38 protein-coding genes are annotated in these 41,326 nt (G+C 70.0%); 27 read left to right on the top strand and 11 right to left on the bottom strand.

Annotated features, from left to right (window positions below; all coding sequences use genetic code 11):
* Positions 1–333 precede the first annotated feature (333 nt).
* Positions 334–1,593: a DUF222 domain-containing protein gene (locus tag ACFWY9_RS07015; protein ID WP_378338377.1), complete on the bottom strand. Its 1,260-nt coding sequence runs from the start codon at positions 1,591–1,593 to the stop codon at positions 334–336.
* Positions 1,594–1,821: 228 nt separating this feature from the next.
* On the opposite strand from ACFWY9_RS07015, the gene ACFWY9_RS07010 reads away from it, so the two are divergent.
* Together ACFWY9_RS07010 and ACFWY9_RS07005 are read left to right on the top strand one after the other, a co-directional pair.
* Positions 1,822–2,124, top strand: a complete 303-nt coding sequence (locus ACFWY9_RS07010) for a hypothetical protein (RefSeq protein ID WP_378338376.1) — start codon at positions 1,822–1,824, stop codon at positions 2,122–2,124.
* A gap of 216 nt (positions 2,125–2,340) precedes the next feature.
* On the top strand, positions 2,341–2,781 hold the full coding sequence (locus tag ACFWY9_RS07005; RefSeq protein ID WP_378338375.1) for a YybH family protein: 441 nt from the start codon (positions 2,341–2,343) through the stop codon (positions 2,779–2,781).
* Between the two features lie 33 nt (positions 2,782–2,814).
* On the opposite strand, the gene ACFWY9_RS07000 is transcribed toward ACFWY9_RS07005, so the two are convergent.
* Positions 2,815–3,288, bottom strand: coding sequence for a hypothetical protein (locus ACFWY9_RS07000; protein ID WP_378338374.1), 474 nt, complete (start codon positions 3,286–3,288; stop codon positions 2,815–2,817).
* A gap of 128 nt (positions 3,289–3,416) precedes the next feature.
* Between ACFWY9_RS07000 and ACFWY9_RS06995 the strand changes: the two genes are divergently transcribed.
* The 6 genes from ACFWY9_RS06995 (at position 3,417) to ACFWY9_RS06970 (ending at position 11,828) form a co-directional block, all read left to right on the top strand.
* Positions 3,417–5,315: an intein-containing Rv2578c family radical SAM protein gene (locus tag ACFWY9_RS06995; protein ID WP_378338373.1), complete on the top strand. Its 1,899-nt coding sequence runs from the start codon at positions 3,417–3,419 to the stop codon at positions 5,313–5,315.
* Positions 5,316–5,413: 98 nt separating this feature from the next.
* Positions 5,414–7,186 carry an aspartate--tRNA ligase gene (aspS, locus tag ACFWY9_RS06990; protein ID WP_378338372.1) on the top strand — a complete coding sequence of 591 codons (1,773 nt, stop codon included), beginning with the start codon at positions 5,414–5,416 and terminating at the stop codon, positions 7,184–7,186.
* The gene (locus ACFWY9_RS06985; protein WP_378328543.1) at positions 7,186–8,127 is read left to right on the top strand and encodes a DUF389 domain-containing protein; all 942 of its coding nucleotides are present in this window, start codon (positions 7,186–7,188) and stop codon (positions 8,125–8,127) included. The genes aspS and ACFWY9_RS06985 overlap by 1 nt, the downstream gene beginning before the upstream one ends.
* Positions 8,128–8,205: 78 nt before the next feature.
* Complete coding sequence (locus ACFWY9_RS06980) at positions 8,206–9,390, top strand: phosphotransferase (protein WP_378328542.1); 1,185 nt, start codon at positions 8,206–8,208, stop codon at positions 9,388–9,390.
* Between the two features lie 152 nt (positions 9,391–9,542).
* Positions 9,543–10,400, top strand: coding sequence for an SGNH/GDSL hydrolase family protein (locus tag ACFWY9_RS06975; RefSeq protein WP_378328541.1), 858 nt, complete (start codon positions 9,543–9,545; stop codon positions 10,398–10,400).
* A 51-nt stretch (positions 10,401–10,451) separates the two neighbouring features.
* Positions 10,452–11,828, top strand: coding sequence for a replication-associated recombination protein A (locus ACFWY9_RS06970; protein ID WP_378328540.1), 1,377 nt, complete (start codon positions 10,452–10,454; stop codon positions 11,826–11,828).
* A gap of 90 nt (positions 11,829–11,918) precedes the next feature.
* Here ACFWY9_RS06970 and ACFWY9_RS06965 read toward each other — a convergent pair whose 3' ends face one another.
* Entirely contained in the window at positions 11,919–12,533 is a 615-nt protein-coding gene (locus tag ACFWY9_RS06965) for a class I SAM-dependent methyltransferase (protein WP_378338371.1), read from the bottom strand.
* Positions 12,534–12,663: 130 nt separating this feature from the next.
* On the opposite strand from ACFWY9_RS06965, the gene ACFWY9_RS06960 reads away from it, so the two are divergent.
* The 6 genes from ACFWY9_RS06960 to ACFWY9_RS06935 all read left to right on the top strand — a co-directional run bounded on the left by ACFWY9_RS06960 (position 12,664) and on the right by ACFWY9_RS06935 (position 18,366).
* On the top strand, positions 12,664–13,794 hold the full coding sequence (locus tag ACFWY9_RS06960) for an acyl-CoA dehydrogenase family protein (RefSeq protein WP_378338370.1): 1,131 nt from the start codon (positions 12,664–12,666) through the stop codon (positions 13,792–13,794).
* Positions 13,794–14,822: a methylthioribose-1-phosphate isomerase gene (locus ACFWY9_RS06955; RefSeq protein WP_378338369.1), complete on the top strand. Its 1,029-nt coding sequence runs from the start codon at positions 13,794–13,796 to the stop codon at positions 14,820–14,822. The genes ACFWY9_RS06960 and ACFWY9_RS06955 overlap by 1 nt, the downstream gene beginning before the upstream one ends.
* A complete protein-coding gene (gene mtnC, locus ACFWY9_RS06950; protein ID WP_378338368.1) occupies positions 14,819–15,535 on the top strand; it encodes an acireductone synthase in 717 nt (238 codons plus the stop codon). The genes ACFWY9_RS06955 and mtnC overlap by 4 nt, the downstream gene beginning before the upstream one ends.
* Positions 15,532–16,164, top strand: coding sequence for a methylthioribulose 1-phosphate dehydratase (gene mtnB / locus ACFWY9_RS06945; RefSeq protein ID WP_378338367.1), 633 nt, complete (start codon positions 15,532–15,534; stop codon positions 16,162–16,164). The genes mtnC and mtnB overlap by 4 nt, the downstream gene beginning before the upstream one ends.
* A complete protein-coding gene (locus ACFWY9_RS06940; RefSeq protein WP_378338366.1) occupies positions 16,161–16,739 on the top strand; it encodes an acireductone dioxygenase in 579 nt (192 codons plus the stop codon). The genes mtnB and ACFWY9_RS06940 overlap by 4 nt, the downstream gene beginning before the upstream one ends.
* A 154-nt stretch (positions 16,740–16,893) precedes the next feature.
* A complete protein-coding gene (locus ACFWY9_RS06935) occupies positions 16,894–18,366 on the top strand; it encodes a trypsin-like serine protease (protein WP_378338365.1) in 1,473 nt (490 codons plus the stop codon).
* Between the two features lie 18 nt (positions 18,367–18,384).
* Here the strand turns inward: ACFWY9_RS06935 and ACFWY9_RS06930 are convergent, their stop codons facing one another.
* From ACFWY9_RS06930 to ACFWY9_RS06920, 3 genes are all read right to left on the bottom strand, one after another.
* Complete coding sequence (locus ACFWY9_RS06930; RefSeq protein WP_378328532.1) at positions 18,385–18,819, bottom strand: SUKH-3 domain-containing protein; 435 nt, start codon at positions 18,817–18,819, stop codon at positions 18,385–18,387.
* Complete coding sequence (locus ACFWY9_RS06925; RefSeq protein WP_378328531.1) at positions 18,816–18,962, bottom strand: hypothetical protein; 147 nt, start codon at positions 18,960–18,962, stop codon at positions 18,816–18,818. Before ACFWY9_RS06925 ends, ACFWY9_RS06930 begins: the two co-directional genes overlap by 4 nt.
* A gap of 468 nt (positions 18,963–19,430) precedes the next feature.
* Positions 19,431–20,039, bottom strand: coding sequence for a hypothetical protein (locus ACFWY9_RS06920; RefSeq protein WP_378338364.1), 609 nt, complete (start codon positions 20,037–20,039; stop codon positions 19,431–19,433).
* A 321-nt stretch (positions 20,040–20,360) separates the two neighbouring features.
* On the opposite strand from ACFWY9_RS06920, the gene ACFWY9_RS06915 reads away from it, so the two are divergent.
* Entirely contained in the window at positions 20,361–21,410 is a 1,050-nt protein-coding gene (locus ACFWY9_RS06915; protein WP_378338363.1) for a YncE family protein, read from the top strand.
* 4 nt (positions 21,411–21,414) lie between these two features.
* Here ACFWY9_RS06915 and ACFWY9_RS06910 read toward each other — a convergent pair whose 3' ends face one another.
* Complete coding sequence (locus ACFWY9_RS06910; RefSeq protein WP_378328528.1) at positions 21,415–22,020, bottom strand: TetR/AcrR family transcriptional regulator; 606 nt, start codon at positions 22,018–22,020, stop codon at positions 21,415–21,417.
* Positions 22,021–22,031: 11 nt separating this feature from the next.
* The gene (locus ACFWY9_RS06905; RefSeq protein WP_378338362.1) at positions 22,032–22,904 is read right to left on the bottom strand and encodes a 3-hydroxyacyl-CoA dehydrogenase family protein; all 873 of its coding nucleotides are present in this window, start codon (positions 22,902–22,904) and stop codon (positions 22,032–22,034) included.
* A gap of 171 nt (positions 22,905–23,075) precedes the next feature.
* Here ACFWY9_RS06905 and ACFWY9_RS06900 point away from each other — a divergent pair, with 171 nt between their 5' ends.
* Entirely contained in the window at positions 23,076–25,334 is a 2,259-nt protein-coding gene (locus tag ACFWY9_RS06900) for a LuxR C-terminal-related transcriptional regulator (protein WP_378328526.1), read from the top strand.
* 36 nt (positions 25,335–25,370) lie between these two features.
* Here ACFWY9_RS06900 and ACFWY9_RS06895 read toward each other — a convergent pair whose 3' ends face one another.
* Positions 25,371–26,075 (bottom strand): esterase/lipase family protein, encoded by a 705-nt coding sequence (locus tag ACFWY9_RS06895; protein ID WP_378328525.1) that lies wholly within the window; start codon positions 26,073–26,075, stop codon positions 25,371–25,373.
* Between the two features lie 101 nt (positions 26,076–26,176).
* Positions 26,177–27,052, bottom strand: coding sequence for a MurR/RpiR family transcriptional regulator (locus tag ACFWY9_RS06890; RefSeq protein WP_378328524.1), 876 nt, complete (start codon positions 27,050–27,052; stop codon positions 26,177–26,179).
* Positions 27,053–27,147: 95 nt separating this feature from the next.
* Between ACFWY9_RS06890 and ACFWY9_RS06885 the strand changes: the two genes are divergently transcribed.
* From ACFWY9_RS06885 to ACFWY9_RS06865, 5 genes are read left to right on the top strand one after another with little or no spacing between them, the layout of a single operon-like run.
* A complete protein-coding gene (locus ACFWY9_RS06885; RefSeq protein WP_378328523.1) occupies positions 27,148–27,894 on the top strand; it encodes an amino acid ABC transporter ATP-binding protein in 747 nt (248 codons plus the stop codon).
* 15 nt (positions 27,895–27,909) lie between these two features.
* On the top strand, positions 27,910–28,848 hold the full coding sequence (locus ACFWY9_RS06880; RefSeq protein WP_378338361.1) for a transporter substrate-binding domain-containing protein: 939 nt from the start codon (positions 27,910–27,912) through the stop codon (positions 28,846–28,848).
* A 13-nt stretch (positions 28,849–28,861) separates the two neighbouring features.
* Positions 28,862–29,506 carry an amino acid ABC transporter permease gene (locus ACFWY9_RS06875; RefSeq protein WP_378328521.1) on the top strand — a complete coding sequence of 215 codons (645 nt, stop codon included), beginning with the start codon at positions 28,862–28,864 and terminating at the stop codon, positions 29,504–29,506.
* Entirely contained in the window at positions 29,503–30,324 is an 822-nt protein-coding gene (locus ACFWY9_RS06870) for an amino acid ABC transporter permease (protein ID WP_378328520.1), read from the top strand. Before ACFWY9_RS06875 ends, ACFWY9_RS06870 begins: the two co-directional genes overlap by 4 nt.
* Complete coding sequence (locus ACFWY9_RS06865; protein ID WP_378338360.1) at positions 30,321–31,820, top strand: serine hydrolase domain-containing protein; 1,500 nt, start codon at positions 30,321–30,323, stop codon at positions 31,818–31,820. The genes ACFWY9_RS06870 and ACFWY9_RS06865 overlap by 4 nt, the downstream gene beginning before the upstream one ends.
* Here ACFWY9_RS06865 and ACFWY9_RS06860 read toward each other — a convergent pair.
* The gene (locus tag ACFWY9_RS06860) at positions 31,801–33,891 is read right to left on the bottom strand and encodes a phosphocholine-specific phospholipase C (protein WP_378338359.1); all 2,091 of its coding nucleotides are present in this window, start codon (positions 33,889–33,891) and stop codon (positions 31,801–31,803) included. The two genes, ACFWY9_RS06865 and ACFWY9_RS06860, sit on opposite strands and share 20 nt — an antisense overlap.
* A 154-nt stretch (positions 33,892–34,045) precedes the next feature.
* Between ACFWY9_RS06860 and ACFWY9_RS06855 the strand changes: the two genes are divergently transcribed.
* From ACFWY9_RS06855 to alaS, 6 genes are all read left to right on the top strand, one after another.
* On the top strand, positions 34,046–34,537 hold the full coding sequence (locus tag ACFWY9_RS06855) for a hypothetical protein (RefSeq protein ID WP_378328517.1): 492 nt from the start codon (positions 34,046–34,048) through the stop codon (positions 34,535–34,537).
* A gap of 8 nt (positions 34,538–34,545) precedes the next feature.
* Positions 34,546–36,669: a bifunctional polysaccharide deacetylase/glycosyltransferase family 2 protein gene (locus ACFWY9_RS06850; RefSeq protein ID WP_378338358.1), complete on the top strand. Its 2,124-nt coding sequence runs from the start codon at positions 34,546–34,548 to the stop codon at positions 36,667–36,669.
* 40 nt (positions 36,670–36,709) lie between these two features.
* Complete coding sequence (locus ACFWY9_RS06845) at positions 36,710–37,558, top strand: NAD(P)-dependent oxidoreductase (protein ID WP_378328515.1); 849 nt, start codon at positions 36,710–36,712, stop codon at positions 37,556–37,558.
* Between the two features lie 268 nt (positions 37,559–37,826).
* Positions 37,827–38,225 (top strand): DUF948 domain-containing protein, encoded by a 399-nt coding sequence (locus tag ACFWY9_RS06840; RefSeq protein ID WP_378328514.1) that lies wholly within the window; start codon positions 37,827–37,829, stop codon positions 38,223–38,225.
* The gene (locus tag ACFWY9_RS06835) at positions 38,222–38,524 is read left to right on the top strand and encodes a hypothetical protein (RefSeq protein WP_378328513.1); all 303 of its coding nucleotides are present in this window, start codon (positions 38,222–38,224) and stop codon (positions 38,522–38,524) included. Before ACFWY9_RS06840 ends, ACFWY9_RS06835 begins: the two co-directional genes overlap by 4 nt.
* A 102-nt stretch (positions 38,525–38,626) precedes the next feature.
* Entirely contained in the window at positions 38,627–41,290 is a 2,664-nt protein-coding gene (gene alaS / locus ACFWY9_RS06830; RefSeq protein ID WP_378328512.1) for an alanine--tRNA ligase, read from the top strand.
* Positions 41,291–41,326 lie beyond the last annotated feature (36 nt).

Here is a 41,326-nt window from a genome sequence, read left to right as displayed (position 1 = left end):
GTTGTACTGGCGGGGCAGGGCGCGGCCCCCCACGTCGGGCGATGCTGTCGGCTCGTGCGGGGAAGTCCGAGGGACGCCCTGGGTGCGTCCACCGCACCCAGGGGCGCCCTTGTCGCACGCCGAGGCCAGCGCACCGACGACGTCGTACGGCACATCCAGCACCCACAGCCCCGGAACCCTTTGTGAGAAAACCTCATTGAGGACGCTCAGGGTCGCGAATGTGCCATTCACGACCCTGGCCACGGGGAAAGAGGCGCCCGTCGCCACCCGCGTACTGAGAAACCGGACTGTGGCCATGGGGCAGGGCGGCTCTCATCGCTCGTTCGCTGCGGCTCACGTTCTGAGGTGGATGGTGTTGCGTCGTGGTGTGCGGGTGGCGTCCAGCCACGCGGGCGGCACGAATTCCGGGAGTCCGTCGCTGGCGATTCGGACTTCCCATTCGGAGTGGTGGATTACCTTGTGGTGGACGGAACATAAGAGGACGAGATTGTCCACTTTGGTCTCACCGTGATGTGCCCAGTAGGTCACGTGGTGCGGTGTACAACGGTAGGCGGGGACATCGCAGCCGGGGAAGGCGCAGCCGCCGTCGCGACGCATGAGGGCGCGGCGGATCGCCGGGGTGGCCAGGCGCTGTGCTCGGCCGACGTCGAGGGGTTCGCCGTGCGTGCCCAGGACCATGGGGATGATTTTGGCGTCGCAGGCGAGTCGTCGTGCTTCGGCTGCGGTGATCTCGCCGAGCAGATCAAGAGTGGCCTGTCCGATCCCGGTCCGTAGTTCCTTGAGCCCGACGGTGACGACAATGTGCGTGGCTTCTCCGGCCTGCGTGGGCAGGTCGGGATGTTCGGCCCACATCCGCACCAGCTCCGAGAACGCGCAGCCGCGTCGCTCCCACTGGGTTCGGGTATCGCGCCCCTCCTCTTCGGTAGCCGGACGGGGCTTCGCCAGCGGATCCAGCATCGCCTGAAGCCGGGCGGAGGTCTCGTCGTCGACGCGGGCCTTGATCTGGTGCCCGCCGTCACGGTGCGGGGCGAGGGAGAACTCGGGCTGGAAGGGTTTCGGTTCGCGGGTTTTGGGTTCCCGACCGTCCGGATCAAGCTGACTCAACAAACGTCGTCCGGCGGCACGGATTTCTCGGGGTCCGGCGGCGCGGGCGAGTTCGGCGAGGATCTTCTCGGCTTGCTCCCGCTGGTCCACCGGGGCTGTTTTGGGGAGTTTGTCGAGGACCCGGAGGATCTCGTCGATCTGGGCGGCGCCGACCGCGCCCTCGGCTGCGGCCTGCGCGGTGGCGGGTGCCGTGGGTGGCTGCTCACCGGTGGTGAGATCGTGGGTGCCGTTCAACGCGAGCGCCCGTGCTGCGCGTGCTTTCGCTTCGGCGTAGGGGATGTTCAGCGTCTCCTGCAACAGTCGCACCAGACTCCCGTACCCGGTGGTATCGCGGATCCCGCGCCGTTCCAGCTCGGCCATCACCTCGCCCTGCACGGCGGCTTCCCGACGCTGCACACACTCGGACTCCAAGAGCCGTGTCAGCAGGCAGCCGACATCGACGCGCCACCACTCGGTGCGCGTTGCGGAGATGTTGCTGTCGACTGCCACGACATCAACGATACGCCGCCCGATCGAACATGTGTGCTATCGATCGGGTGAACTTCGAAAACGCACTTTTCCTTGCTGCATAATAGTTTCCGTGTCGTTCCTGGGATTCAGGATGTCCGTTGCTTCGTGGAAGCGCGGAGACCGGCGACGTCGTGTCATCGGGATTTCATCGGTTGTGATTGGCGTCCGGACCGCGAGCAACACGACTCGAAGGTGGGAAGCACGCCAGTGTCGAAGAGAACGGTCACCTGTGCGGTGGCCGTCATGGCGGCCGCCGCGTTCACCGTGTCGACGCCGGCCGCGGCCCAGGCTGCGGACACCCATGCCGGTACCAAGGCGTTGCTGGACCGCGCGCTGCGGCACGCGCCGGGCGCGGCGGTGTTCGCCGGCAACGGTTACGACGGCAGGCGCGCCCGCGGGCTACGACTACGGGCTCGGCCTGGTGAAGCACACGCTGCCTTGCGGTGGCGACGCGTGGGGGCACCGTGGCAACGTCGTCGGCTACGCGACCTGGACGGCGGCTACGGATGACGGGCGTTACGCGACCATGGTGACCAACACCTTCAGCACCGCCGCCGGTACCAACGGCGACGACCTCCGGTTCGAGATCCTCGACGTCGCCATGTGTGGTCGCTGAACACCGCACGTCCGATGTGGCCGGGCGGGACGCTCCGTTCGCGGGCCTGACATTCCGGGGCGCTGTGTCGTCGGACCGGTGAGAAGCCGGAATGGAAGGGACGGATCGAGATGACCGCGCAGCGCGAGGAAGACGAAGCCGCGATCAGGCGGCAAATCGGGAAAATCGGCGAAGGGCTCCGGGACAAGGATCTCGAAGGCCTGGAGCAGCTCTACGCGGCGGACATCGTGTCCTTCGACGTCGAGCCGCCGCTGCAGCACGTGGGCACAGCGGCGAAACTGAAGAACTGGGTGAACGTGTTCACGTTCTTCGAGAAGGTACGTTACGAGATTCGTGATCTGAAGCTCACCGTGGACGACGAGGTGGCGTTCGGGCACGGCTTCGGTCGTCTCGGTGGCACGCTGAAGAACGGGACGGAGACGAGCGGGATGTGGGTCCGGGCCACGTTCTGCTTCCGGAAGATCGGCGGCACCTGGCTGATCGCGCACGACCAGGTTTCCGTGCCGTTCGACATCACGAGCGGCAGGGGCGTGGCCGACCTCGAGCCCTGACCCGGGCGAAACTCGCCGGGGAAACCCGAGTCGTCAGGATTCGAGCAAGGACACGCGGACCCAGTTCTCGGTTGGTTTGAGTGCCGCCAGGACAAGAGTCACCGCCGCCGGGACGACCAGCGCCGCGAGCACGATCAGGATGATCGAGCCGGCACCCGCTGTGAGGGTGTTGTCCTTGACCTGGACCAAAACGACCGCCAGCGCTGCGCCTTGGACGACCGCTGCCGCGCTGCCCATGAGAGTGAGCCAGCGTCCCGGCTTCCTCCTGCGGTACAGCTGGATCCCGCCGATCAGCAGGAACGGAGCCTGCACCGCGAATTCGCCCAGCAACAAGGGCGGGAAGCTGCCAAGGATGTGCTGTGATCCCAGGAGGACCACCATGAGCACGCAGGCGGGAATGGCCGCCAGCCCGCCGAGCGCGGCCAGCACCGCGGCGGTCACGGGCACGCCCGCACCGGACCTCGCCGAGCCCGGATGGCCGACCGGCGGCATAGGCGGGTATTCCATGTTCGTTGCTCCCCAGTTGCGTCGCGACCTTGGCGCACAACACACATCTTGGCGACGCCGATCAGCGTTACGGCCAGGGCGCGTCGAGCGCCGGATGTGACCGAACCGGTTTGACATTGCTTTAGAACATGTGTTCGACTGGCGGAGTGCGATGGGAACGACAGCGGGTGGGGGTGGAGCCGGTACTGCCAGGCTTGGAGGGCCTGGTGCGAACGGTGCGGCCACCGGAGTTCGACGGCGTCACCTTTCACGAGGTGCGGGCTCGTTCGGTACTGAACAAGGTGCCCGAGGGCTCCGGTGTCCCGTTCGGATGGACGGTCAACCCGTACCGCGGCTGCTCCCACGCCTGCACGTACTGCCTGGAGGGCGGTACCCGGATCCTGCTGGCAGACGGGCGCACGCGGGCGCTGTCCGAGCTGCGCGCCGGTGACCGGATCTACGGCACCCGCGGGCATGGCGCGGCACGCAGGCTGGTGCCCACCACCGTGCTCGCGCACTGGTCGACCGTGCGCGAGGCGTACCGGGTGACGCTGGAGGACGGCACCCGGCTCGTCGCGGGGGAGGACCATCGGTTCCTGTCCGGGCGCGGGTGGCGGTTCGTGACCGGCAGCAGGCTCGGCGTCGCGCAGCGGCCGCATCTGGCCGAGGGCACCGAACTCGTCGGCGTGGGCCGGTTCGCCGCGACACCGGACGACACGCTCGGCTACCGCGCCGGGTACCTGTGCGGGATGCTGCGCTCCGGCGGGTTCGCCGGTGAACCGGACGCGACGGCGCGCGCGGTGCGGTATCTGCCGGATTTCGGCTCCTCGGTGGGGTTTCTGCGCGTCCCGAAGACACCCGACGCGCACTGGCGGCACGGTTTCCTCGCCGGTGTCTTCGACCTCGCGGGCGGCTACCGGCGCGGCGCGCTGCGGATCACCCACGAGGAGCCGGAGATCGTCGACGCGCTGTGTGCCGCGCTGGAGGCGTCCGGCTTCGGCTACGACCGCGGCGAGCAACGGGTGAAGCTGCGCGGCGGTACCGCCGAGGTGATCCGGTTCCTGCACGCCTGCGATCCGGCGGTCGGCTGGAAGCGGTCGCTCGACGGGACGGCGATCGGCGCGAGCCGCCGCCGGGTGGTCTCGGTCGAACCGCTCGGGCTGCGGCTGCCGTTGTTCGACATCACTACGGGCACCGGCGACTTCGTGGCCGATGGAATGGTGTCCCATAACTGTTTCGCGCGGAACACCCACACGTACCTGGATTTCGACGCGGGCCGCGACTTCGACACCCAGGTCGTGGTGAAGGTCAACGCGCCGCAGGTGCTGGCCGCGCAGCTGCGGCGGCCCGGCTGGACCCGCGAGCACGTCGCGATGGGCACGAACACCGATCCGTACCAGCGGGCCGAGGGCCGCTACCGGCTGATGCCGGGCATCATCACCGCGCTCGCCCGCTCCGGAACACCGTTCTCGATCCTCACCAAGGGCACCGTGCTGACCAGGGACCTCCCGCTGCTGGAGAGCGTCGCGGCGGACGTCCCGGTGCGGCTGGCGGTGTCGATCGCGCTGCTCGACCGCGACCTGCAGCGGCGGCTCGAACCCGGTACGCCGAGCCCGGCCGCCCGGCTGGACCTGGTCGCGAAGGCGCGGGCCGCGGGGCTGCCGTGCTCGGTGATGGTGGCCCCGGTACTGCCGTGGCTGACCGACTCCGCCGAGGCGCTGGACGCGCTGTTCGGGCGGCTCGCCGACGTGGGCGCGAGCCGGGTCACCGTGCTGCCGCTGCATCTGCGGCCCGGCACCCGAGAGTGGTTCGCCCGGTGGCTGGCCAGGGAGTACCCGGCGCTGGTGCCGCGGTACAGGCAGCTGTACGCGCGCGGCAGCTACGTCACCAAGGCCTACCGCGAGCGGCTCGGCGAACGGGTCGGGCCGCTGCTGCGGCGGCACGGCCTCGACCTGCCGGAGAACCTGCCCGAGCAGCGGAGCCACCGTGTCGAACCGGCGGCCGAGGCCGTCCCGGCGAACCCGGCGGAGCAGCTCCGGCTGCTGTGAGCCGCCGGGCCTGGTGACGCCGCGCCCGGTGCGGTTCGTTAGCCTGTGCGCTTGGCGAAAACCGCCCGGAATCCCCCTGCCGAAGGAGAGCAGTCGCAGTGCTCCGCACTCACCAAGCCGGCACCCTGCGTGCCGAGCATGCTGGTCAGACCGTCACCCTCACCGGATGGGTGGCGAGGCGGCGCGATCACGGCGGCGTGATCTTCATCGATCTCCGGGACGCGAGCGGGGTCGCCCAGGTCGTCTTCCGCGAGGGCGAGATGGCCGAGCGCGCACACCAGCTGCGCTCCGAGTTCTGCGTCCGCGTCGTCGGCGAGGTCGCGACGCGGCCCGAGGGCAACGCCAACGCCGAGATCCCGACCGGCGACATCGAGGTCCTCGCGACCGAGCTGGAGGTGTTCTCCGAGGCAGCGCCGCTGCCGTTCCCGATCGACGAGCGCGTCGACGTCGGCGAGGAGGTCCGCCTCAAGCACCGCTACCTCGACCTGCGCCGCAGCGGCCCGGCGGCCGCGATGCGCCTGCGCAGCGAGGTCAGCCGGGTGGCCCGCGAGGTACTGCACGAGCAGGACTTCGTCGAGGTCGAGACCCCGACCATGACCCGCTCCACCCCCGAGGGCGCGCGCGACTTCCTGGTCCCGGCCCGGTTGCGGCCCGGCTCCTGGTACGCGCTGCCGCAGTCGCCGCAGCTGTTCAAGCAGCTGCTCATGGTCGGCGGCCTGGAGCGGTACTACCAGATCGCCCGCTGCTACCGGGACGAGGACTTCCGCGCCGACCGGCAGCCCGAGTTCACCCAGCTCGACATCGAGATGAGCTTCGTCGAGCAGGACGATGTCATCGCGCTGGGCGAGAGCGTCGTGAAGGCGCTGTGGAAGCTCATCGGCCACGAGATCCCGCTGCCGATCCCGCGCATCACCTACGCCGACGCGATGGCGAAGTACGGTTCGGACAAACCGGACCTGCGCTTCGACCTCGAACTCACCGACATGACGGAGTTCTTCGCCGACACGCCGTTCCGCGTGTTCCAGTCGCCGTATGTCGGCGCGGTCGTCATGGAGGGCGGGGCCGACCAGCCGCGCCGCCAGCTCGACGCCTGGCAGGAGTGGGCCAAGCAGCGCGGCGCGCGCGGGCTGGCGTACATCCTCGTCAACACCGACGGCACGCTCGGCGGGCCGGTCGCGAAGAACCTGTCCGAGACCGAGCGCGCCAACGTCGCCGCGGCGGCGGGCGCGAAGCCGGGCGACTGCGTCTTCTTCGGCGCGGGCAAGGCCGCCGACGTCCAGCCACTGCTGGGCGCCGCGCGGGTCGAGATCGGCAAGCGGCTCGGCCGGATCGACGAGAACGCCTGGTCGTTCGTGTGGGTGGTCGACTTCCCGATGTTCGTGCCGGTCGAGGAGATCGGCGACGACGTCGCGGTCGGCGGCGGCAAGTGGACGGCGCTGCACCACGCGTTCACCTCGCCGACGCCGGACTCGATCGGAAAGCTCGCCGACGATCCGGGAAGCGCGCTGGCCTACGCCTACGACATCGTCTGCAACGGCAACGAGATCGGCGGTGGGTCGATCCGTATCCACCAGGCCGCGCTGCAGAAGCAGGTCTTCGAGATCATGGGCCTGGGCGACGAGGAGGCGCAGGAGAAGTTCGGCTTCCTGCTCGACGCCTTCCAGTTCGGCCCGCCGCCGCACGGCGGTATCGCCTTCGGCTGGGACCGGATCGTCATGCTGCTGTCGCGTTCGGACTCGCTGCGCGACGTCATCGCGTTCCCGAAGACCGGTGGCGGGTTCGACCCGCTGACCGCCGCGCCCGCCCCGATCACCGCGCAGCAGCGCAAGGAGGCGGGTATCGACGCCAAGCCGGTGCCGCCCGCGAACTGATGCTGCACCTGAGGGTGGTGTGCCCGCCGGAACGGACCGAGGAAGCACTCACCGTCCTGCGGGCACACGCCGGGACGGCACATCTGATCGCGCATCGCGGGGTCGCGGTGAGCCCGCCGGGCGACTTGATCGAGGCAGACGTCGCCCGCGAGGCCGCCGACGAGATCGTCGACGCGCTGTGCGCGCTCGATCTCGACCACAGCGGCGGAATCACGCTGGAGGCCGTCGACACGGCGCTGTCCGACGCGGCCGACGCCGCGGAGGAAGCGGCTCCCGGCGAGGGCGCGGATGCCGTGGTGTGGCAGGAACTTCTCGGCCGCACGGGCGAGGAATCCCGCTTCAACGCGACATTCCTGGCCTTCCTCGCCATCGCGTGCCTGCTCGCCGCCGTCGGGGTGCTCACCGACTCGGCGGTCACGATCGTCGGCGCGATGGTGGTCGGCCCGGAGTTCGGGCCCCTGGCGGCGATCGCGGTCGGGCTGGTGCTGCGGCGGTGGGATCTGGTGCGCCAGGCCGGGACCGCGCTCGCGATCGGGTTCCCGGTGTCGATGGCGGTGACGTTCGGGGTGGTGCTGCTCGGCTCCGTCACCGGGCTCTTCGACGTGGACACCGTGGTGAACAACCATCAGGTCGATTTCGTCTACAAGGTCGGGCCGCTCTCGCTCGTCGTGGCGCTGCTGGCGGGCGCCGCCGGGATGCTCGCGATGACGTCGGCCAAATCCGCCGCGCTGGTGGGAGTTTTCATTTCGGTCACGACTGTGCCCGCGGCCGGTTACGCGATGGTCGCCATCGTCGCGGGAAACTGGCTGCGGTTCCTCGGATCCCTCGGTCAGCTCGTCGTGAACCTCATCGGAATCGTTGCAGCTGCGGCCATTGTGCTGATGTTGCGCCGTCGCGTGCAACGTTCCCCGTCGATGGAACGTCCGCTTTCACGCGGGTGATCCTTCTCATCCGCACCGCAGCCGCTTGTCCGGATGTCAGTGGTCATGGTTGCTCAGTCACGAGTAGGGTCGGTGACAATGACAGTCGACACCTCCTCCGCCGACGACTCCACCGTCGGAGCAGGAGCCGAACACCTCGCCGTCGCGGCGGCGGTCGCAGCCGGCGAGTCCGTTCTCGCGCGCCGGTTCGGCAGCACGATCACGCTCGTCGCCCCGGAGGATCTCGCCGGGAGCGGCCCCGCGACGGTGGTCAGAGCGCGTGTCGCTTCCTCCCCGTTTTCCTTGCCGCGCACGCTGGTCATCAAGCACTACCCGGATCCGCCCGAACCGGGCAAACCGGATCCGTACGCGCAGGAAGCCGTCAGCTACCAGTTGTTCACGGCGCTGACCGCGGGGGAGCGGATGTGCCCCGAACTGCTGGCACACGACGCGCGGGACCGGGTCCTGGTGCTGGACGACCTGGGCCGCGCCCCGACGCTGGAAGACAAGCTGAACGCCCGTGACTCCCGCGCCGCCGAGCGCGCGCTGCTGTCATGGGCGCGCTCGCTGGGCAGGCTGCACGCCGGCACCGCCGACCGCGAGGCCGATTTCAACGCGCTGCTGCGGCGGCTGGGCGGCCCGGTGAAATGCGCGGACCTCACCCTGCCGACCTGCGAGCGGGTCGCGGAACTGCTCGAGGAGAAGCTCGACGTGCCGACGCCGGACGCGGTCCGCGAACGGCTGTCGCAGGCGGCCGACCAGGCGCGTTCCCCGGCGTACCGGGCGTTCAGCCCGGTCGACCTCAGCCCGGACAACAACCTCGTCACCAGCGCCGGGGTGCGCTTCCTGGACTTCGAGCGCGGGCTCGTGCGCACGGCGCTCGTCGACGCGGCGTACCTGCGGATCCCGTTCGCGTCCTCGCCCGGTGCGCTCGCCCTGCCCGCGGGGATGAGCGAGGCGATGATCGCCGCCTGGCGCGCCGAGGTCGTCGCGGTGTGGCCCGCCTTCGCCGACGACGAGATGCTGGCCGAGCAGCTGACCACGAGCGAGATGCTGCTGGTGTGGCTCCGCACCTTCGAGATGCTGCCGACGCTGGACCTGAGCCGCCCCGCGACACCGGTGAGCCGCGAGGCCGCGCTGGTCACGTGGTGGCGTGAGCTGGCGAAACACGCCGGGTACGCGCGGCTGACGGACATCGCCGAGCACGCCACGCGTGTCGCGGCGGCGCTCGGCGCCCGGCTGGGCCCGCACTCCGACCTGGCCTACTACCCGGCGTTCCGTTAAGGCCACCTTACGGGCACCGGACGCCCGCAAGGTGGCCTTGACGGCACCGGACGCCCATAAGGTGGCCTTGACGGCATCGGGCGCACGCAACTTTCGCCGACGCGTCCTCGCCGCGTTACCCAGTCATCACCGCAGGTGAGTTTCGATGCCCGATGGTCGTCAGCGTGACCGTGATCGGCATCGAAGTCACCGAGTTCCCCGAACCCCACCAGCCGCGCCGCCCGCACCTCGTGCCGGTGGCCCGCCGCGCCGGGCGGCTCGCCGTCCTCGGCGATTCGACCGCCGTCGGCCTCGGCGATCCGCTGCCGCGCCGGGGCGGTTGGCGCGGGGTCGGCCCGCTGGTCGCCGCCGCGCTCGGCGTCGAACCGGACGGCTACCTCAACCCGTCGTTCACCGGCGCGCGGATGAGCTGCGTGCGTCGCGATCAGCTGCCCGCCACGGTCGCGCACCGGCCGGACGCCGCCCTGCTCGTGGTGGGCATGAACGACACGCTGCGCCCGGATTTCGACGCGGACGCCATCGCGGCCGACCTCACCGTCGTCCTGCGGGAGCTGGCCGCCGTCGGCACGACCGTGATCCCCGTCCGCTACCACGACCACGCGAAGGTGTTCCGGCTCCCGGCGTCGATCCGCCGCGCGCTGAGCGCCCGCGTCGCCGAACTGAACGAGGCCATCGACGCCGTCGTCGAGCGGGAGGGCGTACCGTGCCTGGACCTCGCCACGATGCCCGGCGCCTACGACCTCGCCGCGTGGAGCGTCGACCGGCTGCACCCGTCCGAGCTGGGACACCGCATGCTGGCGCAGGGATTCACCGCGCTGCTGGCCGAATCCGGGTTCGAGATCGCCGAACCGGTGAGCCTGACCTGCTCCGGCGGCGCCGACCCGAGCACCGCGGCGCACGTCGGCTGGCTGGTGTTCAAGGGCATCCCGTGGCTGTGGCGCCGCGGCGGCGAGTTCCTGCCCTACGCCGCGGCCATCATGTGGCGCTCGTTCCGTGAGCGGGCTCGCTGACGTCGCATCCCGTGGCGATTCGTGTCGGGGGTAGCGGCTAACGTCGACACCGTGGCGCAAGACGAACTCTTCACGGTGAACCCCGACCTCGGTCCGCCGCCGGAGCCGACCGAGGCGAATCCGGAGCTCACGCAGGCGGACCCGGCGAGTTCGCCGCTGGCGGTGCGGATGCGCCCGCGCTCGCTCGGCGAGGTCGTGGGCCAGCAGCACCTGCTGCGCGAGGGCGCGCCGCTGCGCAGGCTCGTCGAGGGCGCGGCGCCCGCGTCCGTGCTGCTCTACGGCCCGCCGGGCACCGGGAAGACGACGCTGGCGAACCTCGTCTCCATCGCCACCGGGCGCCGGTTCGTCGCGATGTCCGCGCTTTCGGCCGGGGTGAAGGAAGTCCGTGGCGTCATCGAGGAAGCCCGCCGCAGACGGGCCTACAACGCCGAGAACACCGTGCTGTTCATCGACGAGGTGCACCGGTTCTCCAAGACCCAGCAGGACGCCCTGCTCGGCGCGGTCGAGGATCGCACCGTCCTGCTCGTCGCGGCGACCACCGAGAACCCGTCGTTCTCCGTGGTCTCGCCGCTGCTGTCCCGCTCACTGGTGCTCCAGCTGCGCCCGCTGACCGACGACGACATCGTCGAGGTGCTCGAACGCGCGCTGGCCGACGAACGCGGTCTCGGCGGCGAGCTGACGCTGACCGAGGACGCGCGGGCGCACCTCGTCCGCCTTGCCGGGGGCGACGCGCGCCGGGCACTGACCGCGCTGGAGGCGGCGGCCGACGCGGCGGGTTCCACCGAGGGCAAGACCATCGACCTCGCCGTCGTTGAGTCCACAGTGGACAAGGCGGCGGTGCGCTACGACCGCGACGGCGATCAGCACTACGACGTCATCAGCGCCTTCATCAAGTCCATCCGCGGGTCCGATGTGGACGCCGCGCTGCATTACCTGGCCCGGATGATCGAGGCGGGGGAGGACCCGCGGTTCCTGGCGCGGCGCCTGGTGGTGCACGCCAGCGAGGACATCGGGATGGCCGACCCGACCGCGTTGCAGTCGGCGGTCGCCGCCGCGCACGCCGTCCAGTTCATCGGCATGCCCGAAGGCAGGCTCGCGCTGGCGCAGGCCACCGTGCACCTCGCGACGGCGCCGAAGTCGAACGCCGTCATCACCGGCATCGACGCGGCACTGTCCGACGTCCGCGCCGGCGGGATCGGCACCGTGCCACCACATCTGCGCGACGGGCACTACGCGGGCGCGAAGCAGCTCGGCAACGCGCAGGGCTACCGCTACCCGCACAACGTCCCGGAAGGGGTGCTGTCACAGCAGTATCCGCCGGACGAGCTGGTGGGCAAGGACTACTACCACCCGACGCAACGCGGAGCCGAACGGACACTCGCCGAACGCGTCCCGAGACTGCGCCGCACCATCCGCGGCGAACGGTGAAGGCTCCCTGGGGAAGTGCTGGACGGCGCCCGTCCGGCGACGCCCGTCGTATAACGCCCTATACGACTCGTCTGCGCCGATCGCACTGGGCTAGCCGATGGGCTTCACCCAGGTCAGGGAGTATCGGCGGAGCAGGTGCCGCCGATAGCGGACGTTGGGCAGCAGCCGCCGCGCGGTAGCCCGCACCTCCGCATAGCTCATCCGCGGGGACATCGCGGGCATCCCGTCCGGACCGTGCGCGCGGCGCAGTGCCTTGGTGATCCGCACGACCGGGGCCGCCGCGATCGTCACCGCCCAGTCCGCCGCGCTCGCCTCCCGGGCCAGGCCGACCACCACCAGCGTGCCGCCGGGGCGCAGCAGCTCGCGCATGCGGGTGAGGGCCGCTTCGTAGTCCATGTGATGGATCGTGGCCACCGAGCAGATGAAGTCGAATCCCCCGGCGGGGAGATCGGCGGCGAGGAAGTCGCCTTCGAAGAACGTGAGACGCGGGGAGCCGCCGGCGAGTTCACGGGCGCGCGCGATCATCTCCGGCGAGGCGTCGATACCGGTGACGTGCCGCGCCGGACCGGCCAGCTTGCGGGCGAGCAGACCGTCTCCGCAGCCGACGTCCAGCGCCTCGGCGCATCCCTCGGGAACAGTGCGGAGGATGCCGGGGTGCCGGGCGACGTTGGTGTTCCAATAGGGCTTCAGCTCGGCCTGGCGCATCGGATCATGGTAGGGACACCGATCCGTTCTTTCGGCGTGGTCCTCATGGGGCACTGAGATCGGCGTCACTCGCGTCATGGCCGCGTCGCATGGGACGGTGGGACCACCCCGACGAGGTGGGAGGTGCCCCGTGACCCAGCCGTGGCGTGACGTTGCCACGAAGCTCGCCGACGTCCTGGCCGCCGACGCCGCCGAGCGCGACCAGGCCGGCGGCGAGCCCGTGCGCGAGGTCGAGCTGCTGCGGGAGTCGGGGCTGCTCACGCTGCTGGACTCCGGGGGATGGGCGGCGGCCAACGAGGTCACCCGGATCGTGGCCGCGGCCGACGCGTCGGCCGGGCATCTGCTCGGCTACCACTACCTGCAGCTGTGGCGCGCCGGATTGTTCGGGACGCCGGTGTCGAGCCGGCCGGACTGGTTCTGGGCCGGGGTCAGCAACCCTCTCGACGCCGCCCTCCGCCTGACCCCATGCGGCGACGGCTTCACGCTCGAAGGGGCCAAGACGTTCGCGACCGGGGCGTCGGTCGCCGATCGGCTGGTGGTGAGCGGGACCCGTGCCGACACCGCCGAGAAGCTCACCTTCGTCGTCGACACCCGCGCCCGCGGCGTGACGTTCGCCGGTGACTGGGACAACATCGGGCAGCGGCTGACCGCGAGCGGCGGCGTGCGGTTCGCGGGCACGCGCGTCGACGCCGGCGATGTGCTCGGCGTCCAGCCGGAGAACCCCGCCGATCCCCGCTGTCCGCGGATCTCCTTGGCGGCGCTGGGTTTCCAGCTCATGCTCGCCCAGGTCTACGTCGGCACGGCGCTCGGCGCCCTCGACACCGCCGCCGCGTACACCCGCGACCGAAGCCGTGCCTGGATACTGTCCGATGTGGACTCCGCGGACGCGGATCCGTACGTGCTGGCAGGCTACGGCGAGCTGGTGGCCATGGCGCGCGCGGCCGGATTCGCGGTCGACGCCGCGGTGACGGCGCTCGGCCAGGCCGACGAGCGCGGCTGGGACCTCACGCACGAAGAGCGAGCGGAGGCCGCGATCGCGATTTCCGGCGCCAAGGTCGTGGCCGGCCGGATCGCGGTCGAAGCGACGTCGAAGATCTTCGAGTTCACCGGCGCCCGCGCCACCGCGACGAAGTACGGGCTCGACCGGTTCTGGCGCAACGCGCGCACGCTGACCCTGCACGACCCCGTGGCCTACAAGGCCCGCGAGGTCGGTGACCATTTTCTGCGTGGTACGCGGCCCACGCTGTCCGGGTACAGCTGATGTCCCTTCCCGTACTCGCCGACAGCGTCCGGCTGGCCGACGACGGCGTGCACATCCTGGACCGACGCCGTTTTCCGATCGAGCGGGAGTGGGTGCGCTGTGCCACCGCGGAAGACGTCGCCGTGGCCATCGAGGACATGGTCACGCAGTCGTCCGGCCCGTACTTCGCCGCGCTCGGCGCGATGGTGCTCGCCGCGCGCGAGGCGTCCACACTCGAGCCCGCGCCGGCACGTGCCTATCTCGGACGTGCCGCTGATCGTGTTGTCAGTACCCGGAAAACCAACAACCACCTCCGCAAGGCCGTCTGCTTCGTACTGTCCTCAGTGGACACCGCAGGCTCGGTGTCGGGTGCCGAACTGATCGCGGCGGCCGAGTCGGGTGCCCGGCTCGGCGACGAGCGATACCGCGCGCGCAGCCGCGCACTCGGGACGTACACCGCGGAGCTCCTGCCCGCCGGGGCGACCGTGCTCACGCACTGCTGGGCCGATCTGTACCTGGTCGAGCTGGTCCTCGCCGCGCGGCGAGCGGGCAAGGAGCCGGCGTTCGTCTGCACGGAAACGCGCCCGTACCTGCAGGGCACGCGCTTGACCGCGGAAACGCTGGCGGGGCTGGACGTGGCCACGACCGTCATCACCGACGGCATGGGCGCGGCGACACTGGCTTCGGGGGAGATCACCGCGCTCGTCACGGCCGCGGACCGGGTCACGATGGACGGCCACGTGGTCAACAAGATCGGCACCCTCGGCCTCGCCGTCGCGGCGCACACGTTCGGCGTCCCGTTCCACGCCATGGTGCAGGCGCCGGACCAGGCCGCGCCGACCGGTTCGGACGTCCCGATCGAGTACCGCGACGGCGAAGAGGTGCTGAGTGTGCTGGGCCATCGGGTCGCGAGCGAACGCGTCCGTGGCCGCTATCCCGCTTTCGACGTCACTCCACCGCGGTTCGTCACCACGGTGGTGACCGACCGGGGCGCGTTCGCCCCGGGACGGCTCGGCGAGTACTACGCAGAAGGGGAACCCAACCAGTGACCACCACCCTGACCGCCCGGTGGGCCGTGCTCGACATCGAGGGCACGATGACGCCCACGAGCCAGGTGCATGCCGTGCTCTACGACTACGCGCGGCCACGGCTCGGCCCGTGGATCGAGGAGCACCCGGGCGATCCCGAGGTCACCGCCGCCGTGACGCAGACGCGGCATCTCGGCGGGCTCCCGGAGTCGGCGTCCACCGCCGAGGTCGTCGCGGTGCTGCACGGCTGGATGGACGAGGACCGCAAGGCCGCTCCGCTCAAGACGTTGCAGGGCCTGATCTGGCAGCGGGGTTACGCCGCGGGCGAACTGACCACCGAGTTCTTCGCCGATGTCGCGCCCGCGCTGCGTGCCTGGCACGGCGCGGGAGTGCGGCTGGCGGTGTTCTCCTCCGGCTCGGTCGCCGGGCAGATCGCGTCGTTCTCCCGGACCACCGACGGCGACGTCACCGGGCTGTTCGAGGCGCACTTCGACACCGTCAACGCCGGGCCGAAGCGGGAGAAGTCCTCGTACCGGGCGATCACCTCCGCGCTCGGCGCCGAATCCGCCGACGTGGCGTTCTTCTCCGACGTCCCGGCCGAACTGGACGCCGCGGCGGCCGACGGCTGGCAGACCGTGGGCCTCGCGCGGGACGGCGAGCCATACGGCGACGCGGATTTCGGCGCCCATCGGACGGTCCGGTCCTTTGCCGGGGTGGGGCTGGTGCCGCTGTGACAGCGTTGGAGGCGGCCGGACGCGCGCTCGCCGCCGAGTCGGCGCGGTACGCCGCGATGGGCTGGATGCGGGGTACCTCCGGCAACCTGTCGGTGGTACTGGGCCGTGATCCGCTCCGCCTGGCGGTCACCGTGAGCGGGCGCGACAAGGGCGAGCTGTCGATGGACGACGTCGTCCTGGTCGACGAGCGCGGCGAGGCCGTCGCCGATCAGCCCTTCCCGGAGAAGACGCCGTCGGCCGAGGCCGGACTGCATGCCCGCATCGCCGCCGTGTCCGGCGCGGGCGCCGTCGTGCACGTCCACGCGCTCGCGCCGGTGGTGGCCGCGGAGCGCTGGCCGGACGGCGTGCCACTGCGGGACCTCGAGATGCTCAAGGGCTTCGGGCGGTCCGCGCACGACGACCTGGTGACCGTGCCGGTGATCGCGAACGGTCAGAACATGTGCGCGCTGGGTGACGCGTTCGAGGCGGGCTTCGCGGCCGACACCCCGGCGCTGATCGTCGCGCGGCACGGCGTCTACGTCTGGGGCGCCGATCTGACGCAGGCGAGGCACCGGCTGGAATGTCTCGAGTGGTTGCTCCGGTTCACCGTGGAGACGACACTCGATGCTGGTGGAAGGGGAGTGCGATGACCTTGCTGACGGTGTGGCCGGACGACCGGCCCGAGCAGGTCCGGCTGCGGACCGAGGACACCGAGACGATCGTCGCCGAGCTCAAGCGCCTCGGCGTGCGGTTCGAACGCTGGGAGGTTGTCGCGGACCTGCCGAGGGAGGCGACGCAGGAAGAGGTGCTCGCCGCCTACCGCGCGCGCATCGACCGCGTCATCGAGTCCGAGGGTTACCAGGTCGTCGACGCCATGCGGATGACCCCCTCGAACGACCCCGCCTGGGCGGACGAAGCCGCCGCCGCGCGCCGGAAGTTTCTCGCCGAACACACCCACGACGACGATGAAGACCGCTTTTTCGCGCGCGGCTCCGGCGTGTTCTACCTACACGTCGACGGACAGGTGTACGCGATCCTGTGCGAGGCGGGCGACCTGCTGAGCGTCCCGGCGAACACCACGCACTGGTTCGACATGGGCACGCGCCCGGACTACATCTCGATCCGCTTCTTCCACGACGACGGCGGCTGGGTCGGCAATTTCACCGGCGCGACGCTGGCGGACGATTTCCCCGACTTCGACACTCTGACCGCTTCACGTAGCTGATTTCGCGAAGCTTTCTTAACCCGGTCGTGGACTTGTCGCCCGGCTGCTCCCGTAGCAATGTACGTGCCATAACGACGTAGGTCCGCACGGGGAACGGGGAATACCGATGCCGGGTTTCCGGAGGTGGGGTGCGGTTCTCGCTGCCGTGATCCTCGTGGCCACGGCGACGGTACCCGCCTCGGCGGATCCCGCGATCGTCGGCGGACGTCCGGCGGCACCCGACCAGTTCCCCTACCAGCTGAGCCTCTGGGGCGACGGAGCGTTCCAATGTGGAGCGTCGCTTGTGGACAGGGACATCGTGCTCACCGCGGCGCACTGCGTGGTGCGGTACAACGGTGACGCGAGCCGGGTGGTGATCCGCCACGGCAGCAACCGGCTCGACGGCGGCACCCCGGTCGCGGTCAAGAAAATCGTGGCGCACAAACAGTTCAACCCCGACTCGTACTTCAACGACATCGCGCTGCTGAAGCTCGCGTCCGCGATGACCTACGACGCGCACACCCGGCCGGTCACCCTGGCCCCGGCGAACCAGGTCGTGCGCGTGGGCGAGACGCTGACTCTTTCCGGCTGGGGAAAGACGAGCTATCCCGGGGACAACCCGAACGACCTGCAGACCATCGGCTTGAAGGCGCTCGACCTCCAGACCTGCGCGACACGGCTCTCGTCGAAGGGGCCGGTCAGCACCGCCAGCCTCTGCACGACGAGCCCGGAAGGCCAGGGCGCCTGCAAGGGCGACTCCGGCGGCCCGCTCGTGACCGCTGCCGGGACCCAGGTGGGTATCGTTTCCTGGGGTGTCCACTGTGCACTGGGCTATCCCGACGTGTTCACCAGCGTAGGCTCCTTCAGCGACTGGATCCGCGCGAAGCGGCTTGAGCTGGGCACGACCTGCGTGCCCACCGCGCCGATCTTCGCGGTCAACGACGACGTGCTGCTCTACGGGCACCCGGCGGCCACCGACGGCGGCCCGATGGCCCCGGACCGGACCGTCATCGGCAACGGCGGCTGGGCGGCCTTCACCCGGGTCGTCGCCGGGCCCGACGGCGTGCTCTACGGCGTCCGCGCCAACGGCGACGTCTATCGCTACCGATGGACCGGCACCGGCTGGTCCGACGACTCGCGCAAGCTCGTCGCCACCGGCTGGACGGGCTTCGACACCGATGCCACGCGTAACCGCATCACGGTCGACGCCAGCGGCGATTTCTATCTTGTGGCCCCCGATGGCAAGCTGAGCCGCCGGAGCTATCAGCCTGCTTTGGGGACGTGGTCCAGCGAAACGATCGGCGCCGGCTGGAACGCCTACGACCTGATTACCGGCGCGGGCAAGGGTGTGCTGTACGCGCGTACCCCCGGTGGCCTGCTTTACCGCTTCGCCTACGACACCGCGACCAAACGCTGGACCCAGACCGAAAAGCTCGTGGGCAACGGCGGCTGGAACACCTTCCGCCGGATTTCCTCGGCGGGCGGCGACGTCCTCTACGCCGTAACCGGCAACGGCGACCTGCGCTGGTACCGGTATCTGCCCTACAGCGATACGTGGGACGACGGTCCTGTCACCATCGGCAACGGTGGGTGGCAGCAGTTCACCGACGTCGAAATCCAGCGCAACGCCTGCACCCTGCCGACCTGATCGCCGCTACTTCGGGCGTCACAGTTCTCGAAGGAATCTGTTGGTCAGGACCAGATTGTCGAGGCAGGAGAGCAGATCCTCGCCGACTTCGCCGAACGCGTCGTCGAAGCCGCCGAACCAGTGTCCGTTCTCCCCGAGCAGCAACATGAGGTACCCCCTGTTGGCAGCCCCCACGGGCACGAGGGTGGTACCCGCACGGGCCGAATAGTCGGCAACCCACCCCGAGGCGGCTTGCGCGCAGATTACGGCCGCGGAAAACCAGGCGTCGTCGGGGGAACCGTCGCGTTCCCAGGTCAGGACGAGCCCCGAGTACTCGCGCAGGAAGTCGATCGCCGCGGGAAAGACCATGTGCCCTTCCTCCCACAGGGCGCGCAGGTCTTCCCCGATCGACACGTCCCGGCCAGGTTTCCAGCCACCCCGCCTGAGCAACTCGATCGCGGGCCGTTCGTTCATCGTGCGTCTATCGGAAGATGTGTTGCCGGATAGAGCAGGATCTCCGCGAGCGTCCACGGGTCGGTCACAGTGTCAAGCTTGTCGAATTCCGATTTCTCGATGTCTATGGTGAAGACCACCAGGCCTGTCTCCGTCGTGCTCACTCCTGCATAGCATCGCCAGCAGCTATGCGGCTGACTCACGGTGCCCTCAGGGCAGATAGCAATCAGTACGACGGACTCGATCTCCTCGCCGCGCGTTGCAATCCAGGTCGATCGCCCAACGGCGCTGTATCCGAGCGTCACAGCCCGATTGCCGAGTTGGATAAGTCTATCCGATGTTACTCTTTTAACGACGTTCGGGACCGGGGCGCCGAGAAGTCCGAGGCGAGGCTCGTCAGCTGTGGAACTTGACATCGTAGATCTCCGATAATATATGGATTCTTGCTGATTACCAGTTTACTACAAATATTCGGAGATCTTCTGTGATGGCCGGATGCTCCGGGCTCCCTGCCCTTCTTAGTAGCTCGGCGACGCGGTGGTTCCCGTTGAGGAGAGTGGTTCTCTTCGAGGAGACGCCGACGCAGCCACCGCCGATCGGGTTTCGGACCGCGTTGAGTAGCTGTTCATCTGTCATTCTAGCGACTTGGGCCAGCTGATCCTGGGTGGGTGGGTTGCCCTCCAGCAGTCCGCGAAGATCACCTGGTAGACCACGTCGGTGCCAGGGAACGCGCCCGGATAGGTGATCGCACTGCCCTCGGCCCGCGGTTCCAGCGCCCGTGGCGCACCGGCGATGCCGAGCCGGATTTCCCGCTCGCCGTGGGCGAAGCCGACGAGATTCTCCGTCGTGGTACCGAAAGAGCTCCGAAAAGTGTTGTGCTCGTTGCCGAAGGCGTAACCCTGGCGAGCCGGAGTCTTCGCGATCCGCGTGTCGATGTCCTGCCAGTGTCCGGCGGCGTCGCGGTAGTGCAATGGTATCTGCGAAACCTGCAGCTGCGTCCGCCCGTCCGACAGCGGGAACGCCTTGGTCATGAGTGTGCGGTGCTCGACCTTCTCGGCCAGCCGCTTGGGCTCGGCCGCCACCTGCCCCACCGGCGCGATTTCGTGGCGGGGCACCACATCCGCCGGTCCCGGCGGTGATGGCGGAACACTGCGGTGGGTATGAGCCGCCGGGCTCGAGGCGGCGGACCGCTGCGGCATCGCGGCCGCGATCGGGCCGGTACCGAAAACGGTGCCGGCCACTACGATAATCGTAAGAGCGCACGACAAAAACGCGCGTTTGGTCGGCATATTTCGCATCCCCCTGCAAAATTGCGCCCGAGTCCGCTGAGTATGCGAGTGGCCGGTGGCAGCACCAGCCTTCCCCTCTGGGCGGCGAACACCACAATCGACGCTACAACCGGCTTCACGAGGCCTCAATAGCCCGTATGGTCCAGCTTGGACATTCGCCGGGGAATGAGCTTCTTTGCCGCCGTCCGGCGGTATGGACCACTGGGGCGGCATTCGCTACATTCGAGTCACTCAGTCATGCGATCGCATGGTTCCACGGATGGGGAGACCGGGATGAGGACTGTTTCGTGCGCGAAAACAATGGTGCTGGCCGTAGCGGTGGGCGCGGTTTTACTGGCGGTGGCACCGAGTGCGGACGCGAGACCGCGCACCGGTTCGTTGGGACTTCCCGCCTACTCCGACATGGTCGCCGACCAGGCGAATCACCACGTGTTCGTGAGTGGTGGGAAGACCGGCAATGGCGTCGTCGTCACCGACTTCCACGGCTGGGTACGCAAAACCATCGACAGTCAGTTCGGCGCGTCCGGGATGACGCTCTCGGCCGACGGCCGCACCCTGTACGTCGCGCTCGCGTCCGGGGACGCGATCTCCGCCATCGACACCACCACGCTCGCCGAGACCGCCCGCTATCCCACTGGAGCCCAGAGCTGCCCGGCTCATCTCGCCCGCACCGGGACCGTGGTGTGGTTCGGTTACGGCTGCGAGGAATCGTGGAACGGTGGCATCGGCAAACTCGACACCGCCGCTACCCCGCCCACCGTCACCCTCGACCTGCAGGGCGCCAACGTCCACTTCCACCACGCACCACTGCTCGCGTCGCGGACCGGAGACGCCGGACCGCTCGTGGCCGGCCAAGCGGAGCTCAGCCAATCCGCGGTGTACGTCTACGCCGTCACCGGCGGGAAACTCGACGCCCGCGCGTCCGGCGCCGTCGTCGGCAGCGACCTGACCGACCTCGCCCTCTCCCCGGACGGTAAGACCATCTACACCGCTTCGGGATCTCGCGACGCAGTGGAAGCCTTCAACAGCACCGATCTCACCCGCGCCGGGGCGTACCACACCGGCCAGTACCCGAACGCCGTGGCGACTTCGCCGGACGGCAGGTACATCGCGGGCGGCGTGCGCAATCCGCGCGACGACGTCTACGTGTACGAGACCGGTGGCGCCGTTCCACTGTCCACACTGGACGCTACGAGTGACGGAGTGCTCGCGCCCCGGGGTCTGGCGTGGAGTACCGACAACGAGCGGTTGTTCGCGATCACTCGGCCCGCCAACGGATCGGCGCCCACTTTGCGGGTGCTGGACTCTCCGGCCGGCCGATAAACCGTCAGGGGCCGAGCATTCCCGTCGCGATCGTGTCCACCACCCGCGGAACCGTGCGGGCGCGGAACGCGGTGGCCGGGGCGCCGTGGACGAGTTCCTGCGCGGTGGTTCCTTCGTGCAGCGCGGTGATCAGCAGGGCGAGGTCGCGCGCGTCGCCGGGGGCGAGGCCGGGCAGCAGCGAGGTGAGCAGGTCCGCCATCGCGGTGGTGAGCCGGTCCTCGTGCGGGGCGAGTTCAGCGGCGAGTTCGGGGTTGCGGGCCGCGTGGAGGGTGAACTCCATCGACACGAGAAACCATTGCCGGTCGTCGCGGCGGTGGGCGGCGAAGTACTCCAGGATACGCCCGACGGGGTGGGCACCGGCATCGGTGATGTCGCGGGCGGCGCGTTCGAGGTCGTCGAGGATGCGGTCGGTTTCGGTGTCGTACAGCGCCAGGAACAAGTGTTCCTTGCTGGAATAGTTGGAATAGAACGCGCCGCGGGTCAGGCCGGCGTGGCCGCAGATGTCGCTGATCGAGGTGGCGTGGTAGCCGCGCTCGATGAACAGTGCCCGCGCGCTGCGCATCAAGGCGGCCACGGTCCGCGGGCGGGTCTTCGTCGGCGACTTCGGCATCGGATCCCTTGTCAGGCAGGGTTGGGGTAGTCGTCGTAGAACCCGGCGCCGCTCTTCACGCCGAGGCGGCCGCGGGCGATGTAGTCACGCAGCAGCACGCGGGGTCCTTCGGGGTACTCGGGGTGTTCGGCCGCGTAATGTTCCTCGATGTCGAGCACGACGTCCAGTCCGACCTGGTCCATCATCCGGAACGGGCCGCCGCGCGAGCCGGTGTTGACGCCGAACATGCCGTCGACGTCCTGCGGAGTGGCGACGCCCTCGGCGACCACTTCGAGGCATTCGCGTTTGATAGCCGCCCACACCCGGTTGAAGATGAACCCGGTGCTCTCCTTGCGTGCCTCGAACGGGAAAACCCCGAACTCGGGCAGCGTCGTCAGCACGAAGTCGAGCACGTCCCGGTCGGTCTGGCCGCAGGACATCACGTCGACCGCGTTCTGCGTCGGCGGCATGTAGAAGTGGATGTTGAGCACGCGTTCCGGGTGGTCGACGTGGTCGAGGAACAGGCGGCTCGCGTAGGACGACGAGTTGCTCGCCAGGATCGCGTCCGCGTCGGCGATCTTGTCCAGCTCGCCGAAGATCCGCTTCTTCAGGTCGAGCCGCTCCGGGATCGCCTCGACGACCAGCCAGGCACCTTCGACGGCTTCGGCGAGGTCACCGCTGGCGATCACCTTGCCGGGCGTGCCGTTCTCGATCCTGCCCGCGATCTCGGCGACGTTTTGCTCCACATAGGACACCGCGGCTTCACGCTGCGGCTGGGCGAGGTCGTGGATCCGCACGGTGCCACCGCGGGTGGCGAACATCAGCGCGATCCGGCGGCCGAGGGTTCCGGCGCCGATCACGGCCACCGGCCGGGACGCGTAGCCGGACGGGACGGCGAAGCTCATGGCACTCAACTCCTTCATCAGGGCTCTCAAACAAGTACACCTTGTATTCGATACACATCGTACGCGTTTGAATGACCAGGTCAACGCGCTGAACCGCAGGAGTGACGGAGGAGACTCGAGCGGTTAAGGTGGTCTGTCGATCAACGCGAGAAACGGGCGTGGAACGTGGCGATGGGGCTGCCGGGCGTGGTGACCAGCCTGATCGGCAGGCGCCGGGAGACGGCCGAGGTCCGGTCGCGGCTCGGGCCCGGCCGGGTGCTGACCCTCGTCGGCCCTGGCGGTGTCGGCAAGACGCGGCTGGCCGTCGCGGTGGCCGACGCCGTTCGTGACCGTGTCGGCGAAACCGTGTTCGTGGGGTTGGCCGAGCTGCGGGACGGCGCACTGCTGCCGACGCTGGTGGCGGATCGGCTGGGGTTGCAGGACCGGTCCGGTCAGCCCGCCCGGCGCGTGGTGCTCGACCATCTCCGCGACCGCGAAGCCGTGCTGGTGCTGGACAACTGCGAGCACGTGGTCGAAGCGTGCGCGAAGTTCGTGGCGGCGGTACTCGCCGGGTGCCCGCGGGTGGCATTGCTGGCGACCAGCAGGCAATCGCTCGGCGTCGCCGGGGAACATCTCGTGCGGGTGTCCCCGTTGCCGGTGCCCGCGGACGACGTCGCCTGCACACCCGCCGCCCTCGCGCAGTACGACGGGATCCGCCTGTTCGCCGAGCGCGCGACGGCCGTCCTCCCTTCCTTCCGGATCACCGACGCGAACTGCGCCGACGTCGTGCGCGTGTGCCGCAGGCTGGACGGGCTGCCGCTGGCGATCGAACTGGCGGCGACCCGCATCCGGTCGCTGTCGCCCAAGCAACTCGCCGAGCGGCTGACCCGCCGGCTGCCGTTGCTGACGACGGCACCGCGCACGGCGCCGGAGCGGCAGCAGACGCTCCGGGCGGCCGTGGCCTGGAGTCACGAGCTGTGCTCGCCCGCCGAACAGGCGGTGTGGGCGTGGGCGTCGGTGTTCGCCGGGTCCTTCGATCTCGACGCGGCGGAGGAGGTCTGCGGTGGCCTCGACGTCCCCGCGGCCGAGGTACTGGACGCGATCGACGGGCTGGTGGACAAGTCCGTGCTGGCCCGCGAGGAGGATCAGGGCGAGGTCGTTCGCTATCGCATGCTGGAGACTCTGCGCGAGTACGGGCAGGAACAGCTGGAGCGATCGGGCGAGCGGACCCACGTGGCGCGGCTGCACCGCGACTGGATCGATCGGCTCACCGCCAGGGCCGACACGGAATGGGTGAGTTCCCGGCAGCTCACCTGGATCGACCGGCTGCGCCGCGAGCACGGGAACCTCCGCGCCGCGCTGGACTGGTCGCTGGCCACGCCGGGCGAGGCGGGAGCGGCGCTGCGCATCGCCGGACGGCTCGACGAGTACTGGTCGCTGCGAGGATCGAGTGTCGAGGCCCGGACCTGGCTGGAACGCGCACTGGCCGCGGCGGGGGAGGACCACCCGGGCCGGGCGCACGGGCTGGCGGTCTGCGCGCTGCACGCGCTGTGGCATTCCGACATGGCCGCGGCGGACGCGCTGCTCGCCGAGGCGGAGGCGCTGGGCGGGGACGAGGTGACGCGGGCACACCGCACCTACGTCGCGAGCCTGCTCGCGTTGATGCGGATCGAGCCCGTTGCGCCCGAGCTGGCCGCTGCCGCGATCGACGTTTTCCGTGCCCACGGCGAGGTTCGCCGTGAACTGCATCCGTTGTTCATCCACGGCACTTCGATCGCCTATCTCGGCGATCTCGAGGCGGGGCGGCGCTCGTTGCGGCGGATGATGGCGCTGAGCGAGGAGCGCGGCGAGTCCTATTACCGGGCCATGGCGTTGTTCGGGATCACGGCCGTCGAGGTGGGGTACGGCGACATCGAGGTCGCCGACGCGGCGGCACGGGACGGGCTGTCCATCGCCGCGCTGATGCACAACCGGCTCGGCGAGGCCTACCGGCTGGAGTCCATGGCCTGGGTGGCGGACGCGCGGGGCGAGTACGAGCGGGCCGCGACGCTGTTCGGCATCGCCGCGACGGCGTGGGAAAGTGTCGGTGCCACCGCGGAGGTCGCCGTCGCGTTGCCGCACCGCCGGCACGCGAAGTCCACCCGCAAGGCGCTCGGCGCGGACAGGTTCGCCGCGGTGTTCGCCGAGGGCCGCGCCATGGACACCGGCCGGGCGATGCGCTACGCGCTCGGCGACGCCGGCGGTCCGCTCACCGACACGACCGAGGACGAGCTGACCAAGCGGGAACGGGAGATCGCCGGGTTCGTCGCGAAAGGACTGTCCAATAGGGACATCGCGGCGGAGCTGGTCGTCTCGCCGCGGACCGTGGACGCCCACGTGCAGCACATCCTGACCAAGCTCGGTTTCCGCAACCGCGCGCAGATCGCCGCCTGGGTCGCCGGGCGGCGGTGAGCGGGAGGCGAGGGGCGCTTCCCGCTCACCGCGGCGTCACGAGGCGAGCAGTTTCCGCACGCTGTCGAGGACACCGGGATCGCGGAAGATGTTCGTGTGCGTGACCCCGGGGGTGGTGACCTCGATGTTCTCCGCGCCGTCGATCGGGGTGTTCGTCGGCGGCACGATGATGCGGTCGTTCGGCGTCCACAGGGTGGCCCACTTCGTGCCCGCCGGGAGCGCCGGGGCGGCGTTGAGCTTCGACAGCACCGCCGAACCGGGCACCATCTCGCGGCAGGTCACGAGGGCGGTGCACAGGTTCGCCATGGTGGTGCCCTTGTTCGCGCCGGACAGGGAGATCCAGTGGTCGGTGACCCCGGCGCAGCCCGCGAACTTGACGCAGTAGCGGCTGTTCAGGCCGCCCATCGAATGCGAGACGATGTCGACCTTGGCCGCGCCGGTCCTGCTCAGCACGTCCCGCACGGTCTTGCCGAGCGCTTCGGCGGTGGTCACGTTCGACTGGGTATAGGTGTCGTAGGTGATCGCAGTGATCTGGTCACCGGTGTAGCCGTCCTGGGCCAATGCCTGTTTCAGGGCACCCCACATGGACCCGTCCTCGGTGAAGCCGTGGACGAGCACGATCGGATTCCGGTGGTTGGGGAAGCCGCCCGCGGCCGACGAGGCCGGGGCGTGGGCGATCGAGACGGCGGCCAGCGCGGCGGCGAGGCCGAATGCCGCGACACTGCGGCGGAGTCGGTTCATCGTGTTTTCTCCTCGATGATCACGGGACCTCCCAGCGTTGCCGCGCCACGACCTCCGGACATCGGGAGAATTACCTAGACGACTGCGTACGTCGCGGGCCGTCAGTGCGGCCGCTCGCCCAGCTCGCCGCGCAGCAGGGTGAGCAGCTCCGTGGTGGTCTTGGCGGTGTCCGCGGTCCTCGCCGCGATCGTGTGCGTCAGCATGTCGGTGACGACCGACGCCGTGAGCGTTTCGCCGGTGAACTTCGTCGGCGAGTCCGGTGCCGGGAGCACGACCCGCACCCGGGAGGCGAGGCCGCTGGACAGCTTGCTCGTCACCAGCACCACGGCGGCGCCGGTGCGCTCGGCGTGGGCGATGATCATCTCGACGTCGCGGTTGTGCCGCGCCGGGACGTAGACCAGCACCGCGTCCTCGGCGGTCAGCGGGAGCAGCGCGTCGGCGAGCCGGAAGCCGGTGTCGGGGCAGTGACGGGTCACCAGGCCCCGGCGGGCCAGGCGGAAAGCGGCGTATTCGGCACACACCGAGGAAACGCCGAGGCCCCAGGTGAACACCAGGCGGGCGCCGAGGAGCACGTCCGCGGCCGCCTCGACGTCGGCGGGGGCGAGCTGCCGATGGAGTTCCTTCAGCATTTCGACGCCGTCGGAGACGACGCGGTCGATCTGGCTCGACCCGGACGAGCCGATCTTCTCCATCGTCGTGCTGAGCCGGGTGGTGGGCTCGGTGCGCGTCGTCAGCGTCTGGCCGAGGTGTCGCTTCAGCTCGGGCAGCCCGGAGTAGCCGAGCGCCTTGGCGGTGCGGACCACGGTCGCGTCGCTGGTGCCCGCGGCGCTGCCGAGATCGCCCGCCGACGAGAACAGCACGTCGTTCGGGTTCGCCAGCATGAACTGCGCGACCTGCCGTTCGGCGGGCTTGAGGTCGTCCAGCCGGGCCCGGACGTAGCCGTCGAAATCGTCCCCGTCATACGAAGTAGTAACCATGACACCCTTGACTTCGTCGTAGTGCTTACTACACACTGCTCACGCTTGACCCTGGATGTAGCAGACACTACACGTGAGCTCGACGAGGAGACCTCATGGACACCGATCGGCCCTTGGTGAAGCTCCGGGGCGTGCGGAAATCGTTCGGCGCGGCACGGGTGCTCACCGACATCGACCTCGACGTGCGCCGGGGCGAGGTCGTGGTGATCATCGGCCCGTCCGGCTCCGGGAAGTCCACGCTGTGCCGCTGCGTCAACCGCCTCGAAACCGCCGACGAGGGCGTCATCGAGATCGATGGGAAAGCGCTTCCCCAGGAGGGGAAGGAACTCGCGCGGCTGCGGGCCGACGTCGGCATGGTCTTCCAGTCGTTCAATCTCTTCGCGCACAAGACCGTCCGCGAGAACGTCATGCTCGGCCCGATCCGGGTCCGCGGGCTCAGCCGGGACGACGCGCGTGAGCGGGCCGACAAGCTGCTGGCCAGGGTCGGCGTCGGCGACCACGGCGACAAGTTCCCCGCGCAGCTTTCCGGCGGCCAGCAACAGCGCGTCGCGATAGCCCGCGCGCTGGCGATGGAGCCGGAGGTGCTGCTGTTCGACGAACCGACCAGTGCGCTCGACCCCGAGATGATCCACGAGGTCCTCGACGTGATGACCACCCTCGCCGCCGAAGGGATGACCATGATCGTGGTGACCCACGAAATGGGCTTCGCTCGCAAAGCCGCCGACCGCGTCGTGTTCATGGCCGAGGGCAGGATCGCCGAGTCGGCCGACCCGGCGACGTTCTTCGCCGAACCGAAGACCGCCCGCGCCCAGGAATTCCTCGCCCGCGTGCTCAGCCACTGAAATACGGAGAACGCGATGACAGAAGGAAGATTCGCCCGGCGCGACGTCGTCCGCGCCGCGCTGCTGGCCGCGGGTGCGGTGCCGCTGCTGGCCGCCTGCGGGGGCCGCGCCGCCGCCCGCACCACCGGCAACGGCGCCTACGCCACGATCGACCAGACCGGCGCCGTCGACCATGGCCCCGTCGGCACCGATCTGCCGGAAACGCCCACGCTGCGCCGGATCCGCGACCGCGGTGTGCTGCTGCAGTCCGGTTCGGTGACCATGGCGGGCTTCGGGTTGATGAACCCGCGCACCGGCAAGATCACCGGCTTCGACGCCGGGATCGCCCAGCTGCTGGCGAAATACCTGCTCGGAAAGCCCGAAGTGGACACGATCACCGGCGGCGCGGACACCCGCGAAGCCATTCTGCAGAACCATTCCGTCGACGTCGCCGTGAGTACGTACACGATCAAGAAGAGCCGAGCACGGCTGGTGAACTTCGCCGGTCCGTACTACATCGCGCGCTCCGGGGTGCTGGTTGCCGCGAACGGGCACGTCGTCAATGCGCTCGACGACCTGGCCGGGCAGGAGGTCGCCGTGCAGCCGGGCGCGGCGGAAGAGGCGCTGCGCGCGGGCTGTCCCGCGGCGAAACCCGTGGTGTTCGAGGAAAGCAGCCAGTGTTCCGCCGCCGTCCGGCAGGGCCGCGTGCAGGCGTGGTCGGCGAACACGGCGATCCTGCTCGGCAAGGCCGCCGTCGACGGGCGTTTGCGGATGACGCCGGTGACGTTCGGCAGTAGCCCGTTCGGCATCGGGACGCCGAAGGACGATCCGGAGTTCAAGAAGATCGTCGCCGGCTTCCTCGAAAAGATCATGGCGGACGGGACCTGGCGGATGCTGTGGGAGCAGACCGTCGGCGTCCTCGTCCGCACCGCAGCGCCCGAGCCACCCCAGCTCGGGTCCGTCCCCGGTTCCTGAGAGGAGTTGAGACATGTCAGTGCTTTTCGGCCACGGCGGGAAAATCCTCGACGGCTTTTACGCGACACTGCTGCTGACGGTGTGCGCGTTTCCGCTGGCGCTCGTCCTCGGCTCCGCCATGGCGATCTGCCGGATCAGCCCGGTGCGGCCGCTGCGGATCCTGGGCCGCCTCTACGTCGACGTCGTGCGCAACTCACCGTTGCTGCTCGTCGTCGTCCTGATCATCTTCGGGCTGCCCGACGCGGGCCTGCTCATCCCGTTGTTCTGGTGCCTGGTGCTGGGACTCGGGATCTACTTCGGCGCGTATGTCTGCGAAACGGTCCGATCCGGCATCCGCGCGGTGGATCGCGGGCAGGTCGAAGCGGCGCGGGCGATCGGCCTGCCGTTCGGCCGCGTCGTCACGGATGTCCTGCTGCCGCAGGCGTTCCGGGCGATGGTGCAACCGCTCGGCACGATCCTGATCAACACCGCGCTCGGCTCGGCACTCGGTGCCGCGGTCGGCGTCGCGGAGCTGACGCTGGAAACCCGTTCGTTCAATTTGGACACCGCGCAGCCGATCCTGGCGTTCGCGGTCGCCGCGTGCGGGTATCTGGCCATCAACCTCGTCGTCAGCCTCGCCGTCCGGCTGATCGAAAGAAAAGCGCGGGTATTACGATGAACGAAGACGTTCTGTTTGACGCGCTGGGGCCTCGGGCGAAAGCGCGGCTGCGTATCGTTTCGGTGATCTGCGGGCTGGTGCTGACCGCCATCGTCGTGGCGTTGCTGGTGCAGCTCGGCCTTTCCGGGCAGCTCGACCCGGACCGCTGGGCGATGCTCGCCGACGGCGCGATCCTGCGCTTCCTCCTGCAGGGTCTGTGGATGACGCTCCTGGTCGGCCTGGTGTCGACGGCGTTTTCGGTGGTGCTCGGCGTTTTCCTCGCCCTCGGCAGGCTCAGCCGGACCCGCTGGCTCGGCATCCCGTCGGCCACGGTGATCGAGTTCTTCCGCGCGATGCCGCTGCTGCTGATCCTGTTCTTCTTCATGTTCGGGCTGCCGCTGCTCGGCGTGCGGATTCCGCTGTTCTGGCAGCTCGTGTGCGCGATCGTCGCGCACGCCGGGGCGATCTTCGCCGAGATCGTGCGTGCCGGGATCCTCGCGATCGGGCGGGGCCAGAGCGAGGCGGGCAAGGCGATCGGCCTGCGACACTGGGAGGTGATGGCGTTCATCGTGCTCCCGCAGGCCGCGCGGGCGCTGACGCCGGCGCTGGTGAGCCAGATGGTTCGGGTGATCAAGGAATCCAGCCTCGGCTATGTCGTCGGGCTCGCCGAACTACTCAACAACGGCAAGGTGCTCAGCGAGTTCAGCGGCAACTTCATCCAGGCCTACGTCGGTGTCGGCGTGATCTACATCCTCGTCAACATCGCCCTTTCCCGGCTGGCCGAACGGCTCGCCGAGGGCAAGGGCGCAGTCAAACCCCGAGTACAGGAGCGTTCGTGAATCCCGCCGACCACCCGTTCACCGTCGCCACGCCGTCCGAGGCCGGAGTCGACGCCGACGCCGTCCGCCGGTTCGTCCGCCGGTTGGCCGCGGACGACATCTCCCTGGACAGCCTGCTGATCTGTCGTGGCGGCAAGCTGGTGCTCGACCAGTACTGGTGGCCCTATCGCGCCGATCGGCCCCACATGACGCACTCGGCGACGAAGTCGTTCGTCGGTACCGCGGTCGGGTTCGCGCTGGCCGAAAAGCTCGTCCGGCTCGACGACACGCTGGTGTCGTTCTTCCCGGAAAAGGTGCCCGCGGACGCTTCGGAGAACCTGCGCGCGATCACCGTCGAGGACCTGCTCACCATGCGCACCGGCCACCGCGTCGGGCTGTCCGGCAAGACGTGGCGGCTGCTGAAGACGAGCTGGGTCGAGGAGTTCCTGCGTGCCGACGTGGAGTTCCCGCCCGGCAAGACGTTCACCTACTCCAGTGCGACCTCGCACATGCTTTCGGCGATCGTGCAGCGCGTGAGCGGGGAGACCGTTTTCGACTACCTGACGCCGAGGTTGTTCGAGCCGCTCGGGTTTTCCGGGCACACCTGGGACACCGACCCGGAGGGCATCTGCTCCGGTGGCAACGGCCTGAGCGCGCGCAGTATCGACTTCCTCAAATGGGGGGTCCTGCACCTGAACGACGGTCTCTGGGAAGGCGAGCGGATTCTGCCCGGCGGCTGGGTGCGCGCGGCCAGCGAATGGCACGTCGAGAACGCCCACGCGGGCACGTGGACCGGCACGGAGTTCGTGCCGCAGGCCGCCGAAGACGCCGAGGAACGTCCCGAGGGTTACGGCTACCAGGTCTGGCTGGACACCGACGGCGCCTTCCGCGCGTCCGGGATGTTCGGCCAGGACGTGTTCGTGCTGCCCGCCCACGACGCCGTCGTGGTCACCACCGGCAGCATCCGGCACGGCAGGCACCGGCTGCTTTCCGCGCTGCTGCACGACGAACTGCTGCCCGCGTTCACCGGGACGCCCTCGTCCGCCGCCGACGAGCGGCTGTCCGCCGAGCTGTCGGCGACCCACGACGCGCCCGTCGTCGCCTCGGTGGCCCCGGCCGTCGACGTCGAGGGCAAGCGATTCCGCTGTGCTGCCAACGAAGACGACCTCGACACGATTTCGTTCCGCCGCGAGGGCGACGCGCTGGTCGTCACCCTGGAAGACGCCCGCGGTACCCATGACGTCCGATGTGGACTGTCCACATGGGCCGAATCGCACACCGGGGTCACCGGCTGGCGGCTGCACCACTCCTATCAGTCGGAGTCGATGCGCGTGCTCGCCGCCGCCCGGTGGACCACTCCGCGCGAGCTGACGCTCGACTGGTACTTCGTCGAATCGCCGTTCCACGACACGGTGACCGCCGAGTTCACCGCCGACGGGGGCCTGCGGTGGCACCGCCGCGCCAACGTCAACAGCGGCGCCACCGAACGTCCCGTCGTCACCGCCCGGGTGGGGTGACGCCGGGGCGGCCGTCCTCGACCCGGCCGGTCAGCGTGCGCAGGAAGGCCGGGTCGCCGTCGGCGGTCACGCGCAGGTCGTACCAGCCGTGGGCGCTCGGCCAGTCCACGGTCACCTTCCGCCCGGCAGGGACCCGCACCACCCGCGCCGGGCCGCCCTTCGACGACGTCAGCCGCAACGTGACCGCCGACGCGCCCGAGTTCGCCAGTGTGAACTCGGCGCCGGACCGCCACGTGCGCAACCGGGTCTGAACGTCCACACCGGACGCGAGCCCGGTGCGGCTGCCCCGCAGCTCCCACCAGCCGCGGTTCGGGCCCTGCACGACGACGCGGTAGGCGTCGCCGGTCCACGACAGCGTTTCTGTCGCCGTCTCGCGCACGTCCCGGTGCGCGGGCTCGGGAAACTCGCCCGCGTACGGATAGATCGCGAAGTGCGCCGACTCCCGGCCGCTGTTGGCCAGCCGCAGCGCGAGCTTCCCCGACGCGTCGAGGGTGCCGGAAACCGTTGCCTGGTAAGGGAGTGCGCGAGCCGGCCGGGTGCCGGGCTCGACGGCGGGCGGTTCCTGCTTCGCGGGGGCGTTCGGATGCCAGCGGGCGATCGGCGCGGGCACCGGGCCCGGGTGCGCGAGCCGCGGCGGGCGTCCGGCACGGCCGAAGTCGAACGCGCCGGTCAGGTCGCCGGCGACGGTCCGCCGCCACGCGCTGATGTTCGGCTCGGCGACGCCGGTCCAGCGCTCCAGCAGCCGCAGCACCGACGTGTGGTCGTACACCGTGGAATCGACGAAGCCGCCGATCGTCCACGGTGACACGACGGTCATCGGCACTCGCGGGCCGAAGCCGAGCGGCTGGCCGTTGAAGTGGTCGGCGTCGTTCGCCATGTTGCCGGGCGGGACCGGGGGCGGGACGTGGTCGAAGTAGCCGTCGTTCTCGTCGAAGTTGACCAGCAGCACGGTCTTCGACCAGGTGTCGTGGTCGGCGGCGAGCGCGTCGAGCAGGTCGTAGATGAGGTTCGCGGAACCGACCGGGGTGGACGCGCCGGGGTGCTCCGAGTCGGCGGCCGAGGGCACCAGCCAGCTCACCCGCGGCAGCCTGCGCGCCTTGATGTCCGCGCGCACGCGGGCCACCAGCGTCTTCGGTTCGCTGCGGTACATCGCTTTCTCGAACAGACTCCGCTCGGCCGGGCTCAGCTTGGCGACCCCGGCGTCGAACTCGGCCCGCAGCTGCTTGCGTTCCGCTTCGGACTTCTTGGGGAGCGAATCGTAGAACTCCTCGGTGGTGCGGTATTTCCCCGAAACCGATTCGAGGATTTTCTTGCCGATCTTCTTGAAAGGTACGAAATATTCCACCGGATTGTCGGTGAAGTTGTCCCATTCCTGGTAGATCCGCCAGGACACGCCCGCGGCCTCCAGTCGTTCCGGATACGTCGTCCAGTCGTACCCGGCGTGGTCGTAGGAATAGGCGGCGTTCGTCACCGCGCGGTTCGTGCTGTTTGGTTCGAAACCGACCGTGCCCGTCCAGAGGAAGTTCCGGTTCGGGTTGGTCGAGCCGAAGATCGAGCAGTGGTAGGCGTCGCACAGGGTGAACGTGTCGGCGAGTTCGTACTGCAGCGCGATGTCGGCGCGGTCGTAGTAGGTCATCGTCGCGGCGCTCTTGGCGGCGATCCAGCCGTTGTTCCAGCCGCGCGCCCACGCCTTGCCGGTGCCGCCCCAGCTGTGGTCGAGGTCGCCGAGGTACTGGATGTCCGAGGCGCCCCGTCCCTCGCGCTCGGCCTCCTTGCGCAGCGAGAACGGCAGGACCGTGCCACCGGCCGGGTTCGGCTGCTCGAACACCGGGCGGCCGCCGGGCAGCTCCAGCGGATGGGTGTCGCCGAAGCCGCGGATGCCGCGCAGCGTGCCGTAGTAGTGGTCGAAGGACCGGTTCTCCTGCATCAGGATCACGACGTGCTCGACGGCGCCGAGGCCGCCGCGGCGCATCGGCTCGGCCATGGCCGCGTGGACGGACGGGGGCAGCAGCGAGCCGGCGACGGCCGCTCCGGTGACGCCGAGGACGCGGCGGCGGGACAGTTCAGGCATGTCCGGAACCCTTGCCGAGCAAGGTGAACGGCACAAGAACCGGAAGGGTCGCCTTCGTCGGTAATCGTGTGATGACGGCCCGTCGAATTCCGGGCCCGGGGCATTCCCAATCAGCGGGACATCTGTTTAAGTGGTGCGCCCCTACGGAGTGTGGATGACCGCCTTTTCTGATCTTGACAACGCCGGTCCCGACGGCGAAAGCACCGTGGCGAAGCCTGTCTTCGTCGACCCCAGCGGCCGCCGAAGACGTATTGTGCGCCGCTTCGCGATCGCGGGCTGCGCCGCGCTGGCCTGCTATCTCGTCGTGCTCGTCGCCGCGTTGTCCGGCGCGCCGATTCCCCCGGCCGCGCTGATCCCGCTGCCCGGCCTCGCCGCGCCGCCGTCGACGACGAGCACGCCCTCGCCGGCTTCCCCTGCCACCACAACGGAACACGAGACCGCGACGGAGACTTCCCCCACACCGCCGTCCGAGACCGACGCTCCCCGTACCACGTCGTTGCCTTCCGTCCCGGCGGTGGCGCCGTCGTCCAGCGCGGAGCCGGGGACCACCACCACGACGCCGCCCACCACCGACCACCGCAACAGCCGCGCGCCCACCACGCCCCCGGGGCAGACCCGGCTCACCCTGCCCGGCAACGGGCACTAGGACACACCGTGCCGGACCACCGACGCCGCGCGCCGTCACCGAGGGCGCACTGGGTGCTGCTCGCCTCGGCGCTCGCCGCCGTCGCGGTGCTGCTCGCCCTGCACCTGCTCGTCGACGCCGGACCGCGGGCCGACGAGACCATGCCCGCCGGAGCCGCGGTCACCGTCCCCGACGGGGTCCGTGCGGGCGGCGCGGTGATCGACGCCCGCGGCGGGCAGGTCGTGCTGCCGCGTCCCCGGGACAAGACGCTGGCGCTCACCTTCGACGACGGTCCCGATCCCGGGTGGACGCCGCGGGTGCTCGACGCGCTCGACGCGCACCACGTGCACGCGACGTTCTTCGTCACGGGCGCCCGCGCCGCGCGCTATCCCGGGCTGATCCGCGAGATCCTGGCGCGGGGCCACGAAATCGGCAATCACACCGCGACCCATTCCGACCTCCGCGCGGACGGCGAGCTGCGCACCAAGCTCGAGCTGCGGGGCACCGACCTGGCGCTCGCCGGCGCGGCGGGGATCAGCACCTCGCTGGTCCGCCCGCCGTACTCGGCCACACCCCGTGCGCTCGACGACCCGGCGTGGGCGGCGGTGCGCGGGCTCGGCGCCGACGGCAGGCTCGTCGTTCTGTCCGATGTGGACACCGAGGACTGGCGCCGTCCCGGTGTCGATCGCATCGTCGCCAACGCCACGCCCGCGAGCGGCCGCGGTGCCGTGCTGCTCATGCACGACGCGGGCGGTGACCGGTCGGAGACGGTGGCCGCGCTGGACCGCCTCGTCCCGGAGCTGAGTGGCGCGGGCTGGCGGTTCGACACGGTGACCGGCGCGACCGGGATCAGCGGGGCGACCGGTGAGGCCGACACCGTGACCAGAGTGGGCGGCTGGGCGCTCGTCGCGGCCGTCGGCGCGGGCGGGGTGCTCGCCGCGGTGCTGCGGTGGCTGCTGATCGCCGCCGGCGTCCTCGCCGTGCTGCGCACGATCCTGGTGCTCGTCACCACGGCCGTCCACGTGCGGCGCGGGGGCGCGCGGCGGCTGCCGCCGGTCCGTGAACCGGTGACCGTCATCGTGCCCGCGTACAACGAGGAGGCCGGGATCGAGGCGACGATCCGGTCGATCCTCGCCTCCGACCACCATCCGGTGTGGGTGATCGTCGTCGACGACGGCTCCACGGACGGCACCGCCGAGGTCGTCGAGCGGCTGAGCTTTCGCCGCGTCCGGCTGATCCGCCAGCGCAACGCGGGCAAACCCGCCGCGCTCAACGCCGGGCTCGCCGCGGCGCGCACCGAACTGGTGGTCATGGTGGACGGTGACACCGTCCTCGAACCCGGCACGGTGCGCGCGGTGATCCGGCCGTTCGCGGATCCGGCGGTGGGGGCGGTCTCGGGCAACGCCAAGGTCGGCAACCGGGGCGGGCTGCTCGGCCGCTGGCAGCACATCGAGTACGTCATCGGGTTCAACCTCGACCGGCGGATGTACGACGTGCTGGAGTGCATGCCGACCGTGCCCGGCGCGGTCGGCGCGTTCCGCCGCTCGGCGGTGCTCGCGCTCGGCGGCGTCGGGGAGGACACCCTCGCCGAGGACACCGACCTCACCATGGCGCTGGAACAGGACGGCTGGCGCGTGGTGTACGAGCAGGGGGCGCGGGCGTGGACCGAAGCGCCCGCCACCCTCGGGCAGCTGTGGAAGCAGCGCTACCGCTGGTGCTACGGGACCCTGCAGGCGGTGTGGAAGCACCGTCGCGCGATCGTCCGCCGGGGCGCGGCGGGACGGCTCGGCCGCCGCGGCATCCCGTACCTGCTGCTGTTCCAGGTCGTTCTGCCGATGCTGGCGCCCTTCGTCGACCTCGCCGCTCTCTTCGGCGTTTTCACCGGCGACTGGCCGATCGCGCTCGCCTACTGGGCGGTGTTCCAGGTCATGCAGCTGATCCCGGGGGTGATCGCCTTCCGGCTCGACAGGGAACCGCTCGGCCCGCTGGCCGCGCTGCCGCTGCAGCAGTTCGTCTACCGGCAACTGATGTACCTGGTGGTGATCCAGTCGGTGATGACCGCGGTCGCCGGCGCCCGGCTGCCCTGGCACAAACTCCACCGCACCGGGCAGAACACCCTGCCAAGGCCGGTTGGTCCAACCAGGAGTGCTTGAACCGCTGCGCGGAGTCATCGCGTTCGGCACCATGGAGTACATGACGACGATCGGCTTCCTCGGCACCGGGATCATGGGCCACGCGATGGCCGCCAACCTCGTCCGCGCCGGACACGACGTCCGCGTGTGGAACCGCACCCGCGCCAAGGCCGAGCCGCTGGCGGAGCTCGGCGCGCGGGTGGTCGACGATCCGGCGAAGGCGGCTGAGGGCGCCGGCACCCTCGTCACCATGCTCGCCGACGGGCCCGCGGTGGCCGAAGCGTTCGAAGCGGCCGCGGTCGCGCCCGGCACGCTGTGGCTGCAGACGAGCACGGTCGGCGTCGACTGGACCACCCGCCTCGCCGAGACGGCGGAGAAGAGCGGAGCGGAGTTCGTCGACGCCCCGGTGCTCGGCACCAAACAGCCCGCCGAGAAGGGCCAGCTCGTCGTGCTGGCCTCCGGGCCGGAGTCGCTCGCCGAACGTGCCGCGCCGGTGTTCGACACGATCGGCTCGCGCACGATCTGGGTCGGGCCGGTCGGCTCCGGCACCAAGCTGAAACTCGTCGCGAACGCGTGGGTGCTCGCGCTGACCAACGCGACCGCGGAAAGCCTCGGCCTCGCCCGCGCGCTGGGCGTCGACCCGACCTTGTTCCTGGAGACGATCAAGGGCGGCGGCCTCGACGTCGGCTACGCGCACGTGAAGGGCGGCGCGATGCTGGCGGGGGAGTACCCGGCGTCGTTCCCGGCGAGCCTCGCCGCGAAGGACGCGCGGCTGGTGCTCGAAGCGGGCGGCGACGCCGTCGACCTCGGCGGGGCGCGGGCGACACTGGCGCATCTGGAGATCACCCTCGCCGCCGGGCACGGCAGCGAGGACATGGCCGCCCTCTACCGTGCCGTAGTCCGCGACTGATCACGCGAGATCTCCATCTGATCACGCGAGTCCTCCGCACACACACGCGAGATGTCCCCCGGCGCACCCGGGCCTCCCGGCATGGTGTGGAGCGGCGCGGGAGGTCTCGTGTGCTCCGGGGGAGATGTGGCGTGATCGGCGGGAGATCTCGCGTGCTGGGGCGGCCTGGCTGCGCTGCGTGACCGTGTGGCGGGGCGCGGGCAACGGGGTGTCGTCCAGGCGGTAACCTCACGGGCACCACAGACCGTGCAACCCCCGAGGAGGGCCCGTGACGCTGGGGCAGCTCGCCGCGCTCATCGCCGCAGGGGCTTTCGTAGTGCTGGTAGTGCTGCTCGTGCGCCCGCTGTACAAGCTCGGCCGCACGCTGGACGAAGCCACCATCGCGATCCGCAAGGCTCACGAGAACACCGACCCGCTGCTGCTCGGGGCGAACGAGACGATCACGCACGTCAACACCCAGCTCGAGCGGGTCGACGGCATCACCGCGAACGCGCAGGCCGTCAGTGGCAACGTCTCGGCGCTGTCCTCGGTGTTCACCGCGACGCTCGGCAGCCCGCTGGTGAAGACCGCGGCCCTGTCCTACGGCATCACCAAGGCCGTCAAGGCGCGCCGGAAGAAGAAGGAAGAAAAGGCCCTGCGCCCCGCCCGGCGGAGGGGACGCAAATGAGGCGCCTTTTCTGGCTCGGGCTCGGCGTCGTCGCCGGCGTCGCGCTCTCCCGCAAGGCCACCGAAACGGCTCGCCAGGCCACCCCGGCGGGGTTAGCATCGAACCTGGGCGACGCCGTGCGTGAGCTGGCCGGCGCCGTCGGTTCGTTCGGCGCCGAGGTACGCGCCGGGATGAACGAACGGGAACAGGAGCTGCACGACATGGTCGAGGAACGGACCGGCTACTCCGCGCCGGTGGCGGGCGGCAGGCACGCCGCCGCACAGCGCCCCGTCCGGCGAGCTCGCCGGGCGGAGGGCTGACGCGGCCGCGTCCGCGACCCGAGGCCCTTCGCCGCCGCCGTTCCCCCATACCCGGCCGGGTACCCGAGCGTGTACCCCGAGCCTCAGCACAAGGACTGACCCGTGGACACACACGAAATCACCGATCGTTTCCTGCGCCATTTCGAGAACAAGGGCCACACCCGCGTTCCCAGCGCCCCGCTGATCCTCGACGACCCGAACCTGCTGTTCGTCAACGCGGGCATGGTGCAGTTCAAGCCGTACTTCCTCGGCGAGGCCCCGCCGCCGTACCCGCGCGCGACCAGCGTCCAGAAGTGCGTCCGCACCCCGGACATCGACGAGGTCGGCAAGACCACCCGGCACAACACCTTCTTCCAGATGGCCGGGAACTTCTCGTTCGGCGACTACTTCAAGGAAGGCGCGATCGAGAACGCCTGGGAGCTGATCACCAGGCCGCAGTCCGAGGGCGGCTACGGCCTCGACCCGGACCGCCTGTGGGCCACCGTCTACGAGGACGACGCCGAGGCGGCCGGGCTGTGGAAGAAGATCACCGGCCTGCCCGGTGAGCGCATCCAGGCCCGCGACGGCAAGGACAACTACTGGGACATGGGCGTTCCCGGCCCCGGCGGTCCGTGCTCGGAGATCTACTACGACCGCGGGCCTGGCTACGGCCGCGAGGGCGGCCCGGTCGCGGACGAGGACCGCTACATCGAGATCTGGAACCTCGTCTTCATGCAGGACGTCCGCGGCGAGAAGAGCCCGAAGCACGGGCACAAGCCGATCGGCGAGCTGCCGAAGAAGAACATCGACACCGGCATGGGCGTCGAGCGCGTCGCGACGATCCTGCAGGGCGTCGAGAACGTCTACGAGACCGACCTCGTGCGCCCGGTCATCGGCCGCGCCGAGGAGTTCTCCGGCCGCCGCTACGGTTCCGACCACACCGACGACGTCCGCTTCCGCGTCATCGCCGACCACGCCCGCACCGGCGTGCTGCTCATCGGCGACGGCGTCACCCCCGGCAACGACGGCCGTGGCTACGTGCTGCGCCGCCTGCTGCGCCGCATCATCCGCTCCGCGCGCCTGCTCGGCGTGCACGAGCCGGTGCTGCCCGCCTTCGCCGCGGTCGTCCGCGACACCATGGGCCCGACCTACCCCGAGCTGGTCGCCGACTTCGGCCGCATCGAAGAGGTCGTGCGCGTCGAGGAGGAGGCGTTCCTCTCGACGCTGACCAGTGGCTCGCGGATCTTCGACCTCGCCGCCGAGGAGACCAAGCGCTCCGGCGGCGAGATCCTGGCCGGGGACAAGGCTTTCCAGCTGCACGACACCTACGGCTTCCCGATCGACCTGACCCTGGAGATGGCGGCCGAGCAGGGCCTGTCCGTCGACGAAGAGGGCTTCCGCACGCTCATGAACGAGCAGCGGCAGCGGGCGAAGGCCGACGCGGCCTCGCGCAAGAGCGGCCACGGCGACCTGTCGGAGTACCGCAAGGTCCTCGAACAGCACGGCGAGACCGAGTTCCTCGGCTACACCGACCTGCAGGCCGACGCGAAGGTCGTCGCGCTGCTGGCGGACGGGCAGCCGGTGACCAGCGTCGGCGCGGGCAGGAAGGCCGAGCTGGTGCTCGACCGGACCCCGTTCTACGCCGAGAGCGGTGGCCAGGTCGCCGACACCGGCGTGCTGGTCGGCGACGGCGTCGAGCTCAAGGTCCTCGACGTGCAGAAGATCGTGCCCGGTCTGTTCGTGCACCGCGTCGAGGTCACCGAGGGCGAGGTCGGCGTCGGCACCGGGCTGACCGGGTCCGTCGACTCGCACCGCAGGCTGTCCATCGAGCGCTCCCACTCCGCGACGCACCTCGTGCACGCGGCCGTCCGCGGCGCGTACGGCAGGCGCGCGGCGCAGGCGGGCTCGCTGAACTCGCCGGGCCGGATGCGCTTCGACTTCACCACGCCTGGGTCGGTCTCGGCGGATGTGCTGACCGAGGTCGAGGAGGAGGTCAACGACTACCTCCAGACCGACGTCGAGGTGCGGAGCTACGTCACCACCAAGGACAAGGCCCTCGAACTCGGCGCGGTCGCGCTGTTCGGCGAGAAGTACGGCAACGACGTCCGCGTGGTCGACATGGGCGAGTACTCGCGGGAGCTGTGCGGTGGCACGCACGTCGGCCGCATCGGCCAGCTCGGGCTGGTCAAGCTGGTCGCCGACTCGTCGATCGGCTCCGGGGTGCACCGGGTCGAGGCGCTGGTCGGCGCGGACGCGCTCCGCTACGTCCGCAAGGAGCAGCTGCTGGTTTCGCAGCTGGCGAACACCTTCAAGGTGCCCTCGGACCAGCTGCCCTCGCGCATCGAGGACGTGCTGAGCAGGCTGAAGAACGCCGAGAAGGAGATCGAGCAGCTGCGCACGCAGCAGGTGCTCGGCTCGGCGGGCGCGCTCGCGGACAAGGCACAGGACGTGAACGGCTTCGCCGTCGTCGCCGAGACCGTGCCCGAGGGTGTCGACGCCAACGGCCTGCGCGCGCTCGCGTCGGAGGTCCGCGGCAGGCTCGGCGCGCGGCCCGGCGTAGTCGCGCTGTTCGCGCCGTCGGGCGAGAAGATCAGCTTCGTGGTCGCGACGACTTCGGCGGCGCGGGACAAGGGGCTCGCCGCGGGCAAGCTCGTGCCCTCGTTCGCCCCGGCCATCGGCGGCCGTGGCGGCGGCAAGCCGGACATGGCGCAGGGCGGCGGCACCAACCCGGCGGGGGCCGGGGAAGCCGTCACGGCCCTGCGCGCGGCGATCGCCGCCCTTGGGTAAGCAGCGCGGCCCGGATCGTCCCGGTGTGGACGCTGG

Source organism: Amycolatopsis sp. NPDC059027, from assembly GCF_042739735.1.
Taxonomy (GTDB): Bacteria; Actinomycetota; Actinomycetes; order Mycobacteriales; family Pseudonocardiaceae; genus Amycolatopsis.
The sequence above is the reverse complement of the archived record's forward strand: the minus strand, read 5'-3'. Positions and strand labels throughout refer to the sequence as shown.

Excerpts from the sequence above, each read along its gene's own strand:
- ACFWY9_RS06900 (WP_378328526.1), top strand. The coding sequence starts at position 23,076 with ATGGGGCTGCCGGGCGTGGTGACCAGCCTGATCGGCAGGCGCCGGGAG.
- ACFWY9_RS06915 (WP_378338363.1), top strand. The coding sequence starts at position 20,361 with ATGAGGACTGTTTCGTGCGCGAAAACAATGGTGCTGGCCGTAGCGGTG.
- ACFWY9_RS06985 (WP_378328543.1), top strand. The coding sequence starts at position 7,186 with ATGCTGCACCTGAGGGTGGTGTGCCCGCCGGAACGGACCGAGGAAGCA.
- ACFWY9_RS06965 (WP_378338371.1), bottom strand. The coding sequence starts at position 12,533 with ATGCGCCAGGCCGAGCTGAAGCCCTATTGGAACACCAACGTCGCCCGG.
- ACFWY9_RS06835 (WP_378328513.1), top strand. The coding sequence starts at position 38,222 with ATGAGGCGCCTTTTCTGGCTCGGGCTCGGCGTCGTCGCCGGCGTCGCG.
- ACFWY9_RS06955 (WP_378338369.1), top strand. The coding sequence starts at position 13,794 with ATGTCCCTTCCCGTACTCGCCGACAGCGTCCGGCTGGCCGACGACGGC.
- ACFWY9_RS06855 (WP_378328517.1), top strand. The coding sequence starts at position 34,046 with ATGACCGCCTTTTCTGATCTTGACAACGCCGGTCCCGACGGCGAAAGC.
- ACFWY9_RS06975 (WP_378328541.1), top strand. The coding sequence starts at position 9,543 with ATGGTCGTCAGCGTGACCGTGATCGGCATCGAAGTCACCGAGTTCCCC.
- ACFWY9_RS06860 (WP_378338359.1), bottom strand. The coding sequence starts at position 33,891 with ATGCCTGAACTGTCCCGCCGCCGCGTCCTCGGCGTCACCGGAGCGGCC.
- ACFWY9_RS06880 (WP_378338361.1), top strand. The coding sequence starts at position 27,910 with ATGACAGAAGGAAGATTCGCCCGGCGCGACGTCGTCCGCGCCGCGCTG.
- ACFWY9_RS06875 (WP_378328521.1), top strand. The coding sequence starts at position 28,862 with ATGTCAGTGCTTTTCGGCCACGGCGGGAAAATCCTCGACGGCTTTTAC.
- ACFWY9_RS06870 (WP_378328520.1), top strand. The coding sequence starts at position 29,503 with ATGAACGAAGACGTTCTGTTTGACGCGCTGGGGCCTCGGGCGAAAGCG.
- ACFWY9_RS06885 (WP_378328523.1), top strand. The coding sequence starts at position 27,148 with ATGGACACCGATCGGCCCTTGGTGAAGCTCCGGGGCGTGCGGAAATCG.
- ACFWY9_RS06905 (WP_378338362.1), bottom strand. The coding sequence starts at position 22,904 with ATGAGCTTCGCCGTCCCGTCCGGCTACGCGTCCCGGCCGGTGGCCGTG.
- ACFWY9_RS06980 (WP_378328542.1), top strand. The coding sequence starts at position 8,206 with ATGACAGTCGACACCTCCTCCGCCGACGACTCCACCGTCGGAGCAGGA.
- ACFWY9_RS06995 (WP_378338373.1), top strand. The coding sequence starts at position 3,417 with ATGTGTTCGACTGGCGGAGTGCGATGGGAACGACAGCGGGTGGGGGTG.
- ACFWY9_RS07000 (WP_378338374.1), bottom strand. The coding sequence starts at position 3,288 with ATGGAATACCCGCCTATGCCGCCGGTCGGCCATCCGGGCTCGGCGAGG.
- ACFWY9_RS06895 (WP_378328525.1), bottom strand. The coding sequence starts at position 26,075 with ATGAACCGACTCCGCCGCAGTGTCGCGGCATTCGGCCTCGCCGCCGCG.
- ACFWY9_RS06845 (WP_378328515.1), top strand. The coding sequence starts at position 36,710 with ATGACGACGATCGGCTTCCTCGGCACCGGGATCATGGGCCACGCGATG.
- ACFWY9_RS07005 (WP_378338375.1), top strand. The coding sequence starts at position 2,341 with ATGACCGCGCAGCGCGAGGAAGACGAAGCCGCGATCAGGCGGCAAATC.
- ACFWY9_RS06890 (WP_378328524.1), bottom strand. The coding sequence starts at position 27,052 with ATGGTTACTACTTCGTATGACGGGGACGATTTCGACGGCTACGTCCGG.
- ACFWY9_RS06930 (WP_378328532.1), bottom strand. The coding sequence starts at position 18,819 with ATGAACGAACGGCCCGCGATCGAGTTGCTCAGGCGGGGTGGCTGGAAA.
- ACFWY9_RS06910 (WP_378328528.1), bottom strand. The coding sequence starts at position 22,020 with ATGCCGAAGTCGCCGACGAAGACCCGCCCGCGGACCGTGGCCGCCTTG.
- ACFWY9_RS06940 (WP_378338366.1), top strand. The coding sequence starts at position 16,161 with ATGACCTTGCTGACGGTGTGGCCGGACGACCGGCCCGAGCAGGTCCGG.